This is a genomic window from Streptomyces sp. NPDC049813 (assembly GCF_044465085.1).
Taxonomy (GTDB): Bacteria; Actinomycetota; Actinomycetes; order Streptomycetales; family Streptomycetaceae; genus Streptomyces.
The window spans coordinates 1-57671 of record NZ_JBITLI010000019.1; the positions used below are offsets into that span (position 1 = coordinate 1).

The following is a 57671-nucleotide window of genomic DNA, read 5'->3' on the forward strand; positions in this document are numbered from 1 at the left end:
CGCGCGGTCTGCTCCGCAGACACGACGCGCCGCCGCTACGCGGCGGGTACCGATGCTTCGCATCGGTACGATTCCCCGACTTCGTCGTGGAATCGGGCGTCACTCCGTGACGCCTGCCGGATCCGCTCCGCGGCCCGGCGGCTCGGCTCGCTCCGCGATCCGGCCTGACAGGTCCACGCTCCGCGCGGCCCTGAAAGACGGCTGGCTACACCAGGGGGTGGTCCTGGGATCCGGGCTGCCGTTGTCGATGCCTCCGGTTCGAGATCAGGATGTAGACGAACGCTGCTGGCACGAAGGCGAAGACGATGATCTGGTCTGCCTTCTGGCCGTCCACGATCCGATATACGAGGACAGCGATGCTCAGGCAGAGCATCGGCCAGTAGAACCACGGCACCCAACGCGCGCCTGGCCTGGCCCACGCCGGCACTTTCCGCCTCTTCATTCTCTTCATCAACGATCCGCCTCCCCCGGCTCGTGTGCCCGCGACGGCTGTCGGCAAGCGGACCCCGGAACCCGCCAGGATTGCTCCCTGCTACAGGAGTTCCACACGGGGTCGCCCTGCAACGTGCCCCTCGGTCATGGATCCCGGCCGGTGAAACGGTCAACTCCCGTCTTCGAAGATACCGATCCCGTACGGTTGCGGGACAACCTCTCCCAACCCACTGTGTCAAGGCGATGGCCCAGCTAGGCTCTGCACTCAAGATGCCTGCCCGATCGAGGTACACGCCCCTTGCCTGACACATGAGTGAGGGATGACGGATGGTGTGTAATTTTCGTCCCCCGCTGAATCCTGAACTCAGTGTCTAACCCCAGGAGGAAAGAATGCGTAACTCTGCTGAGGAAGTCAGTTCCGAAGATCACGGTGCGGTGATTTCCGTCGCGGAGGTTGACGCTCTGGCGGCTGCCGCGCATGCGGGCCAGGTCGACAAAATCGGTGTCCCCTATATCGAGCATGTGCGGGCGGTCGCGGCCGGCCTCGTCCCGTTCGGCGACGAGCTGGTGATGGCGGGGCTGCTGCACGACGTCCTCGAGGACACCGACATGAGCGCTGACGATCTGCTTCAGCGCGGGGTGCCTGCGCGGGTGGTGGAGATCGTGGAGGCGGTGACGAACCAGGCGGACATGGCCTACGAGGAGAAGATCCGCCGGATCACCGCCGATCCCCAGGCCACGCTGCTGAAGATCGCCGACAACGCGCACAACAGCCACCCCGACCGCGCCGCCCAACTACCAGCGGACAAGCGGGAACGGCTGGCGGCGAAGTACCGGGCCGCGCGGGCTGAGCTGTGGCCGGCGGCCGGTCAGGCGGACATCGAGGCGGTCGTGTCCCTCGTCAACCCCTCCCTGCTCTCCGAGCTCGACGGGCTGGGCCCGCGGTGACCGGGCGGGCCCCTGTACGGGCGCATGGGCAGGTTCTGCGGCCCCACCAGGTCGAGGCGGTCGACGCCGTCACGCGGGCGCTTCAGGGGCCCGCAGACGGCCGTCTGCCCGCCGAGAGGTTGCGGTGTCAGTGCATTGCCGCGACCGGCTCCGGCAAGACCCTCATCGCCGCCGCCACCGCCCAGCGCCTGGGGGCGCGGCGGGTGTTGGTGCTGGTGCCGACGCTGGATCTGCTGGTGCAGATGGCCACTGCCTGGCGGCGGGACGGTGGTCGGGGCGGGGCGATGGTCGGGGTGTGCTCCCTGCCCGCGAAGGACTCCGGTGGCCTGCCCTGCACGACCGACGAGGCGGAACTCGCCGACTGGGTGCGGGACCTGGACACCGCGACCCTGTTCGGCACGTACGCGTCCGTCGACGTAGTGCGCAAGGCACACGCGCTCGGCCTAGCCGAGTTCGACCTGGTGGTGGTCGACGAGGCGCACCGCACCAGCGGGGACGGCCTGAAGCCGTGGGCCGCCGTCCACGACCAGGACAAGCTGCATGCGGCCCGGCGGCTGTACATGACGGCCACGCCCCGCGTGTGGGCCCCTCCTGGTGGCGGTGACGGTGGCCAGGGTGGGGAGGCGCGGTTGGTAGCGAGCATGAGTGAGGACTCGCCCGTCTTCGGCCCCGTCGCCTACAAGCTCACGCTGTCGGAGGCGATCGAGCACGGACTGATCGCCCCTTATCAAGTCGTGTGCGTCGACATCCGCGACCCCGAATACGGGCACCGCGCGCAGTTGGGGTCGGGGACGCAGCGGGTGCGCGGGGCGCGGTTGGCGGCGTTGCAGGCCGGAGTGCTGACCGCGGCCGCGCGGGAGAACCTGCGCAAGCTGCTCACCTTCCACTCCCGCGTCGCGAAAGCCGAAGCCATGGCCGCCGGGATCGGCGACGCCGCGGCGCGGCTGTGGGAGGAGGATCCGCAGACGTATCCGGATCCGAAGCGGGTGTGGGCGTCCTGGCTGCACGGCGAGCATCCGCCGGCGCACCGGCGGGCCGTGCTCAAGGAGTTCGCCTCCGACGTCATCGAGCGCCAGGAGCCCGAAGCAGGCGCAGTGCCTCGCCAGGGTGGGCCAGGCGTGCGGGGTGGCGGCAGGGCGGAGATGCTGCCTGCTGCCTTGCGGGTCCTTTCCTCCGTGAAAGTGCTAGGTGAAGGCGTCGATACCGCGAATTGTGATTCCGTCGCCTTTTGCGATGTACGCGGCTCCATGGTGGACATCGTGCAAATGGTCGGACGGGCCCTGCGCATGCAGCCAGGACAGGGAAAAATCGCATCCTTGGTGGTGCCGGTATTTCTCGGACCGGATGAAGATGCGGACAATCTGCTTACCTCTCCGGCCTATGGAGCCCTCGCGAAGGTCCTCGAGGCGCTCCGGGCGCACGACACTGAGACCATCGAGGCACTTGCTGACTCTCGTGCGCGCAGCGGGAGTTGGGAGGAGGAAGGGGCTGAAGGGGCTGGGGATGAGAGTTCCCTGGATGACGTCGATGCTCTGGAGGGGGTCGAGGCAGCCGAGGCGGTGAGTCCCCGGGCACAGGAGCTGCTGAGGTTCTCCACTCCTCGAGACCCGGCGGAGCTCGCGCGGTTCTTGCGGCTGCGGGTCCTGGAGCCGGAGGGCGCGTACTGGCTGCGCGGGATCGAGGCCGCGGCCCGCTACGTGAAGGAGTCCGAGGGCGGGCCGTTGAACGTGCCGTACGCCTTCGTCACGCCCGAGGACTGGGCGCCCGCGGGTTTCCCGCTCGGGGTGTGGCTGACCCACCAGCGGCGCTCCTACAAGGCCGGACGACTCGATGCTGAACGGGTCGCGGAGCTGGAAGAGTTGGGGATGGTGTGGGCGCCGCGCGAGGACGCATTCGCCGACGGCCTGGCCGCCGCGAAGGCCTGGGCGCAGGCACACGGACACTTCCTGCCGCCCGCCACGGCCGTGTGGAACGACTATCCCGTCGGGAAGTGGGCCAAGAACATGCGCGACGCGGCCAAGCTCGCCGACCAGATCTCCGAGCGCCGCGAGGCCGGCGAACCGGTGGGGTCGGTGGCCGGGGCGCTCATCGAGGAGCGGCGCCGGCTTCTCGATGACATCGACCCCGGCTGGTGCCCGGCCTGGGACGCGGGCTGGCAACGCTGCCTCCGCCTCGTACAATCCCACCTGGCCGACGGCGGAAGCCTGCCCACGAAGACGGGGGAGGTCGTGGTCCAGGGCGAGGACCTCGGACGGTGGGTCACCGCCCAGCGCTACGCCTTCGACCAGCTGACGGCCGCGCAGCAGTGGCTACTGGGAGTCCTTGGCATCGAGGCCGCCAAGGAGGAGGAGCGGCCGGTGAAACGGACCCAGGAAGACAAGTGGCGCCTGAACCTCGCCGCCGCCCGCCAGTTCCACGCCCGCGAAGGCCACCTCCACGTCCCCCGCAAACATGTCGAGGAGCTGCCCCTGGAACTGGCCGGGCCCGCCGCCACCGGACGCGAGACCACACCGGAGGAGACGATCCGGATCGATCTGGGGATGTGGGCCGCGAACGTACGGCGCAGGGCCGACAATCTCAGCGAGGAGCGGCGGTCAGCGCTGGACCAACTCGACATGCGCTGGTGAAGCGTCACATATGTCGTGAGCAAGCCGCACTTCGAGAGTGGTGCGCCCGCGGTGGCTGCGTCCGTTTAGGAAGGGTGTGGGTAGACAGAGACATCATGCCCGTCTGAAGGGCACCTGAGTGGACACGTACATGGGAGCACGGGGCCGTATTCACGACTTCGCTACGGGAGATCATCATCGCGCAGCGCGTCGAGCTGTGCCGCTGACGCCGGGGTCGGGTGGGCACGAAGCGGTTGCCGGTCGTCGAGGTCATGGTCCCAAGCGCGACGGGGTTGCACGTATAAGGGCTCTGGCCGCTCACCCTGCTGGTGCGGTCGTTCGGGTAGGGGTTGGCGTGTAGGAGAGGCAGGCCGTGCCCCGATAGAAGGCGAACGCGGAGGCGGCCATCTTGCGGAACTTCCCCCGGAACGCGGCGGGGTCCGCTGCAAGGAGCTCGCCGAACGCGGTGTCGAAGACGGCAAAGAATCCTCGCGGTGCCGTTCAGCAGTGGGCTGCGGAGATCACCACGCATCACGTCGGGTGGTCGACGGGGCAGCTCCGACGGCGCTGATTCGTGCGCAGCGTGCCCGCCGCGTGACGCGTGGACTGTCAGCAGCACCCCGCACAATGTTCCCGACGGCCTGACGGGCTCGCCGGTCGTTACGGCGGCGGCCCCCTGATCTCACCCAGGAGGCCGCCACATGTCGCAAGGACTGGCGCACCACCGATGGATGGAGGCCGAGATCCCTACCACTCCTGAGCCTACGGGCTCCCAAGGACAACAGCAGGCTGACGAGCCCGAACTGGGCCGCACCCCCAAGGCCGAACGCCCCACCGCAGCACGCCGTCACGCCCGACGGCTGCTGCACACCGCGACGGATGAACTGACCCGCATCACGGTCAAGGCAGGCCTGGGCGGCGTCGCGGTCGGTATCGCCTACGTGATTCACCACTGGCGCTGACCCCGTAGCTGGTGGGGTGCCCTGACTACAAGAAGTCTGGGATGCACCCCGCCAGCTCCATGGCGGCCAGATCAAGAACAAGGACACGCAGCACGGGTTCGCCACCATCTCCAGGATGCCCTGGGCTGTCCTTATCGCTGAGGGAGAGTGAGGTCGTCGTGCAGGCACGGGCGTGCAGGCGGCCTTCGAGTACCAGGACATCTTCGGCAATGACCGGTACTTCCTGGAGTTGATGGACCACGGCATCGAGATCGAGCGGCGGGTCCGCGACGGTCTCCTGGAGATCGGCAAGAAGCTCGGCATCCCGCCCCTGGTGACCAACGACTCGCACTACACGTACGCGCACGAGGCGACCGCGCACGACGCCCTGCTCTGCATCCAGACCGGCAAGAACCTCTCCGACCCGGACCGCTTCCGCTTCGACGGCACCGGCTACTACCTGAAGTCGACCGACGAGATGTACGCCGTCGACTCCTCGGACGCCTGGCAGGAGGGGTGCCGCAACACGCTCCTGGTCGCCGAGCAGATCGACACCACCGGCATGTTCGAGAAGCGCGACCTCATGCCGAAGTTCGACATCCCCGACGGCTTCACCGAGGTCACCTGGTTCCAGGAGGAGGTCCGCCGCGGCATGGAGCGCCGCTACCCGGGCGGCGTCCCCGAGGACCGGCAGAAGCAGGCCGAGTACGAGATGGACATCATCATCCAGATGGGGTTCCCGGGGTACTTCCTGGTCGTCGCCGACTTCATCATGTGGGCCAAGAACAACGGCATCGCGGTGGGCCCCGGCCGTGGCTCCGCGGCCGGTTCGATCGTCGCGTACGCCATGGGCATCACCGACCTCGACCCGATCACGCACGGACTGATCTTCGAGCGGTTCCTCAACCCCGAGCGCGTCTCCATGCCCGATGTCGACATCGACTTCGACGAGCGCAGGGCGCATCCACACCACCCCCGGCGTGCACCCGTACGACGAGGTGGAATGGGCGAGCCGAGACGTCGTCATGACCAATTGGCGCGACGGCTCGGTCAACTTCGAGCAGCGTGGCGTCGAGTTCCCCGAGTTCTGGTCGGTGAACGCGGTCAACATCGTCACCAGCACGTACTTCCGCAGTGCCGTCGGCACCCCGCAGCGCGAGGTGAGCCTCAAGCAGCTCATCGACCGCATCGTGAAGACGTATCGGAAGGCCGGCGAGGACTACAAGTACTTCTCTTCCCCCGCCGACGCCGAGATCTTCGAGCACGAGCTGGCCTACGCCCTCCTGCACCAGATCTTCAGCTTCAACTCGCCGGCGTGGTCCGACGTGGGCACGCCGCAGCCCCAGCAGGTCTCCGCCTGCTTCATCCTGTTCGTCGACGACTCCATGGAGTCGATCCTCGAAAATCGTCGAGCTGGTCATCACCGCGATGGACATCTCGATCTGCTTCGCGGACTTCCCAACGGAGAAGATCGGCGAGAAAACCCGCGCCTTCCGCCAGCTCGGCATCGGCTACGCGAACCTGGGCGCCCTGCTCATGGCGACCGGCCACGCCTACGACTCGGACGGCGGCCGCGCCCTCGCCGACGCGATCACCTCGCTGATGACGGGTACGTCGTACAAGCGCCCGGAGACGGCGACGGTCGAGGACGTCGAGGAGATGATGTCGGTGAGGTCTTCCCGAAGATGTCCAAGCAAGGCCCCACCCTCGCGGTCATGATGGACGCCTTCTCCATGGGTCTGCAGCACGACGTGCCGCTGGGGACGCACGTCTCGAAGTTCACCAACATGCCCGACAGAAGTACCCGCCGAGATGCCACGGCAGCGAGCCTACATGCCGGACTTCTGGTACACGACGGACCGGAACCAGGCGCGGCGCTCGCTCGCGGCGATCGACGCGGCGGCGAGGTTGCGCACCGAGCCAGGTCTGCGACCCGGACAGCTCTGGGCCCCGGAACCGGCGCAGTTCGTTCCGGGGCCCAGTCAGGGAGAGTCAGACGCGGCGGGAGGCCGCCACCACCTTGCCGAGGATCGTCGCCTCGTCGCCGGGTACGCCGCATTGTGCGGGAGGAGCCACACATGGTCGTCCTCGCGCTTGAAGCGCTTGACGATGGATGCGCCGTCGAGCATGGCCGCCACGATGTCACCGTTCTCCGCGACGGGCTGGCGGCGGACCGTGACCCAGTCGCCGTCGCAGATCACAGCCTCGCTCATCGAGTCACCGACGACCTTGAGGGCGAATAGCCAAGGGCTGCGTGCTGGGCAGGTCCGAGCCGCGCACCTCGTAGGCACGCGGGCGGTGCGGGTCGCGGCGCAGGAAGCCCTTGCGTTCGAGAGCCATCAGCTGGTGAGCCACCGACGACGTGCTGGACAGGCCGACGGCCTGGCCGATCTCCCGCATCGACGGCGGGTACCCGCGACGCTGCACCGAGTCCCGGATGACCTCGATCACACGACGCTGGCGGTCGGTGAGCCCCGAGCTGTCGGCGCGGATGCCTGGAGGTCGGCCGGGCAAGGAGCGGCCGGGCTTGGGCCCCTCCTGGGTCATGGCTGCGTCATTCACGGCATGCACCGGCTCGAGTCGTCCCTGGGCGCGGCCCTGGGCAGTGATCGTGGCACTGCCTGCGGTGTGGCCACGCCGGTCGGCACCACTCGAGAATGCCTCCCTAGCTAGCCAACGGTAGTTCCTTTCGAAAGGTTGCGCCAAACACACGTTCGAATGAAAAACCGTAGCCTACTCGTCGTGATCATGCGTCTGGAGTGTACGGCCAGCGGCCGGCAAGAGCGGCAATTCGGTGCAATCCGGTACGCTCCAGCGCCGAGGCTGACCCGCTCTTGGCCGCCCCCTTCTCGAGTGCGTCGCGCCGGTCCGAGTCATATCGGAACGGGCCGGACTCCGATCAAGGTCTTTGGCCTGTGGTGTTTCCGGGGAGTGTGCGTGCGACTCCGCTTTTGGCGACACGCTCTGGTGCCCCAAAGGCAGCCGAACCCCACATCTAGTGGTTGGATTGTCTTACCGGCCCAGGGGGTGTGGTCGCGGCGGTTTCGCGGCTGAGGACACGGCCTATGCTGGGACCGCTCCAACGGAACCTCACCGAGTTACCTCTCACCTTGAGAGGCAACCCCCGTTGTTATAGGGGTTCTTGGAACCGTTGGAGGTGCAATATGACGATGCCTGATGACCGGCAGTCGGTGAAGCGGCGCCAGAAGTGGATCAAGCCCCCGGGCAAGGTCCTGACGGCGTGGCTCACCGCTCTCGGAGCGGCAGGAACCGTCATCAAGATCGTGGTCGAGCTCGCATCCTTCTGGATGTGAACCGTGGCCCCGACCGCAGTGGCTGTGCTCATAACTGAGCCCGGCCGAGTACTAGGCGGCCGGGCTCATAGTTGAACCACGCGCGAGGGGTCGGACCGTTGGAGCGGTCCGGCCCTTCGTGGTTACAGGCCCTTACGGGCCGACGGGCCGTACGGACTGCGTACGACTCCACTACCGACCATAGCTCAGCATGCACGTCGTGCCAGCCAGCAGGGCCGGACAGATAAAGCCCGACTGCCTGGCACGGCCGAGGCACCGCCAGGCGCGGAGGATCTCGCGCGCGTCATGAGGCAACCTGGAAGGGGGCGCGCACCGATGAACAGCCCGGCCGCTCTGGCCGCAGGGGCAATCCTGATCTGGCTCGCCGACATCTCGCCTCGACTGTCCTACCGCCCCGAGCCCCGTACGCGCAGCTGGCCTGGGCAGCACCGCGCCAGCTGGTTGCCGTCAGCACCGTGGGACGCGGGGTGGCGTGGAACTGCAACTCGTCAGAGTGAGCACGGCCAGGGCAGAGGAAGCAGCAACGATCCGTCTCAGCGCTCGTGCCCGCGCGGTGCCCGGCGACGCAGGAAGCGGCGCACGCCCCGGCGGAAGGACATGAGTTCCGACAGATCCTCCTTCGGGCTCCAGTCCACTGCGTTGGCCACTTTGGCGTGCACAATCCGCTCGTAGGCGTCCCGGAAGGCCACAGCCTCATCGTTCGTAACCCCCATGACCTTGATCAGGGCCTCGAGATGTGGCCAGGCGTCGGGCAGCGTGTCGCCGTCGACCCATCGACCGACCGTGGCCCGCAGGACGTCGTCCCGCACTTCAGCAGGAAGCTCGTTGGCCAGCTGCCGCATCGTGTGCGGTCCCGGCGGGTCGTCGAGCTCGGCTGCAAGTTCGTCGGCCGAGGGCTGTGCCGCGTGCGCTGCACTGCGGCGCAGCAGCTGTCCCAGCGCCTTGGCCAGTGCTTCCGGGGTGTCGGCCGTGTGCAGGCCGGCGAGCAGAGCTGTGGAGGGGGCGTGACGGGCGGTGGGAGCGAGGGGCGCGGCCGGTGCGCTCGGGGAGCCGTCCGGTTGTGGCGCTGGGGCGGCGAGGGGGCTGGTGCGGGGTTTTCGCGGTTTGTCCAACGCCTGGTCGTGGACAACGTCTGCCGGGTCTCCGGCGTTCAGGACGGCTCCCTGCACGATGCGGGGCGCGGGGGCCTGGTCGTGGGGGCGGGTGTCTGGTTCGCCGAGTTCTTCGCCCAGTTCGTCCAGTTCGTCGTGGAGCGAGTCCATCTGCTCGCGGTTCGCGTCGAGGAATTCCTGGATGCGGTGCAGCGGGGGCAGCTGTAACTCGTCGGCGACGGTTTCCCCTGGCACGGAGGAAGGGGTCGGGCCTTCGAGCTGCGGGGAGGCGACGTGCCGCAGTTCGTTGCGCTGCTGGGCGACTTGCTTCTCCGCCGCCAGCCGCAGCCAGCGAGCCCGCTCGACGGCCTGCTGCGCCTGGCTGAGACTCTCGCCGGCCTGGCGCCGGTACTCGCGCGACATCTGCAGCTCGCGTTGCAGCTCGGCACGCACGTCCTCGCGTGCGCGTTCGCGCTCTCCTTCCAGCACGGTGATGCGCTGTTCCAGGACCGAGATCATGGCTTCCAGCTCCTCCCGCCGCCGCTCGGACGCCGACAGTGCCTGCATCGCTTCGATCTGGCGCAGGCGGGCATCGTCCAGGCGAAGCAGTGCAGCGGTAACAGGGTCGAGCTTGCGCTGGGCCGACAGCAGTCCGGAGAGGTCACCGCGGAGCGACGGGTTCTCCTCCTGATCCTGCAGCGCCTTCGCCGCCTGTTCGGCGGCCCGGAGCAGGGCCAGCCCGCGCTCCGCCTGGCGTTGCCGCATGACGGGCTCGTGCAGGTAGCGGTCCGTAACCCGCTTCACCAGGCTGGCTTCGGGCAGGCGGCTGCCGTCGCGGAACCCGCTCCAGGACGACCTGCCATAGGGAAGATCGCTCTCCAGCCGGCGCACCGTCACGCCCCGGGTGATCATCCGCAGCCAGCGGGCGAACTCGTTGGCCTGCTCCGTCCGCCCTCTCAGCTCCCCCAGTGGACGTCCCATCCACTCCCCCGTGTCCTGATGTCCAGGGACAAACCCGCGTTGTCCCTGGGCTAGCCGTCTCCACCTGCGGCAACGCATTCAGCCGTGATGGACAACGAAACCATGCCCCACGGTGAGTCTCCAGCACACCCATCCGACCCATGGAGACAGCCCATGCCCGCACCCAATTCCCCCCAGTCCCACGGCCGTTCCTGGCCGTACGTGGTCACTGCCGCCCTCGCTCTGGCCCTGCAGCAGGGATGGGAACCCGGCCAGGTCATCGCACTCACCGTCTGCCTGCTCACGCTCATCGCCCTCATCGCCTCCACCGGCGACCGCGAATAGCCCGCGGCCCCAAGGCAGGCACCCGCCCCCGCTGACGGCTGGTCCAAGCCCACCTGGCCGACCGCGGGAGCCTGCTTACGAAGGCGGGGAAGGTCATGGCCCAGGACGAGGACCTCGGACGCTGGGTCACCGCGCAGCGCTACGGCTTCGACCAGCTGGTACCGGCGCAGCAGTGGCTGCTGGGTGTCCTCGGTATCGAGGCGGCCGAAGCCGAGGAGCGGCCGGTGAAGCGAGCAACGGCGGTCGGCACTCGATGCACTCGGCATGCGCTGGTGAGGCTGGCAGTGAAACATCTGCGCGGGATTACGACATAACCCATGCGTCAGGCAGTCGACTCAGTAGAAGTAGCAAGGGTCCGGGCCGGACGACCTGGGCCCTTGCCGTGCCTTCTACAGGCACAGCGTCACATCTTCCTCTGATTACGACATCACTTGTGGGAGGTCACCGGCTCCCTTCGAAGGAAAGAGAAGGGGGTTGGCCCCTGGCATTCGGCCCCCCTGAACATCGGGTGAAGGCCCGGGCCTGTGCCCGGGCCTTCACCGTGCGCGCGTATCTCGTGCCCGGCCCTTGCTGTCCGGCTCCCCTCTTTGAGCCCTACGGGATGAACAAGCCGTCACCGGCAGGAGGAGACGCAAGCGCCCGGGTCCGTGCACGGTCTGTCCGCTGTCTTGCTGTGCCGCTGATTCCAAGCCGTCCACCTGCTGCCTCGAGGAGTCTCGATGACGACCGCCCCACACCTGAACCCTGTCGTTGCAACGTCCGCGTCGGATCCCGCTACTGTGGTGGCAGCCCCGGATGCCGCAGGCGCGGTACCGAGGGGGCGCCGACCGCGAGGCGTGTCACCCCACGCGGACGCCACCAGGCAGGTGGCCGTCACCCGCGCCCCTCGTCGTCCCCGGAGTACCCGTATGAGCCCCGCACGGCATTCTTCCGTCTCCCGGTCCGCACCCTCCATACCGATCACGCCGGAGCCCGGACCTGCGGCCGGGACCGGCGCGCAGCAGGCGGCCGGTCCGGCTGTCCCGCGCTGGCGCGGAGCGCTGTCCCTTGGCGCCGGTGCCCCCGTCCTGGCCCTGGCGGGGGCGGGGGCCCCGTGGTGGGTCGTCGCTGTCGTGGTCGGTCTGGCGGTCGTGGTGACGGGCGTGATCTGGCTGGCTCCCGTCCTCTTCCCGTCGGATTCCGAGCACAAGCGGGATCTGTGGCTGGAGTACCTGCACTACCGGGAGCGGCGTGCGCGACGCCGGGAGAGGGCAAGCAGGACCAGATCGCGTGCTGACCGCCGAAGCAGACGGCCCTCGTGACCAGCCCTGGAACTCGCGCCAGTGCGCCAGGCGGGGCGCACTATTACGACGGTACGTATGGACACCTCCCACGGACTCATACAGAGGTTGTCGGCCACATTTCTACGCATTCGGCAGTAGCTCTCGCACTGAACCACACGAGAAGGAGCACAAATATGCGACATTTATGTTAGATAACGCCCGTCGCGTAGAGGATGCCCGCCACGGCCAGGGCCGATCCGACGAGAATATACATCACCATGCCATATGCCTTCGCGACAGAGCCGCTCCGTTGACCGAATACCACTCTCGACTTCTCTTGATCTCCACGGGCAGAACGATCGGAAAGGGCAACGCAACCGACCCCGACCAAAATCATAAGCAGCCCAAAAGCTATGCGCATCAGTTCTTCGCTCTCTCACCCGGTAAGCGGAGGGGCCGTTCTCGGCCCCTCCGCAAGCTCAACTCAAGAAGTCGGTCATCGCTTCTTGCGCCACATGGACACGAAACCGAAGATGAAGATCGCAGCTACCACGATGACGAAGACCCAAGGCAGCCAGTTAGGACCATCTGGGCGCTTGTCCTGAGTCACGAGAACGGCGAGTGTCACCTGATGCCTCCGCGGGTTAGTACGTGTATTTCGCCATGGCTGAGCACTCCGGATCTGCGGAGCCACTGCCGAGCGAGTTCGAACCGTCAGTACCCCTTGCGTATGAGACACCGCCGGCCGAGCACTTTGCCTCGCCGGTGACACCTCGTTCAGCGTCTCCGTCGCTGATTTGGGCTCCCACGTCAATGCCCTTACCGGTCCCCAGGCCCGCAGCTGCTGAGGGGTGCCAACTGCCGTCCTGATTTTGGGTGATGCCGACCTCGCCGCACACAATTTTGCAGAACGAGACGGAGAAGCCCCAGGATGCGAGACCAGCCGGGTCGATGCGGTTGACGGGGTCGCCCTCGGCGTACAGGTAGGGGTTCTGTTCCTGGCCAGAGGGGTCGGGCTGGGTGAAGCGGCCGATGTTGGGGTCGTAGTAGCGGGCCGCGTAGTGGTAGAGACCGGTGGGGTCGTGGTAGCCGCCCGCGAACTGGTAGGGCTGCTCCACTGTTTCGCTGGTGTAGTCGGTGCGGGTGACGCCGCGGGGGCTGTAGGAGTACGTGTTGACCTTCGCGCCAGAGTCGTCGGCCACGCCGATGACGGAGCCGATGGCGTCGGTGAGGTAGTAGTACGCCTTGCCGCTGCGGGTCATGGAGTTCAGCGTGCCCCCGGGCTCGCGGACAAATCCCGTGTCCACGCCAGCCGTTGAGGCGCCGGCCAGGCCGATAGGACCGTTGTGGAAGTAGGTGCCGGCCAGCTGGATGCGTTCGCTCTGGTCGGTGGAGGCGTACTGGCCCCGGAAGTTGCGCCAGGAAAGCGTGACGGAGGTCATCTGGCTGTGGTCCGACCAGCTCGCGCCCAGGCGGGCATAGGTCTGGGTGGAGGCGCCGGTGGTTTCGTTGCCCGCCTTGTCGTAGGACCAGTCGCCGGCGCTCGAGCCGTTCTTGGCGGTGATCTGCTGGGCGTCGTTGACGGTGTAGGTGGTGCCGCGCGGGCAGCCGGGCGTGACGCCCTGGCTGGTGAGGTTGCCGGCGAGGTCGTAGCAGTACTGCCAGGCCTCGTTCAGCGTGGAGCCCTTGTTCTCCGCCGCGTAGGAGAAGCGGCCTGCCCCGTCGTAGGTGTAGGTCGTCTTGGTGCCCGCGGCGTTGTCGGTCCTGGTGCGGATCTTGTCGCCGTCAGTGCCTGCGTTGGTGCCGTAGCCGTAGGTGTAGGTGAGGTCGACCAGGGTGCCCTTGGCGCTGGTGGTTTTGATCGCCTTGGGGCGCATCGAATTGTCCAGCGTGTACGTCTGGGTGGTGCCGCCCGGGTACTTGGTGACCGTCCGCTTGTCGTTGCGGTTGTACTCGAACTTGGTCTCCCGCCCCTGCGGGTCCTTGAGGGAGGAAAGAGTGTTCACCTCGTTCCAGGCGTAGTCGGTCTTGCCGGCTGGGTCCTGGTAGAAGTCCACATTTCCGGCGGGCGTGTAGGCGAGCAGGGTCTGGGAGCCGTCCTGGAGCGTGCGGACCGTCTCGCGTTGCAGCGGGTCGAACTCGTACTTCACGGTGCCGGTGGAGTCGTCGCGCTGGCGCGGGTTGCCGTCGCCGTCGTACCAGTAGCGGACCGTGTCGTGGGTGGTGGAGACGGTCTTGATGCGGTCGAGGTTGTCGTAGGCGAACACCTTCTTGATGCCGCGGCCGTCAGTGATCGTCTCGGTGCGGCCCAGGCTGTCGTAGGTGTACGTCGTGGCTCCCAGCGGGGACGGCGGGGCCGCCTTGGTGAGGTTGCCCTGGTCGTCGTAGGTGAAGGACGTCTTCACCGTCTTCGACGACGACATCTTCGTCTCCTGCGCGCACCGCTGGCCCTCGAAGCCACCGCACGTGGGGCTGGCGGGGTTGTAGGTGTAGGAGACGTTGCCGCCGCCGGTGCCAGTCTGCGCGACCGACTTGGTGTTCCCGGCCGTGTCGTAGGTGAACTGGGTCTTCTCGCCGTCGGCGTTGGTGGAGTCCTTGGGTACGTCGCCGCCGGCGATGGTCTGCCAGCTGTTGCGGGTGATTCCGCCGGTGGGCTTGGTCGCGGTCTCCGGGTTGTTGCGGGTGTTGAAGTGGTACGCGGTGACGTTCCCGGCGGTGGAGCCGCTGCCCATGGCGTCGGTGGCGGTCTCGATGTTGCGGTTCGCGTCGTACTTCGTCGACCGCTTGCGGCCGAGCGCGTCGGTGACCTCGGTGACCTGCCCGTCCCCATCGTGCTTGTACGACGTCGCATGCTGCTCGGGGTCGGTGGCCTTCGTCGTCCCGGCCGCCGTCGGGCTCGAGGCGGTGTAGCTGTAGGTCCAGGTCGGGCCGGTGTGGCCGTCGCTGTTGAAGCCGGTCCCGCGCAGCATGGAGGTGACGCGGTTGGCGTCGTCGTAGGTGAAGACGGTGACGCGGCCCTCGGCTGTGGTGATCTTGGTGATGCGGCTGGAGGAGTCGTAGCCGAAGGTGGTCGTTTTGCCCTCGGCGTCGGTGGTGCGGGCCAGGTTGCCGTCCGGGTCGAGGTCAAAGACGGCGGTGCGGCCGGAGTTGTCCTTGGCCTGCCACTGCGAGGCGTTCGTCTTGACCAGGTCGATCCACCGCCCCGAACGGGTCTCGGTGAGCTTGAAGCCCAGATCGCCCTTGCCCTTGCCGTGCGGAGTGATGGTGATGGTGCCCTTGTTGCGGTCGGTGACCTTCGTAAAGGTGCCGTTCGCGTTGTACGTGTCCTTGGAGCCGGACTTCCAGTTGGTGACGGTGTAGGTGCCGTCGGCGTTCTTCTTGAGATCCTTGGAGTAGCCGGCCGGGGTCTTGAAGGTGCCGTCGCTGTTCTTGGTGAAGCGCACCGTGTCGCCCGAGGCGTCATACAGGATGGTCTCGTTGTCGAAGGTCTCCAGGTAGCGCTCGTACTGCTGCCACCAACGCTGGGAGACCGTGCCCCACGGGGCGTCCAGGCTGTTGTAGGTGCGGGCCAGCGTCAGGTCCTGCCCCACGCCCGCGATGGAGAAGTCGGTAGCCGCCAGCATCAGGTTGCCGGTCGAGAAGTCGATCCGGGCGGTGAGTGCGTCCGTGATCGCGAAATCGCTGATCCGGTGCCAGGGCACCGCGCCCTGTCCCTCGGGCACGTACGTCAGCAACGACGGTGCGGTGGTGCTGCGGGCGGCGGTGTCACTGCCGCCTCTTGCCCGCTCTTTCTGCGCCGCGCGCCAGGCCGCGACATCCTTCGACGGGGTGCGCTCGGCCTCGGACGTCACCGGCCTGTTCGGGCCGACCTGCACCTTGGGCATCGAGAACGACGGGGCGTCCTTGCCCCACGCCGAGGACGGGTCGTCCGCGGCGGCGGCGCCGGCCGCTGCGGGCAGCAGCGACACGGTCAGCGCGCCGGAGGCGAGCACCGCCAGCGCAGCCGTGCGGGATCTGTTCCGGGCACGCGAGAACCGCGCACCTAGGGTGCGTTGCATCAAGGCTTCCCCCCACAGGAAGACTTCGCGACCCCAGCGGCCACGAAGGGCACACACGTTCACATAGAAACCTCACAGAACGGCGCGTTGTTCCCCCAAAGTCACCCTTCATGCGGGCAGGAACGAGCCCCTCCCCTACCGGGAGCCAAAGCGACGCAAGAAAGACATATGCGGTCAGGTCTCGTACGCGAAGTACGCCCTCCACGCATGCAAATGACTGAAGGGTGACGGGAAACCCACGGCCACATCTCCTCACCATGTCCGGGACGCTCCCCATCGCGGCGGATTCGCCAGATGCGGGCGTGGTCAACCTGTCAGTGCCAGCACGGTTGCCACGGGCTGCGGGCCCGAAGGCGGCCCAGTGCCTCACCTTCGCTTAGCCACGCGGCGGCCACCGAGGGCCAGCCGGGAACGAGGGCGTAGAGCTCGGGGTGGGCGGCGGTGAAAGCGGCAGTGCAGGAGGGGGGTGCAGGAGGGGCAGGTGCGCGCCGAGCACATCGACGACCGCCTGGTCGTCTCCGCGGGCAGTCAGAACGGCGGCGGCCAGGTCCAGGACGTCGCCGGGCATCCAGCCGTCCTGGGAGGCGTGGGCGGCGGCGTAGTCCAGGAGCCAGTCCAGCGCGCGCACCGCCGGGCGGGACTCCAGCAGGCCCGCAGGCAGCTCCTGTTCCTCCCCGGCCGCCGGGCGGGTGAGGGGTTCGGCGAGGGTGTGCAGCCGGTCCAGGACCGTCGGGAGGTGACGCCGAGGTCGCCGCCGGTGCGCCACACGAAGGTCAGCGGGCCGGACCACGCCCGGCCGGCGTACTCGCCCGCGGCCGGTCGGCCGGCGGCAGGCCGGCCGCGGCGTCTGCCGCAGCGCGGTCGAGGACCGCGCGGGCCGGCAGCGGGCCCATATCCAGCACCGGGCCCAGGAAGAGCGTGGCGTGAAGGACGCAGACCTCGTCCAGGTCGACGAAGTCCGGCCAGGGGAGCCGGCCCGGCGTCTCGATGTCGCGGTTCACCCTCAGCGGTGCGCGGACTCGGCCGGCCGCCCAGCGCGCACCGCTGCATCTGAGCCGGGTTCAGCGCGTGCAGGCACCGTAGATTTCGACCCCGAACCTCAAGGGCTTGTTTCGCTCGTCAGTGAAGAGGCGGATTCTCACGCTGGTGTTGCCGATACCGCCGTCGACCACCTGTGCATAGCCCCCTTTGCCGTATCCCTGCCGGTCGTAGCCATGGATCGCGGTGATGGTGCAGCTCTTGCCGGGGGATGCGGAGGACTGTGGGCCCGGGTAGTCGATGAACTTCTCACGAACGGTCAAGAGGCGTCTCGGCTTGAAGACCCTCTCGTTGTGCAGCAGGACGTCCGAAGTGGTGCGGCAGCCCAGGAACTGGCTGTGCGCGCCGGGGAGGTCGTAGCTGGTGGGGAGGCAGTGGGGCGTGTCCGCTGTTGCGACGGGGCCGCCCGCCGCGGTGCTGAGCAGGGCACAGGCTGCCGCTGCTGCAGCCCGGGCGGCCCACCGGCCTCTTGCAGGCGGCCCCGGGCGGCGGGCCGCACTGGCGGGGGCAGGCGAGGTCACGCACAGCGGGGTGCTGCGGAACATGGTTCTCCTGGCGTCGACGGGTTGATGATCAGTGCATCCGACCGCACGGCCCGGGCGCCTGATCGCTCACCCGGGCAGGGGCGTGTGCCCCTCGGAATCAGTGCCCGGCGGCGCCGGCGTTCTGGCCGGCCCGTACGTACTCGACGTCCTGGTGCCCGCACTCCTGCGCCAGGCTCTTCAGCGCCGCTTTCTCCGCCCGGTCGGCGCTCAGCTGCCAGCGCAGCTTGGTGGCGGTCCAGTCCGCGGCGTAGGTGCAGCGGGCATCAGCGAGCGGGGGCAGCCACTGAGCCGGATCCTGGTCAGCCTTGGACCGGTTGGTTTTCGCGGTGACCGCGACTAGGGACCGCTCGGCGTCGAGGTCGTTGGCGTAGGCCTCACGCCGCTTGGGCGTCCACTTGGAGGCGCCGGAGTCCCAGGCCTCGGCGAGCGGCACCATGTCCAGGACGCGGGGATCGGTGACGGTCTTCCCGTCGTAGTACGAGAACCACGTGCCTGCTGTGACCCTGCAGGTGGGTTCAATGACCGGCTGGGTGCGGGACTCGCCGATGAGGACCTCCGCTCGGGTGTTGCACCGGTCCCGGTCGGCATCGACCCAGTGCCTGAACGCGGTCCGCACATACCCCTCACGGGACTCGGCAGCCCCCGGCAGCTGCGCGACGGCGTCAGTAAGCGGCAGGTGCCGCGGTGCAGGCCCTGCGGGCCCCGTTACAGCGTGGGCCGGTGCGGCAGAGACGGGCCCGGGCGTCGGCGCGGGCGAGGCGGAGGCGGGCGCGGTCGCGGCGGTAAGGGCGGGCAGGGCCAGCAGAGCGACGGCCAGGCCGCGCAGCACAGACATGGTCATGCCCCGGTGATAGCCGGACCGCGGCCGGGCCGGGGCACGGATGCGCCGGGGCCACCCGTGTGGGGGGATCAGTCATACCGAGGAAACGTCTTGCCTGACCTCCCCCGCGACCGCCCGCGGCCGAAACGTCCGGCTGTGCCCGGGTCATGAGGTCGGCGCGGGGCCGGCCGACAGTCGCGCGCACCGTGGCGGCGGGTACCGATCGCGCCCGGCCAGAGCCGGCATGGGCATCGGGCTACAGGCCGTCGCGCAGCCGCGGGTACAAGGAGCCGGGCACTTCCGGCTCAACGACGCGGGGCGGCACGACTCACAGATACGCGGGTTTGCTCGACCACGAACTCAGAATCCGCTTGACCGTCAGGCGACTCGGCGTCCCATCTTTGCCGACTTCCGGTTGTATCCCTTCGTGTCCCACCACTCCTCGAGGTGGGCATGGACGAGGTGCACGAGCTGGTGCAGCCGGTCGGCAGGGGGCGCGGGCGAGGTAAACACATCAGCCCAGGACTTGTCGTCCCAGGGCAGGGTGACCACCCAGTGTTCATCTGGATGGCTGGGGCGTCTCACGTACAGCTCGTACGTCAATGTCGCCCGGCGGTCCGCATGCTGCTCGACCGACAGTTGTGCGACATCGAACTGCACACCGTCAGCAGCCACGTAGGAGCTGCTCAGTGCCTGCTTGGCTGGTGTCTCTGCTGCCATGGCCGACACACCCTTCCTGTCTCGTCCCGCGTCCCCTGACCTGATTTCTAGCAGCGCGGGGTGCTGGCGACAGCCGGCTGGTTGACCTTGTAGGCGGTCAGCAGGTCGTTGGTTCCGGCCGGGGTGCCGATGATGGTGCGGAACTTCTCCACGCGCGGGCACTGGTTGAGGTACGTGGAGTAGCCGCCGCGGCCATTGGCGTCGCCGGACCAGATGGCCGCGTTGATCTTCCGGTCCATCGTGCTGTTCCAGCCGTGCCCCGCCTTGATGTGTTTCCAGCCCCACGTGCTCGTGCCGCAGCGGAGCGTGAAGGCCTTCGGGCCCCGGTAGTACTTCTTCAGGACGTAGGTACGGCTGTGACTCCTGCATTTGGCGTCGAAGCTGCTGGTTGCCGCCGCCAGGGCCCCTTCACTGGACCCCTGAGACGCGGCGGACGCCGAGCCGACTGCCGGAACGAGCAGAGCTGATATGGCCGCAGTGGCAGCCACCGCCGCCTTGAGCCCGACGGAAAAGGGCATGCGTTTCCCCCCTGTATTCCCCGTGGTCAGCGGAGAGTTGTTGAATAGGACGTCACCCTTATGGGGGACGCGAGGGCACCGTTTCATCACTGTCTGAACCCCGTCAAACACATATTGTGTCGGGCCGCCCCAGACACGGCTGCCGCATCTACCGCATCTTGCTTCGCTCACCTTCGACCACGCAGTAACAACATGGCTGCTCGGCCCAGCGCGGCCCTCCTGAGGCAGAGATGCACTCCGACCCTGGAAGGCAGGCTCAAAAAGCCACGCCGAACGCGGGGTAACGCCCTTACTGCGAGGAGCACACACTGCCCGAGAGCGAGAACACCACTACGAAATCTCACCCGCCCAGGGACGATCGAGAAGCCCGGGGCGGTTGCCCACACCAACTAGGAGAAGCACGCAGCAACATGACGAGCACGTGCCGCGTTGACCAGCGCGAGGCAGCCCAGCGAGAAGCCACGCGGTCGTGCGCGCCCTCGAATTGCCTGCAAGATCACTTGCGCCCGAGCGAGGGCTCCGGACGCAGGTGATCATGGCGACCGGGACCGGGAAGACCCGGGTGGCGGTCCGCAGCGCGGGGGAGCTCCACGCGGGCCGTGTGCTGGTGCTCGTGCCCTCTCTGGACCTGCTGGCGCAGACCGAGGCCGCGTGGCGCGAGGGGGCCGCCGGGGGCCGATGATCGGGGTGTCCTCGCTGCGGGGTGAGGAGGTGTCCTTCCCCAACACCACGGACGTGGACGAGCTGGTGGAGTGGACACGGGGCCTGGAGAAGGTGACCGTGTACGCCACGTACGCCAGCCTCGGTCTGGGCACGCTGGAGCGGGCGCACGCAGGGGGCCTCGCGGCCTGGGACTTGATCGTCGTGGACGAAGCCCACAGGGTTTCGGGCCGGATCGGGAAGCCATGGGCGGTCGTCCACGACAACCAGAAGATCCCGTCCCTGCGCCGCCTCTACATGACGGCCACGCCCCGGCTGTGGCAGCTCGGGGACGAGGACGAGGCCGGCGCCCCCGGCGAGCTGGTCGCGAGCATGGAAGACGACCCCGAGGGCCCCTTCGGCAGCCGCTGCTTCACCCTCACCCTCTCGGAGGCCATCGACCGGGGAATCTGTGCTCCCTACCAGGTCGTATGCGTGGATGTCACCGACACCGCGCCCCAGGCCGCGCAGCTCCTTGGCGCCGAAAGCCGCTCGGCAGAGGTCCGCGGGGCCCGGCTCACCGCTCTGCAGACCGCCCTGGTGAAGGCGTCGGCGGAGGAGAACTTCCGGCGCACGCTGGTCTTCCACCACGTGGTGAAGGAGGCCGAAGCGTTCGCGGCCGGCCTTCCCGACGTCGGCACGCAGCTGCACGCCAGCGACCCCGAGCTGTACCCCAAGACGATCTGGGCGGACTGGCTGTGCGGCGACCACAAGCCGCTCCACCGTCGCCGACTGCTCGGGGAGTTCGCGGCCGGGATCGCCACGAACGGCACCGTCGTGGAGAAGTGCTTCCTGTGCTCGGTGAAGGTCCTGGGCGAGGGCGTCGACACCAAGAACTGCGACTCCGTGTACTGGGCCGACGTACACGGCTCCATGCCCGACCTGGTCCAGGCCGTGGGGCGCGCCCTGCGGATGCAGCCGGGCGAGGGCAAGGTGGCCTCGCTCGTGGTGCCGGTACTGCTCGGGCCGGGCGAGACGGCGGACAACATGCTCACTTCTCGTGCCTTCGGCGGGCTGGCCAAGCTCTTGGAGGCGCTGCGGGCGCACGACGCGCGGATCGTGGAGAGCCTCGCGGAGCAGCAGGCCCCGAGCCGCTACAAGCCCGTCAGCAAGGACGACAGCGGGAAGAGCGCGGGGCGGGCGGGAGCGGCGAGGGCTCCGGGGGCGTCGCGCCCCCGCCAAGGCCCTGCTGAAGTTCAGTACGCCCCGCGACCCGGCCACCCTCGCCGCGTTCATCAACCTGCGGGTCCTCAACCCGGCGCACGAACACTGGCGGCGCGGCGTGGAGGCCGCCGTCATCTACGCCCGCGAGCACGGCGACCTCCGGGTGCCGTTCACGTTCCGCGTGCCCGCCGTCGACGACCAGGAGGCGGAAGGCGAAGGGTGGCCGGCCTCACTCGCCGGGGTCCCGCTCGGGCAGTGGACCGCCGACTGCCGCCGGTTCTACGCCCGCGGCGACATGGACGAGGACCGCGTCACACATTCGGAGAAGCTCGGCATGATCTGGTCGCACTACGACGTCGCGTGGGAGGAAGGTCTGTCCGCTACGCGCGGGCGGGCGGCCGAACACGGGCACCTCCGGGCCCCGCCGGACGCCACCTTCCAGGGCGCGAAGGTGGGCATCTTCCTGAAGAACGCGCGGGCCGCCGCCCGGAAGGCTGCCGAGATCGATCAGCGACGTGCCGAGGGGCTGCCGGTGGAGTCGTCGGCCGGGGCGCTGTCGGACGAGCCGCGTGAGCAACTGGAGGAGATCGACGCGTCCTGGTGCCCGAGCTGGCCGGTGACGTGGCAGCGGTGTTTTCACCTGGTCCGGGTGCACGTGAACACGGGCGAGGCGCTGCCCACCGAGGTGGGCGACGTCGTGCGCCAGGGCGAGGACCTCGGGCGGTGGGTGCAGTCCGTGCGGCTCGGCTGGGATCAGCTCACGACCGTGCAGCAGTGGATGTGCGAACAGGTCCTCGGGATCGAGCCCGCCAGCGAGGACGAGAAGCCCAAGCGCCGTACGCAGGCCGACAAGTGGGCGCTGAACTACGAGGCTGCCAAGCAGTTCTACGAGCGTGAGGGGCACCTCCAGGTCCCGAGGAAGCACATCGAGCGAATCGTCGGCGGAGGACCAGGAGGAGCGGGAACACAAGCTGGGTGCCTGGATCGGAAATCAGCGCAGCCGGGCGGCGACGCTGACACCGGAGCGGATGGACATGCTGTCCGCGATCGGTATGCGGTGGGCGTGAAATATTTCTAGTCATACGGGTCTGCTGCAAGGATGGGTGACAGGTTCGGTCACGCGGCCAGGGTGCGGTTGGCCGTGGTGGTGCGCCGCAGGGCGGATCAGATGCCCTCGACCGGGTTGAGGTCGGGTGTGCAGGGCGGTAGTTGATAGACGGTGAGCCAGTCGCGGTCGGCGATGTAGCGGCGCATGCCGGCGGTGAGGTGGGCGTTGAGGTTGTCCCAGACCAGCACGATCGGGCCGCCGAGCCGCTGGTGGGCGGCCTGTATCAGGTCGCGGTAGTCCTTCCAGGAGAAGCTTTGTGCCCGTCGGGCCGGGCGTCGGGGCAGGGCCGGTAGATCAGTTGTGAGGGTTCGCCGGCCTCGTAGCAGGACAGGGCGGCGACCGATAAGCGGCGGCGGGAGCGGCCCCGGACACGGATCACGGGGGGGGTGCCCGCGGCGGGACCAGGTGCGGGTGGTCGGCGGCGTCATCGAGAAGCCGGCCTCGTCCTCGAAGCCGAGCCAGGCGTGGAGCGCCGCCACGGTTCTTCCACGCTCGGCCAGGTCTCCTTCCCCCAGCCGGCCACCGCCGCCTCGTCCCGCTCGATCGCGCGGCGGGCGGGACCTGGCAGCTCCAGCCATGCCGCTGAGCAGGGCGGCCACCCCTTGCACGGTGTAGCTCTTATGGAAGCGGCGCCCAATCAGCGTCTTGATCCGCAACAGGGTCCAGGTCTGGTCCGGCCAGCCGTGCGCGACCGGCCCCTTGGCCAGCTCCCGCTCAAGTACGGCGAACAGCTCGTCGCTCAGCAGCGGCAGTGATGCCGGGCCCGTGGAGGCCAGGGCCCGGGGCCCGTTCTGCGACCAGGCTCTGCGTCAGTGCTGAACCGATCGGACGCTGACCCGCAGGTCGTGTGCGATGACCGAGTTCTCGTCGCCCTGGGCGAACCGCTCGGGCGACTCCATCCTCAACTTCTCGCGGACGACCCGCCGTTCCTCGGTCAGTCCACCCCCTTGCGCATACCTCATGCCGTCTGCATATCGCAGGGATCATGAGGCGCCAGCCTCTACGACACCACGCTTTGAAGGTCAGTAGGAGCCTTGCGGGTCCCGCCCGCATCATCAGAACGGTCGGAACTCCTTGAAGTCCGGCGTCGGGCGCGGGTCGGGCAGCCGGTAGGCGCCGGTCCGCGGCCGACCGCCGGCCGGGTCGGTGGTTCCGTCGACCAGAGCGCCCGGCATCGGATGCCACCCCAGGTTGGTCTCGAAGTACGCCACGGCAGCGCCGACCGAAGGCCACCAGACATCGTCGAGCAGCACGACGCCGCCAGGTCGGACGATCTCGCTCAGGAAGTGGAGGTCGACGAAGACGTTGTGGAAGTGGTGGCTGCCGTCGACGAACGCTGCGTCCGCGGTGAAGCCCGCGTCGGCCAGCCGGGCGAGGAACCGCTGCGATGGTTCGGTCGCCAGCTCGGCGATGCCGTCCAGGCCGACGCTGCACAGCAGCTCCCACCCGACGCCGTCGTACGCCGTGAACTGGAACGGGTCGATCACCACGTGCTGCGGATTCCGTGAATCGGTGCGCAGCAGTGCCTCGCCGATCGCCAGCGCCGAACTGGCGTAGGCAAGTCCGATCTCGACGACCTTGCCGACCCTCTCGTCCATCAGGAGGTCACGTACCTGATCACAGTCGTGCTCCGGCAGCGTGACGGTGGCGAAGTCCGGACCCCCCTCGGGCCGCCGCGGCGGCCCGTGCTCGGCGAGCTCGCGGCGAACGGCGGCCACTCGATCCGGCCACTCGCCTGCGACGCCATCCGGTTGCACGATTGAGTTCATCAGGACACCCCTTCTGGCTGAGGGCATGAGGCCTGGCTCGCTGTGACACTCAAAGCGGCAACTGAGGGTGTGTCCAGTAGGCGGCTGATCCAGTCTTTTTTTGTGCGGGTCAGGCGGCCGGATACGGGCGTTGACGGACTCGATGGCGTTCGTCGAGCAGATGACCTTGCGGATCTCGAGGTCGAAGGAGCGAAAGGGCACGAACTCGGCCCAGGCGTTCTCCCAGAGCCGGACGACCGCCGGGTACTTCGTGCCCCAGGCGTTCTTGAACTCGCTGCACCGCTCCGTCGCGGCGGCCTCGTTCGGGGCCGTGCAGACGGGCTTGAGCGCTTTGGCGATCTTGTCCCAGTCCTGGCGGGCCGCGTGCCGGAAGCTGTTCCTCAGCAGGTGAACGACACTGGTTTGGACAATCGTTCGAGGCCAGACGCTCTCCACCGCTTCCGGCAGGCCCTTCAGTCCGTCGCAGACCAGCATCAGGACATCGTCGAGCCCCTGTTCTTCGGGCCGGTGAACACGCTCAGCCAGTACTTCGCGCCCTCGCCTCCGTCACCGGCCCAGATCCCGAGGACGTCGTGGTGGCCCTCGGCGGTCACGGCCATCACGATGTAGATCGGGCGATTCGCCACGTTCCCGTCGCGGATCTTGATGGCATCGACGAACAGGACCGGGTGAACGCGGTCCAGCGGCCGGTTGGACCACTCGGCCATGCCGGCCGTCACCTTGTCGGTGATCGTGGAGATCGTCGCCGATCGGGGATACTCACGGACGGACGGCCTGACCGGTCAGCCCGCCACCGTCAGGCGTGAGCGAGGCCCACCTCGCCCCGCTTCGACCAGAGTCCGGCGTGGTTGCGCGGTCCCTGCCGGACGCACGTGCGCGGGCAGCGTTTCGGCGGCCTGCAGCGGGACGCCCAGCCGTAACGCCCACCGGGGCCCAGCCGGTTCGCCGTGATCAGCGGGATGCTCGGCACCTCCATGGAGACCGGCACCCGCCTGCGTGGTGCGCTGCCTCCCGCCCGCACAACCTCTGCGGCCAGGACGCCGTCACCGCGGCCACCGGCTCCCTGCCCGCGGCGACGACGCCGGCCGATGAGGTGCTCGCCGCGCTGGCCTATCTGGTGCAGGCCCGGCCGACGTCCGACCGGTCAGGCTGGAGAGCGCATAGCCCAGCGAATGGCACGGGTCATCCCGTGGCCGCCCAGCCTCACTGCGGTCTCCTCCACCACCGGGATGTAGGGCAGCAGCAGCGCGCGCCGTGCCCAGCCGGGCAGCAGCCCGGCGGCGTTGGCGGCGAGCACCCCGTAGGCCGGGCGTGCCACCCAGGGCAGCGGCGGTGTGAGCAGGAGGAACCGTGCGGCCTCGCGGGCGGCCGGGGTCGCGCGCAGTTCGGTGCGGTAGTCGTTCAGCCGGCGCACGAGTGCGGTCCGGTCGGCGGGCGGGTCGTCGGCGCCCAGGGCGCGGGCGACGCGGGCCGACTCGGCGACGTACCGCGTGCAGCTCTCCTTCTCCAGCGGGTGGGCGCCGAAACGCTGGTGGGCGGCGAGGAAGCAGTACGCCTCGGCCGTGTGCACCCAGGTGAGCAGGTGCGGGTCGTCGGCGCGGTACGGCCGTCCGTCGGGGGCGGTGCCGCGGATCCGGCCGTGCACGGCGCGCACCTGGTCCACCGCGTGCTGGGCGTGCTCCTCGGTGCCGAAGGTGGTGACGGCGAGGAAGGTGCTGGTGCGCTGGAGGCGTCCCCAGGGATCGCCCTTGTACCCGGAGTGTGCGTCGACAGCGGCCATGGCCAGCGGGTGCAGGGACTGCAGGAGCAGGGCGGCGATGCCGCCGATGAACATGGCGGCATCGCCGTGCACCGTGCGCACCGGTGAGTCGGGGGCGAACCAGCGCGGGCCGGGTGTGTCGTGGATGCGGGCGCGGTTTGCGGGACCGTCCGGGCCCGCCACGCGGGAGAAGAGGGCGGAGCCGAGTCTGGTGCGCACCGTGTCCACGAGCATGGGTCCAGTATCGCGCGGCGGACGTGGGGCGTGCCGGGCGCGTGGTGGGCGGGTTCGGGGGCCTGTGGGAACCGTCGCGCACCCCGCCGTCGCACGCCGGCCCGTCCGAGGCAGGGGTCATGGTGACCTCCTGGCGTTCGAAGCGTCACACCGTGGGAGGGGTTCTGCTGTTCCTGCTGGTGTGAGCGGTGCTGGGCACCGCACTCGGGCGCGTGCGGGCGGTGGATGGCCGTGGGCCGTGCCGGTCTCGTTCGTGCTGGCTCTCTTCGGGTTCTCGTCGAACCTGCGGGCGCTGCGGGAGGAGCGGGCGCGCCGGGCGTCCCTGGAAACTGGCGAGTACCAGCTGAGCCGGTACACCGTGCACCGCGCGGACCGGGGGCGCTCGCGCTGGTCCCGCTCGGGCCAGGTGCTGCAGACGACAGATCGGGCGGTAGAGATGTGGGACCGGGGCGATCGCCGCTGGCGCCACCCGTGGCAGCGCCTCACCTTCGCGGGCGGGCGGGACGGCCGCGGCGGGAGCGTGACCGTCACGCCGGCCGACGGTTCACCGCAGGCCCTGCGGCGGACGGCCGGGGCGACCGTGTACGAGGTACTCGCCGCCACCCGCCTGAAAGGGGCGTACGTGACGCAGTGACCGCTGCCGGCCCGGGTCCGCGAAGTCCCGGCGGCGGCCCGAAACACGGCATGTCACGGCGGCCGGTCAGGCGGCGACCGGTACCCAGCTGCCGTGGGCTCTGATGCGGCCACGGGGAACAGCCACGGCGGGCCGCCCACCGCCACGGCGACACTTCCAGCGCCCACCGCTGACCGTACGCTCAGCCACGGCCGGGCCGGGCGTGTCAGGTGGTGCGGCGCAGGACCGCAGCGAGGACGTTGCGCAGATCGCTCTGCGCGCCCGTAGTGCGCCGGCAGTGACGCCGTCGGCGAGCCCGGTGTCGCTGAGGATCTGAACGGCGTCAGGGGGCGCGGACGTGGCCTGCGCAGAACCCGTCCGACGTCTTTCGTCGGGCAGCAGCACCACTACTGCCGGAGAGCCATGTGCGGCGCGGTGGTGCCGGCTGCCTCATGCGCGTGACCTGCGGCTGGTAGCCCCGTGCTGCTGCACGTAGGCGCGAGTGTGCCCCCTGTTCAGCTCGTTCGGCGCGACCGCCTGCTCTTCGCGCGGAGCGGTACGTTCGACCGGTGAGCCCGTTCGTCTCGGATGCGCCGGACGAGGTCTCGGCCGGCTTCGGGCCACTGCGGGTGGTCGAAGGTGAAGCCCGAGTCGAGCAGCCGGCCGGGGATGACGCGGCGGCTCTTGAGGAGCAGTTCGGTGTCCGAGCGCAGTATGAAGGCGCCGAGTTCTGCCATCGTTTTCGTTGCGGGCAGGCCTATGGGGGTGCCCCAGGCGGTCCGCAGTTCCCGCATGAGAGCGCGTTGGGGTAGGGGGGCGGGGGCTGCCAGGTTGACCGGCCCTTCGATGTCGTTGCGGTCGATGAGGTGTTCGACGGCGCGGACGAAGTCCTGCTCGTGGATCCAGGACACGTACTGGGCGCCTCCCGCGACCGGGCCGCCGAGGCCGCATCGGGCCAGCCATGAGAGCACGTCGAAGACGCCGCCGCGATCTGGGCTCATCACCATGGCGGAGCGCAGGGCGATCTTTCGGGTATGGGGCGTGTGGGCTTCCCGCTGCGCGCGTTCCCAGGCCTTGGCGATCTCGACGCTGTAGGCCCAGTACCCCGGTACGCCGTGTTCGTTGCCGCCGATCACGCCGGTCGCCTCGTCGTTGGGCGCGTCGTGTCGGTGGGCGTAGACGGTGGCGGTGCTCATCTGCAGCCAGAGGCGGGGAGGCCGCGGGGCGGCCCGGATCGCCTCGCCCACGACCCGGGCCGAGCGCACGCGGGAGTCCATCATGTCCTGCAGATTGTCCGGTGTGTAGCGGCAACTGACGCTGCGTCCGGCCAGATTGATGACGACATCACAACCGTCCAGGGTCCCGGCCCAGGGGCCGAGCGTCTCGCCGTCCCAGCGGATCTCACGTGCGTGCGTGGGCCGCCTGGTCAGGATCCGGACGTCATGACCGGCCGCGGTCAACGCACGGTCCAGAATCGTCCCCACCTGCCCGGTTCCCCCAGGTATCACGATCTTCATCGCTCATCCCCTCCTGGGATCCACTCTAGTACAGAAAGTTGAACACGTTCAAAATATGAGCGCGGTCTGGACGACCGGTGGGGCCTCTCGAAGGCGCCCGACGCCCTGCGCGCGCATGACGCAGAGATTGGCGAGGCTTTCGCCGACTCCCGTGCATGGAGAGGCAGTTGAGACGGCGACGGCTCTGAGAGTGCTGACGGGGGCGAGTTCCCGGAGGACGGCGACGGCCTGGAGGACGGCGAGCCGGCCGAGCCGGTGAGCGCCCGGGCGCGGGAGCTGCTGAAGTTCTCCAGCCCGCGGGATCCGGCGGAGCTCGCGTGGTCCGTGCGCCTGCGGATCCTGGAATCGGAAGGCGCCCGCTGGCGGCGCGGCATCGAGGCCGCGGCCCGCTACGTGAAAGAGCGCGCGGGCGGGCCGTTGAACGTGCCGTACGGCTTCGTGACACCCGAAGACTGGTCCCCGGCCGGGTTCCCGCTCGGGGTGCGGCTCACCCACCAGCGGCGGTCCTACAAGGCCGGCCGGCTCGTTCCGGAGCGGGTCGGGGAGCTGGACGGGCTGGGCTTGGTGTGGGCGCCGCGCGAGGACGCCTTCACCGACGGGCTCACCGCCGCCCGGGCGTGGGCGGCGGCCCACGGGCACTTCCTGCCCCCGCGGCCGCGGTGTGGGCGGAGTACCCGGTCGGGAAGTGGGCCAAGAACATGCGCGACGCCGCCCGCCTCGCCGACCGGATCAGCGCGCGGCGGGAAGCCGGGGAACCTGCCGGGCCGGAGGCCGGGCCGGTGACGGAGGAGCGGCGCCGCCAGCTCGACGACGTCGACCCCGGATGGTGCCCGACCCGGGACCCGGATGGCAACGATGCCTGCGGCTCGTGCAGGCTCACGTGGCCGGCGGGGGGAGCCTGCCGACCGCGGCCGGCCACGTCATCGTCCAGGCCGAAGACCTCGGACGCTGGGTCACCGCGCGGACGTCGTCATCTGTGTAGTACGGCAGCCAAAAGACGCCGGAGCCGCTGATGCTCGCCCGCTCCAGCCGGGCGTCGGACTCATCGAACGCTGCTGTGGCTGCGCTCACCACGGTGGTGGACGCGGACAGCGCGACCACGCGGCGGCCAGCGCAGCCGTCCTACCGGAACGGAGAAGGGAACGGGCCCTGCGCACGGGAGCCGCCGAAGCCTGATGTGGTCGAGCGTTCGGTCAGGGGCTGATTGCCTCAACTGCCGTCATTCTTCAGCGCTATACGCCGGCCCGCGTCAGCCTGGAGCCGCGACGACTGTGCGGCCGTGGTCGTACGCTCCCCCAGATAGGTACGCCCGAAGGATGACCCGGAATCCTGGTGCGCGTCCTCGCTGTCCCTCCGCCGCCGCGCCCCCTGCGGGTTCCTTCCCCGGAATCGGTTCCAGCCTGGGGTCAGGCTCTGCGGCGTCGGTAGTACGCATACGTGAGGGCCAGGAGCAGGGGACCCCACAGGTTCATCAGTCCGCTCACCGTCATCGCCAGGACGTCCCAGCCCAGGTCATAGGGCCAGGCTCCCCTTCCTTTGGTCAGGGCCTGATGCAGCCAGTGGAGGCCGAGCGCGGTGAAGAAGCAGCCGCCCAGGGTGGCGGGGACGAGTACCGCGGCCGGGGGAATGCGGCGGCCGCCGAGCTTCGGCACCCACCTTGGGACGGTCTCGCCCCAGGGACGGACCAGCGCGAAGCTGAGCAGCGCGAGGATCTCGGTGAGGACCGTCAGGGCGATGACGTAAGGGGCGTTGTACCAGGCGGCGGGCATGGGCTCGCCGCCCATGGCGTAGCCGAAGCCGATCGGTAACCGCCAGAGGCCGACGGGTAGGACGACCAGGGGGATGGTGTGCGCGACGCGCTCCGCCCAGGCGGGCGCCAGGTGTTGGGTGAGCTCGGTCGTATCGGAGGCTTGGTTGGGGTGTGTTGTCTTCGCCATGGACGCAGCCTGCCGGGGCGGATGACGCAGTGGATCGGCCCTGAGGCTGACCTCGCGTACGCCCAGCGGTGGACCGTGGGCCGGTGTCGAGAGACGGCATGACATGCCGTTGAGAGCCGGTTCGCAGTCGGTCAGGGGCTGGTGCCCTTGACGAGTGTCAGGGTCACGGGTCTGTCCGGGTCCGGTTGCAGGAACACCTTGGTCGTGCTCGCCGTGTACAGCTGGATGTCGCCTCTGTCCTGGCCGCCGCTGGTGTCCTCGGAGTTCAGGTACACAAAGTTCGCCTCCGGGCCAGCAGCGGTCCAAGCACCGCCGAACGCAAAAACCTCGGCGCCCCCGTGCCACCAAAGGTCGCGCCCCTCGATGCCCGTGACAGAGAACCGGCCGTTGTCGTGCAAGTGAATCTTCCCGCCCGTCTCGCCGTTGCGGTAGACCCCGGGCAGAGCCTGCGGATCGACCTCGATAGCGCCCACCCCTGCACTTCCCGAAGCGAACACCGCCACGGCGGCGGCCAGCACGGCGAGCCGGCCCTTGACCACACCCCGCGTCTCCACGGTCCTTTCGGGCCTGCGTTGCCGGTGCACTTGTCGCCGTCCTTGCAGACGGCGTCGAAGGGGATGTCGGGCCAGTTGTCGCGGGTGTCGTCGGTCAGTGCGTCCCAGCCGGCGCCGGTGGTGTCGTCGCCGGACTGGTCGGAGTTGTTGTGTTCGGCTTCGTACCAGTAGGTGGCGGCGTTGTCGTGGGTGTCCTTGACGAGGTCGAGGTTTTAGCGCCAGGCCTGCTTCTTGTCGCGTCCGGCGAAGCTGGTGCCATGTCTGTAGCCGGGCTCGCCGTCGTCGTCGCCGAAGACCGGAACGGGGGTGCGGCTGATGCCGGTCCGTAGCGTTGTCAGTACCGCGTCCCGCCCCGGCTGATGCGGTGTAACGGCCACGCCCACGATGGCTTTCGTGGCGACATCGATGAACCACGTCACCCACGCACACAGTCTGCCCCTCGATGCGGACCTGGACCGGGATCCGCTAGTGGCCCCCTCCCAACACGCGTTCCGCGGCGTCGGTGGACGCTAGCCATAGACGTCGGACCCACGCAGCGCGGCCTCACCCGACCGCAACCTCGCCCGCTCCCCCGCCGACACGTCCCGTGCCACGGCTCGATGGAAAGACGGGGGCGGGCCATGTTCGGGATCCCTGCTGGCGTCGGCGACCAGCTCGTGATGGACCGCTGAGATCCTCCCGCCCCACACCACGAGGAGTTCACGGACCTGCGGCGTCACAACGAAACGCGAGCGAGCCTTACGACCGGTGCAGTTCTCCCGACGGGCTGCCTTCAGCCAGTTCCACACCGTCCGCTCCGAGGCACCCCCAGCCGAGGCCACCAACCGGACATGCTGTGAAGCGAGTTCGCCCTGTGCGTCCAGTGCCAGCAGACGGCTGACCGCACCTCACGGGACAGCGGGGTGGGCATCGCCTGGTCGAGTTCCTCCCCCACCAACCCACACCGACACGCCGCACGGCTTCACCCGAAAGACGACAGCGCGGCCCCGCCACCAACCCCATCGACACACCCCTCGCCGCCTACAAGGCCAGCGCTTCACTTACCTGCCAATCCAGCGCGCCTCTTCAGCGGGACCCCGGCAGGAGACCTTCAGCACACCCTCACAGACGCACCACCCCCCATCTCAGCGCCCCCACGCCCCACTGAAATCCTCACACCGAAAACCACTGAAAGAAAACCGCCGAGTATCATGGCGTCGTACAGGTAGTTGGTGGCGTTTTGGTGGTGTGGGTACCTGCGAGTTTGCCTTCGCTGTTTGCGATCCAGCGGCTCGACACGCTCCCGACCCCTGAATGACCAGCAGCAACGGCCCCTCCCGACGGACTCGAACCGCCAGCCGGAGCCGTGCAACCCGGCGCACACCCGATGCGGCAGCCGGGTCATCGTCCTACCCGTCACCGACCCGACAGGCCGAAACGGGCCGCCGGAGAATCCGACGGCCCGCCACGAGAAATATAGGTCAGGCTCCACTCCCCTGATATGGAGCCAATAGGATGGCCAGATACCCAAGGGCTCTGGCAACGGTCGTCACGTACGGCACGTGTGGGCCTACGTTGTGGCCGGGGGAATCTGTACCGGTGTACGCGTACTCGGAAAGGGATCCCCAGTCGGTTTCGAGTTCTTGCTGCAGCGCGGGCATGGTGAACGTGTATCCGTGGTTGGCCATCATCTGGATGATGATGCCCTGCACATCGCGCAGACGGGCTGCTTCGGAAGTCGCCTGGATCATGCGCATCAGCGAAGCAGCAGTCGTCCGGAAATTGGTGCCATTGTTCTGCGTCGTGCCCGCGGGAACGTAGGCCAAGTGAAAGACCGAGTTGTAGAACTGGGTGTAACTCATCTCAGTGTTGTCTCGCGACACACCGGGTCCACCCGAGCTGACGGGGCGCTCCAGAGCGGGGTAACTGCCGCCGTATGGAAGCCTGACATAGTTCGCCGGCGGCAGCAGCCCTCTGTCCGGGCTGTAGGCCCTCAGACCGTTCATACGGTCGGGGAGATCGTAGTCGTTGAAGTAGTACGTCACATCTCCATTGGAAGAACTGCTCGCATCGACGCTCGTGGTCGTGAAGCCGCGCAGATAGAGGTTGTTCGGTGTGAACCACAGGCGCAGCGACGCTTGATGCCCTTCAGCGTTCTGCACGTTGACGTCCGCCCGCACCAGCGAGTGAGGGTAGGTCTGGATGTTCTGAGTGATGCTCGATTCACCGCTGTAATAGTGCCCTACAGCGTTTCGGAGGCTCTGCAGAAATCTCCCCCAGTCGCCTGACACTCGTCCTGGATTCGCCCAAGGTTCACTCAAGTTCGCATAGACGTGCGAAATTCGATACTCGGGAGTGTCCGCGTGCGCCGCACCCGCATTGAAGGTGAGTACCGAAATACCTGCAATGAACGCCACAAGAAGGGAGAGGAGCTTTCTCGGCAAAGCGGGGATACCTTGCGATATTCGATAGTTCAAGGTGACCATTTCCTGTTGTTGATGTCTTCGGTCGGGACGCCGGGGTCGGTCTGCAGCCGACGGGGCAATGATGCTGGCGAGCCGCCGTCAGGACCTACGTCATCTGACTGTCCCCTTCAGGAAACTGGCCTTGTCCCGAGCGGTGATCTTCCATGTTCAGCGCGTAACTGGACTGCGTTCGCTCAGTTCGCACAGTGAACTGGACGACTGAGTACGGGATTTGGAGGCGCTCACGCTGTTCGGGACGTACGGGTCCGTGGACGTGCTGCGCCGGGCCCGCACGCGGCGCCTGGGCGCGGTCGACCTGGTGGTCTTAGATAAAGCGCACCGCACGAGCGGTGACGGGCTGAAGCCGTGGGTGGCCGTCCACGACCAGGATCAGGTTCCCGCGGCGGGCGGGCTGTACATGAAGGCGATGCCGCGGGTGTGGCAGGCCGCCGGGCACGGAGGTGTCACTGCGGGCGCGGGCGCGGGCGCCAGGGCTGAGGTGCGGCTGGTGGCGAGGATGAGCGAGGACTCCCCCGTCGTCGGGCTCCGTCGCCTGAATGCTCCGCCTCGACATCGGCGACGTCCTGGCGCTGCCCGCCACCAGCAGCCACGGCCACGACGTCCGCCGTTGACCCGCACGCCCGGCTGCCCAGGCCGCGCCGAAGGGTGGCTGCACCGCGTGCACTTCGAACCCGCGCAAGGCGGTACTCAGGCGGAGAACGGTGGGCGGAGGTCCGGACCGCCGACCACCGCTGCGCGCCGGATTCACCTGACAACGTCGGCGCCCGGCCGCTGTCCTCCAGCACGATCCGCACCCTCCGGGGCAGGCCCGGCAGTGCGGGCGATGCGCCGTAAGGGCCCCCGGCGCGGTGGGATGCCGGGCTTGCGGTCCGCTTTCGCGGGTGCGGGCGGGGCGGGCGCCGCACGATCACCCTGGCGAGCGATAGATGCGACTCAGGCACGCTCTGTCGGGTCGCTCGGTTCAGTGGGAGTGCCCCGCTTCGCCGCCGGTGCCGGCCCGACTCCGTTGCCTGCAGCCGTGCACGGGAGCAGCGAGCTACGGCTGGTGGCTGACGATCTTGCAGTCGCCGCCGTTCCAGAAGTCTTCCTGTTCCACTTCATGTCAGCCCAGCCGCATTTGACGGTGGCGTTCGGGTGGTGGTCCCCGTCAGCGTCAGAAACGTACTGAATCTTGCAGATGCTCGGAACTCTTGAGAGCGGGTCATCCACCGGGTTGCAGGGCCCAGCCTCCGCGTGGTCCCTTGTCAGGCCGCCACTGGCACACTTCAAGGTGCGTTCGGCGGCTGTGGCGGGGGTGGTGGTGAGGGCGGTGCCGCTGACGCGAGAGCGAGGGCGGCTGTGACGGTACCCACACGCTTGATCTGCACGGGAATCCCTTTCGCGATGGCTGGTCGCAGGGCAGCGAGTCCAGCACGTGGTGGGCCGATGGCCTGTGGGAGAGATCCATCCGCGCCACGGCTCGGCCAGCCCCGCACAGGGCCGCGACGTTCCGCTGGTTCGGCAGCGGCCGCGACGTCGTCGACACCACCGGTCAGGCACAGCTCATCGGCCCCGTGCCGGCCGCCGAGGACGCCATCGCCCGCCTCACCGGACTCGGCGCCCCGGCACACCCGTGACCGGCACCACGCCCCCACCGGGCTGCCCCACGCAGAACGGCGGGTGATCTGCTGCCCTGGGGCGGCAGATCACCCGCCGTCCGGGCGAGAGACCGTGTCAACGGCCATGGGCGCGGGCCGTAACCGCTGTGCCAGGCCAGCGTTGACGGGACGGGCGGATGGGCGCACCGTCGGGCTCCGGCCGGCCCCGGTCATCGAACCCCGGAGCCTGACGGGCCCCCAACCACCGCACCCCGAACCGTGTCCGTGCCCGCGCCCGGCCCACGACAGCCGTCACCGAAGGTCCTGCGGCCGGACCAGGTCGAAACGGTCGACGCCCCGTCGGCCGCGCGCTCCAGGTGCCCGCGGCCGGGCCCGTGCCGGAGGACGGTCTGCGGGGCCAGTGCATCGCTGCGAGCGGCTCGGGCAAGACGCTCGTCGCCGCGGCGGCCGCGCGGCGGCTTCGGGCCCGGCGGGTGGTCGTGCCGGCGCCGACGCTGGACCTGTCGGTGCAGACGGCGGCCGCGTGGCCGCGCGATGGCGGGCGGGGGGCGATGGTCGGGGTGTGCTCCCTGCCGGCCAAGGACTCCGGGGGCCAGCCGTGCACGACGGACGAAGGTGAGCTGGCCGACTGGGAGGAAATGTCTGTGCGCCTGTGTCTAGCTACGGGCAAGGGAAAGGCCCTCGTCGAAGGCTGCGGCGCGGTGGTTCCGCTGTTGGAGAGTTCGGCGTCTGTTCTGGTGGAGGGGCCTGGTCCCGGCTCCCCCTCCCCGTCTACGTGGAGAGAGGGAGTGTGCATTTCCGGTGCCGGGCTGCGGCGTACTGAGCTAGCCGCCGCAGCCGGCGAGGGTGGGCTTCATCGGCTGCCACGTCCTGTAGTCCGTGCAGTCGGTCACGGGGACGATCCTGACATCGAGGGTCCGTGAGTTGTCGGTTTCGAGCCTGCGATGCAGGTACTTGAAGTACAGGCGCTTGTCCTGGCCGTCGGCCGGCATGGACCGTACTTCGAGCAGGGCTGTCGCGTTGGTCAGGTCCTGCTCCGTCTCCCCGGGTTCGGTGAAGGTTCCTACGCCCCACCTGGAGTTCTCCCAGGTCAGGTACTGGACCTTGTGCTCGTACTCGACGCGGTAGCCGGTGAACGTGTGGCCTCGCTGGTCCTCCGGTTTGGCGCAGCGGACTGTCACCGTGCCACCTCGTGACAAACCGCCGTCGCTCTTGGTCGATGCGGAGCAGTCGTTGGGGTGCCAGATGCGGATCGGGACCGTGTTGTAGGGCCATTTGTTCACATCGTCCCTGGTGAACGAGGGGCGGTCCGGGGCGCCGGTGGGAGGCACCTCCTCCAGCGCCCGGCGCTGTGCGTTCGTGAGATCGGCCTTGGACTCGTAGTCCTTGCCTGGGCTGCAGACCTTCCTTCCGCACATGAGGAGCCAGCCCATGCCGATGACGGCATCGTCGACCTGCCCGCGTTCCACCACGGTGTAGAGGCTGTCGCCTGGATTCTTCTTCCAGATGTCGGAGACCGTCTTGAGTTTGTAGTAGACGGGGCGGGCCTGGATCTGCGATTTGGGGGTCACGGTGAAGCTGTCGCTGACGTCGAACCTGACGGTCTTCTGCGGTCTGACAGTGGGCTTGCCCGGGATGATCGCGTCGAAGATGTCTCCCCCGCCGAACTTGTCCGCCAGGGACTTGCCCAGCATTCTCATGCCCCCCTGTACTCGCTCGTTGAAGTTGAGGTCTCCGCCGTCGTCGACACCGGTCTGCGTGGCCGGATCCACGTCTCCCTCGCGCAGCTTGAGCGTGTGTGGGAGGCCGTCACCCTTGAGGGTGCGGGCGGGCGCGACATCCTGCACGTACAGCCCGTTCTTCTGGTAGAAGGGCAGGACGTACTGGTACTCCAGCCCGTTGGTCTTCGTGTCCCAGGGATAGTCGACGGTCCTGCTGGCCCCCTCTCCGGGGCCTGTGGTGTCCGCGAAGGCGACCGGCGCCAGCGCGGCCATCAGACCGGCCACGGCCACAGCCGCCGCCGTTCGCACTGCTGTTGTCTTCACAGGTTTCACTCTTCCTCTTGGCAGGGGTGGCAGGGCTGTCGTCATTTCCAGCCCGGTCCCGCCCGGGGGAGGGCCTAAAGAATGCGGCGGCCGGGATGCTGCTAGTCGGCGGGTGCGTACTCGACGTCCCGCTGTCCGCAGCCCTGGGCGAGCTCGTCCAGTACCGTCTTCTCGGCCCGGTCCGCGGTCAGGTGCCAGCGCAGTCTCGTCGCCGTCCAGTCCGCCGCGTAGGTGCAGCGGGCATCGGCGAGCGGGGCAGCCACCGGGCCGGGTCTTGGTCGGCCTTGGACCGGTTGCTCTTCGCGGTGACCGCGAACAGGGAGCGCTCCGCGGTGAGGTCGTCGGCGTAGGCCGCACGCCACGCGGAGGCGCCGGAGTCCCAGGCCTCGGCGAGCGGGACCATGTGGTTGATGTCCGGGACCTAAGGGGTCGGTGACGGTCATCCCGTCGTAGTAGGAGAACCACGTACCTTCTGTCACCCTGCAGTTGGGTTCGAAGACCGGCTCGGTGCGGGACTCATCGATGAGGACCTCCGTCCGAGTGGAGCACCGGTCGTGGTCGGCGTCGACCCAGTGCTCGAACGCGGTCCGCACATAGCCCTCGCGGGACTCGGCGGCGCCGGGCAGCTGCTCGACGGCCTCGGCGAGGGGCAGGTGCCGCGGGCCCGGCTACGGCGTGGGTCAGCGGGGGCGCGAGGGGAGGCTGGTGCGGCCCCGGCGGTGAGGGCGGGCAGGGCCAGAAGCGCGACGGGCAGGCCGCGCAGCACAGAGGTGGTCATGCCCTCTGTGATAGCGGCGCCCGGGGCCGTCGGGTGCCGGATGCCCCGCAGACCCACCCGTGTGGGTGGATCAGTCATACCGAGGAAACGTCTCACCTGCCCGTTCCCGGTGACGGGCCGCTGCCCGCAGGGATCGCGGCGGGTTCTTGCTTCCGGTCTCGTCTCCGGGAGCGGCGCACCTACGCTCACTTTTTGTCAGCGTTTCGCTGACTGATCGCCTGCGACAGTGGGGTGCTGACGGAATGGTGATGGGTGCTCAGGAGTGGTCGCGGATACAGCGCCAGGCGCTGGTCCTGCTGCGGGGCCGGTACGGCAAGCGGCGCCGCCCGCTGTCCGGCCAGGACGCCGTTGCCGCGGTCGTCGGCTCCCTGCCCGCGGGGAGGACGCCGGACGAGCCGCCCCCACCCGGAACGAGGCGGGGACAGGCGTTGTGGCCGCGGCGCGGCGGGAGAAAGAGCGTGAGCGGCCGGTGAGACCTGGTGCGTGCGGAACGCGGTGCGGGTGTGGGAGGTGTGCGGACAGCTGGTGGACTCCAGCGGCGCCTGGGACCCCGGACCGTCCGGTGGCCTGGTGCAGGTGCGGGGGCGTGTGCACGAGCTGGCGGCGCTGCTCGCCGCGGACGCTGAGCCTGCCGACCTGACCCGGGTCCTGTTCAGTGTGCTGCTCTACCTGGCGCCCGCCGACGGCCCGCAGCCCCGGCCCCGCGGCGAACTCGCCGGGACGGCCGAACAGGCCCGCGCGGATGCCGTCGCACTGCGTGCCGCACACGCCCGGGCGGCGGGGCCCGCAAGCCGGTCCGCCGCCCGCAGCCGGAGCCCACACCGGCGCCCGCACCCACACCCTCGTCCAGCAGCCGCACGATGCAGGAGGCCCCCGTGACTGACGTGGCCGCTACCGCTGCACTCCCGACCGTGCCCGTGCCCGCACGATCGTCGTCGCAGGCTCTGCGGCCGCGTCAGGTCGAGGCGGTCGACGCCGTCGTGCGGGCGCTCCAAACGCCCGCGGGCGGGCCCGTGCCGGAGGCCGGCTGCGGTGCCAGTGCATCGATCGCCGCCACGGGTACCGGCAAGACGCTCATCGCCGCGGCGGCTCGGGGCGCGGCGGTTGGTTGTGCTGGTGCCGACGCCCGACCTGCTCGTGCAGACAGCGACCGCGTGGCGGCGCGATGGCGGGCGGACGGGGGCGATGGTCGGGGCATGCTCCCAGCCGGGCGAGGACTCGGGGGGCCTGCCGGGACGACGACGGATGGATGTGCACTGGCCGACCAGGTAAGCGACTTGCACATGGTCACGTTGTTCGGAACGTATGCGTTGGTGAGCGTGCTGCGCCGGGCGTGCGCGCGGGCTGCGCAAACGCGCTGCTCAGGCGCCGCCGAAAGCTCTCGGCCGGAGGGCCGGTGCACGGGGGATTCCGTCAGTCGGCGAAATTTTAGTCGCGCAACGCCTTCTCGATGCGGGCGCGGTAGTCCGCCTCCCAGGCGTCGAGGGACAGCTCGGCCTCCTTGGCGAGCTTCGCCCGAGCGGCCGCGAGGATCTCCTCCTGGCGGCCGGCGGGAGTGACGACGATGCCCTCCTCGTCGGCTACCACGATGTCTCCAGGGTGCACCAGCACACCGCCCGCACGAGCCGGCGCACCGCGCGCGCCCAGCTTCTTCTTGGTGCCCGGGATCGGGATGACACCGCGGGAGAAGACCGGGAAGCCCGCTTCGTGCATCTCGCCGAGGTCGCGTATGACACCGTCGACAACGAATGTCGCGACGCTGCGCGACCGCGCACACGTAGCCGCCCGCCAGCGCGTAATCGATGTCGCCCGATTCCACGACCATGACCGAGCCTGGCTCCGCCCGGTAGATGGCGGCGTGCAGCATAGGGTTGTCGCCGGGTTCGCATAGCACCGAACAGATCCTGCACCGCCGTACTCGTGCCTCAGAGCGCCCGCGGGGTGAAGGGGCCGACGGTGAAGCTGTTCCCGCACACTTCGAGCTCGTCGGGGGCGGCGGCGGTCAGTGACGCGGTGTTGTCCGGCGGATAGACCTTGATGTGCGCGGGTTCGGCCCAGCATTTTCCGTCCGTCACCCCGCGGTCGGGGGTCTGCACCACGGCATGGGCCGCGTGCCCCGGGGTGAGCCTGACGTCCTGCACGCTGCCGTTCTGGGACCGTGTGGCGGGCTTCCCGATGCGCGCCCCCGCGCTGTCGGTGAGCGACAGGCCGGGGTAGCCCTTCAGTGCGCAGGTCCGGTCCGTGGTGTTGGTCAGGGTCAGGTCGAAGTACTTGCTGTTCATCTCCTGACCCGTCGCTTTCAGTCCGACCTTCAGGTCGTCCGTGGTGCAGTCGCTGCGCGTTCCGGCCTGCGCGCTGGTGGTGTCACGCGTGTCCGTGGCGCTCGGTGCGGGGGTGCCGGCACGGGTCGTGGCGGCGGTGGCGCTGCCGCTCGCTGTGGGCGGCTCGGTGTGCTCCGTCGCCGTGGTGGCCCCGGCCGGCGTGGTCGGGGTCGACGCCCGTGCCTGGCCGTCGCCGCTCTCTGCCCCGCAGGCGGTCGCCGCGACCACTCCGAGGCTCACCAGTGCCGCCGCGCACAGACGCCTCCTGTTCCGTCGTGCCGACGCTTGCGTCGTCGCTATGTACGTCATATACGTCCTCGCTGTGTCCGTCGCGGCTGTGTCCGTCGCGGCTGTGTCCGTCGTGGCTGTGTCCGTCGTGGCTGTGTCCGTCTCTGTCGCGTCCATGAACGTCGTCTGTCCGTGTCCGCCGGAGATATCCGTGCGTCGTGCGCTTCGGTGCGTATTTCCTACGCCTTGCCCGCCGTCCTCCCACGGTTCTCCCACCTTGGTCGGCCAGGGTCGAAGGCTGGGAAGTCGTTCTCTCACGCCGTTCAGGAGGCACCATTGCGCAGGGCAACAGGCGTACCAGGAAAGGCTCCGCTGTGGCTCGCCGTCGCCGCGCTCGCGGCCGGCGCGGTCGCGTGTGACAGCGCGAGCGGCGCGGCGGACCGGGCCACCGCGAGCACGGGCAGCCCGAGCGGCTCCACATCGTCCGCCCGTCCCAACATCGTGTGGGTTCTGACGGACGACCTGTCGTCGGACCTGGTGGACTACATGCCGCACGTGAAGGCCATGCAGAAGGACGGCATGTCCTTCTCCAACTACACGGTGACGGACTCGCTGTGCTGTCCGTCCCGCTCGTCCATCTTCACGGGCAAGTTCCCGCACAACACCGGCGTCTACACCAACACGCCGCCTGACGGCGGTTTCCAGACCTTCCACAAGAAGGGCAATGAAGGCAAGACGTTCGCCACGGCTCTGCAGAAGCAGGGCTACCGCACGGCCATGATGGGCAAGTACCTGAACGGCTACGAGCCGGACATGACCGTGGACGGCGAGAAGAACTACGTGCCGCCGGGCTGGGACGAGTGGGACGTGGCCGGCAACGGCTACAAGGAGTACGACTACACCCTCAACCAGAACGGCAAGACCGTCGACCACGCGCACGCCGCCAAGGACTACCTGACCGATGTGGTGAGCGGAAAGGGCCAGGACTTCATCGAGAAGTCCGTGCAGGACAAGAAGCCTTTCGTCCTCGACATCTCCACGTTCGCGCCGCACGGCCCGGCCACCCCGGCCCCGCAGGACGAGGGCACCTTCCAGGACCTGAAGCTGCCGCGGCCGCCCGCCTTCGGCAAGACGCCGACGGACGCGCCGCAGTGGCTGCGCGACGAGAAGAACTTCACTCCCCGGCAGGTCAAGAAGATCACACAGACGTACCGCAAGCGCGTACGCGCCGTGCAGGCCGTCGACCGCATGATCGGTGATCTCCAGGACAAGCTGGAGAAGGAAGGCGTGGCCGACGACACGGTCTTCGCCTTCGCTTCCGACAACGGCTTCCACCTGGGCCAGTACGGTCTGATGCCGGGCAAGCAGACCGCCTTCGACACGGACGTGAACGTCCCGCTCGTCGTCACCGGGCCAGGAGTACGGCGCGGCGCGACCAACGACGCCGTCGCGTCGAACATCGACATCTGTCCCACGCTGACGGACCTGGGCGGCGGTGAGCCCGATCCGCAGGCCGACGGGCGCAGTCTCGTACCGCTCCTCAAGGGTGAGACGCCCGACGACTGGCCGCGGACCGCGCTGGTGGAACACCACGGTCCCGACACTTCGCGCAAGGACCCCGACAAGCCCCGTAAGGGCAGCGGCAATCCGCCGTCGTACGAGGCGCTGCGCACCGACCGGTACACCTACGTCGCGTACCGGAACGGGTCGCACGAGTACTACGACCGCGACAAGGACCCGGACATGCTGCACAACGTCTTCGCGCAGTTGTCCGCGGCCACGAAGTCCCGGCTGGACTCGACGCTCAAGAAGATGCGCGGTTGCCAGGGGGCTGCGGAGTGCGGTGCCGCCGCGGGCGCGGGCTGATCCGGAGCCGGGTCAGGGCCCCGCGGGGAGCCGCACGGTGATCGTGGCTCCCTCCCCCGGCGCTCCGGCGACGTCCACCGCGCCGCCGTGCGCCCGGGCCACCGCCGCGACGATCGCCAGGCCCAGGCCGCTGCCGTCACCGCTGTGGGCCGGGTCGCCGCGGTAGAAGCGGTCGAAGACGCGCGGCAGCGCCGCTTCGGGGATGCCGGGCCCGTCGTCGGCCACGGTGAGTGTCACGTGGGAGGCGGGGCCGGCGTCCACGGTGACCCGCGCCGCGGTGCCGGGCGGCGTGTGGCTGCGTACGTTGGCGAGCAGGTTGTCCACGACGCGGCGCAGCTGCTCGGCATCGCCCAGCACCGTGGTCCCGTCCTCGGCGTGTACGGACACGGGCCGGTGCGGGTCGACCGCGCGGGCGGCCGACACGGCGTCGCGCACCAGGGCGGGCAGATCCACGGTGGACCGTGCGTGGTCCGGCGCGCTGTCGATCCGGGCGAGCAGCAGCAGGTCGTTCACGAGGCGCCGCATGCGCAGGGCCTCGGTGGTGATGCCGTGCATCACGCGCTCCCGCCTGGCGGCGGTGTCGGCCGCGCCCTGCTGGTACAGGTCGGCGTAGCCGAGGACCGCGGTGACCGGGGTGCGCAGTTCGTGCGAGGCGTCGGCGACGAAGCGGCGCAGCCGGTCCTGCGTGGCCCGTTCGCCGGCCAGCATCGTGTTCAGGGCCAGGCCGAGCCGCCCCACCTCGGTGGCGTCGTCGGCCGGGGCGACCTGGCCGGCCCGGTCGCCGGCGGCGATGGCGTCCGCCTCGCGCGCCATCGTCTCCAAGGGCCGCAGGCCGCGGCGCAGCACCCACAGTCCTGCCGCCGTGAGCAGCACGAGCACCCCGCAGGTCGCCGCCGCCTCGACGACGAGCAACTGCCGCAGGGTGCCCTGGACCTGGTCCAGCGGGGTGGCCGCGATCAGGGTGCCGTGTCCCGGTACGCGCTGGACCAGGAGCCGGTAGTCGGGGCCGCCGGAGGCCGCTGGTCCTACCGTGCGGACGCCGTCGCCGCGGACCTGCGACAGCGGCTCAGGGATGCGTGGTGCGGCGTTGCCGGGATCCCGCAACTGGGGCACGAGGTCCCGCACGGTGCCGTCGGGCCGGCGCAGCTGGAGGTAGAACTCCGAGGCGCCGAGCAGCCGGACGTCGTTGCCGAGCTGTCCGTCGGGCGCGGCCTGCCGGACCTGCTGGGCCACTCTCTGGCGTACCGCGCGCAGGGTGACGTCGGTACGGTGCATGAGGTCCCTGCTCAGGGCCGCGTAGACGACGGTGTCCAGCACGAGCAGGGCCACGGCGACCAGGCTGAGCAGCGCGAACAGGAGGCGGCCGCGCAGGGAGCGGGGCCGCAGCGGGCGGCGTCGGGGCAGCGCGGGGCTCACACGGTTCCCCGGTCGCGCAGGATGTAGCCGACTCCGCGTCGCGTCTCGATCAGTCCGGGACCGAGCGCGTCGAGCTTGCGGCGGAGGTAGGAGATGTAGGTCTTCAGCACGCCGTGGTCGGCGCCGCCGAAGTCCCAGATGTGTTCGAGCAGTTGCTCGTGGGTCAGGACCCGGTTGCGGTTCAGCAGCAGGTGCCGCAGGAGTTTGTACTCGGTGGGCGAGAGGTCCACCGGGACCCCGGCCCTGCGGACCTCGTAGGTCTGCGTGTTCATCTCCACGTCCGCGCAGACCAGCAGCCCCTGTTCCGGCTGCCTCTCGCCGCGGCGCAGGACGGCGCGGACCCGGGCGGCGACCTCGGCGAGCCGGAAGGGTTTCGTGATGTAGTCGTCGGCCCCCAGATCGAGGCCGCCCACGATGTCCCGGCCGCTCTCCCGTGCGGTCAGGAAGATCACCGGCATGGTCGCGCCGGCCTGCCGCAGCCGCCGCACGACCTCGAATCCGTCGATGTCGGGCAGCATGACGTCGAGGAGTACGAGGTGGGGGGCGTGTTCCCGGACCGCCGTGAGCGCGGCCAGACCGGTCGCCGCCTGGCCCACTTCGTACCCGAGGAACTCCAGCGAGGTGACCAGGACGTCGAGGATGGCGGGCTCGTCGTCGACGACCAGGAGCCGGGTACCGGGCGGGACCTCTGATGTGCTCATGACGGCACCCTGGCACAGGCGCCTGAGAATGCGATGAAACGTGTTGCGCGGCATCCCACCGATCCGGTCCCGCTACGGGCCCAGGTGACGCCGACCGGCCAAGCTCCACGCGGACGAGGGCGACGACTTCGATCATCTGCGTACCTGGTTGCGGCGCAGGCAGATCGTTCTGCGCGCATCCGCTCGCCGCGGCAAGGAGAGCTCCAGTCGCCTGGGCACCGCAGAGCAGTGCAGGCCCGCCGCGGGAGTACAGGTCAAGGGGTCGTGTCGGTGCCGACGGTGATCACGATTTTGCCGACCTGGCCGCCGGCCTCCAGGTAGCGGTGCGCCTCGGCGATGTCGTCGAGCGGGAAGGCCTTGTCGACCGTAGGGACCAGTTCCCCCTTGACCAGGCCCTCGGTGACGAACGCGACCGCTTCGGCGCGGCGCTGGGCGTCGGTGGTGATCTCATGGAGGGTGAAGCCGCGGAGGGTGAGGCGCTTGAAGAGGACCTGCCCGATGTCGAGCGGGGTGGGAGTACGGTCCAGGACGCCGTACAGCACGAGGACACCTCCGGGCGCGGCGGCGGCGACCAGGTCGGCCAGGGCGTTTCCGCCGACGGGGTCGAAGACGATGCGGGCGCCCTGACCGTTGGTCAGTTCGCGTACGCGGGAGGGGACGTCCTCCTCGGCGGTGGCGATGACGTCATCGGCGCCGGCATCCAGAAGTTGCCGGCGTTTGGCGCCGGTGCGGGTCAGTGCGATGGCGCGGGCGCCGGCCTGGTGAGCGATCTGGATGGCCGCGAGGCCGACGCTGCTGGAGGCCGCGGAGATCAGTACGGTGTCACCGGCGCGTATGCCCGCGACGTCGACCAGTCCGCCGTAGGCGGTGATGAACTGCATCCACACCGAGGCCGCTTCTTCGAAGGAGAGCTGCCCGGGATGCGCGACGACCGCGTGGGCCGGGGCGAGGACCGCCTCCCCGTGCACGGGGTAGTCGTTCATGGTGAACGACGGCACGACACTGACCGCCTCCCCCACGGTCAGTCCGTGTACGCCTTCGCCGAGTGCCTCGATCACACCTGCGGCTTCGTAGCCGATGCTGGCGGGGAGTACGGGCGCGGTCCCGTACTGGCCCAGGCGGAACATCGACTCCGCCCGGTTCAGGCCGAGTGCCCGGGTGCGGATCAGGACCTCTCCCGGGCCCGGCTGGGGAACAGGGACCTCGTCCAGGCGCAGGACGTCCGGACCACCGATCTCATGAAAACGGACGACGCGGTTCATACGTGTCTCCTTCAGGCGCATAAACAAGCGGGCGACCCCGGTACCGGACCGGCTGTGCCACCCACCCTGCCCCAAAGTTCGATGACCGTCAAATTTCGATCCGCATCGAAGTATGTACCGGCCGCGTTTCGCTGCTTCAGGCCTGGCCCTCCACCTCGACGGTGGCGGCCGCCACGACCGCCGGCAGCAGACCGGGGAACCGCCCCTCCAACTCCTCAGTACGCAGCGCGTTCAACTTCGTCGTCCCCACGTAGTACTGACGGATCACCCCCGCCTCACGCAGCACGTTGAAGTGGTGGGTGAGCGTCGACAGCGAAACCGGCGTGTCGAAGGTGCCGCAGCTCATGTCCTCCCCGGCCCCGGCCAGCTGCGACACCACCGACCGGCGCACCGGATCCACCAGCGCCTCCAGCACCTGCTGCAAAGAAACCTCGGCCACATCGGGGTGGACCACCGACCGGGCGGCGGTACGAGGTCGGGCCACAGTCACTCCTCGAGATGATCACAATGAACTCCCCCCATAGTACGACCGTCATCGAAACAACACCCTGGTCACGGTGGTCGGCGGGCAGGTCGCGCCAGGCCGAACCCGGTGACTGGGTCCCGGAGATCCCGGCCGGCGATAGGGAACCCCGGCGGGAGGCGGGGAGCCCTTCGCCGGGGTCGCCGGGGTCGCGGGTCAGGCCCGGCATCCGGTGGTGAAGCCGCGCTCGGCCAGGCCGCGGCAGAACGTCGTGCGGGCGTCGGTGTAGCGGGAGAGGCGTCCGTCGGCGAACCAGGTCGAGTCGGGCGGGAAGTCGAAGCTCCCGTCGTCGATCCCGTCCCAGCCGTAGCGGAAGTCGAGGTCGATGTAGGTGACGGTGGTGATGACGTCGGACAGGTCATAGGTGCCCGGCAGGTTGGGGATCGGGCCCCGGTAGTCGAGCAGGCCGAACAGGCGCCGCGTCCACTCGGCCCCGCGCACCGGTTCCAGACCGCCGGTGTCGGCGCCGTCCGCGGTGAGGTTCATCAGTCCGCTCTCGGAGACGACCATCTTCTTGCCGTGGTCCTGGGCGAACTTCATCATCTTCAGGACGTTGCCGTCGTAGTCCCAGTTCTTCCAGACGGCGGCCGGATTGCCGTGGGTGTCGGTGCCGATGTAGGCGTTGCGGCATTGGAGGGCGCCGATGTCGTAGTTGTCGGGCGGGGTGCCGTTGTAGAGGTAGCCGCCGGTGTCGCGGATCGGCATGCACAGTTCGTGGGCGAAGACGGAGACGCCGATCTCGTCGGTGACCGCGTCGCCCGGGTAGAGCGCCTCGTACTCGCCGCGCACCGGGTGGAAGACGAAGCGGACGTTGTCCTGGTGGATGCGGTCCTCGATGAGCGAGCGGATGCGGGCGAAAGCACCCTTGTACGAGGAGCAGGTGGCGTCGGTGCAGTGGTAGTGGCTGCTGACCTCGTAGTCGAGGCGGAGCAGGAACGTGGCCCTCGGGTGAGCGTCGATGAAGTCGGTCAGCCGGGTGAAGCGGTCGGCCCACTTGCCGTCGGCGAGTTCCTGGGTGACCTGCCGGGAGCGGGCGGCCTTGGCGCTGTCGTCGCCGCCGGGGAAACCGGGCGGGTTGTCCTTCCAGCTGATGCCGATCTGGACGGTGTCGCCGCGGTCGGCGAGGAAGCCGGCGTAGGCGGCGTGCCCGGGGCCGACCCAGTCGCCGGAGGCGACCTCGTAGTACACGGAGCCGCCGGCGGGGGCGTCGGCGAAGGACGTGTAGTCGTCCCAGGCGGTCCTGGTGGACTGGCCGATGAGCAGGGTGCGCGGGGCTGCCGCCCGTACCCGTACGGGGCCGGGACCGGAGGATGCGGCGTGGGCGGCGCCGCCGAGGGGGAGGACGGCGGCCAGCAGGGCGAGGACGAGCAGGACCAGGCCGCGGTCTCTGCTCGCGTGCGGGAACGTGTGGGGGTGCATGGGTGCTCCTGACTACGGGGCCCGCGTGTGTCGCGGGCCCCGGTGGGGTGGGGGAGGTCAGGGGGTCCGGTAGGTGAAGCTGCCGGTGGTGATCTGCGCGGTCTGGCCGGCCGGCTGGTAGTCGAAGGTGTACGTCACCGTGTCACCGGGACGCAGGCCGACGGGCTTCTCCCAGCGGCTCTCGGCGGCGTTCCAGGTGAGGAAGTAGTTCTGCTCGGCGCCGCCGTTGACGCGGTAGTGGACGGTGACGAAGGTGGCGGTCCCGGCCGGCTTGAACCAGATGGCGGGCTGGGAGGCGGAGGTGACGCCCTGGGTGTAGTCGCCCGTCCGGGGCGGCTCGGTGGGCGTGCCGGGGTCCGGGTCGGGGTTCTGTCCGGAGCCGGTGCCGTGCACCCACTGGGCGCCGCGCAGTTCGGCCAGGAAGCGGTCGCGGACGGTGGGGTCGGCCTGGACGCGGGCGTCGCCCCAGTAGCCGTTGGCGCAGCCGGGTCCGCCGGCCGCGGCGCCGTCGGCGCACTGCCACTGGGTCTGGCCGTCCCAGTCGGTGTTGATGTAGGCGGCGGCGCGGATGACGTCCCGGTTGGCGGTGACGAAGGCGAAGTACGGTTTGTACCACTCGTTCCAGATGGTGTCCGCGCTGGTGGCCGTCGGGTTCTTGCGCATGATGCAGCTCTTGGTGTGCGCCCCGTTGTCGTAGCCCTGCGGGGACGCCTCGGCGATCATCGCCGGCTTGCCGTGGGCGCGGGCGAAGTCGAGGACGCGGTTCTGCAGTCCGGTCGGTGAGGTGTCGTAGGTGCTGCATCCCCATTGGGTGCCGACCGAGCCGGTGCCGTAGAAGGCGGACAGGCCGACCCAGTCGACGTACTGGTCACCGGGGTACCAGATGTCGTAATGCCTCGGGTCCGTGACGACGTAGTTCCACTCGGGGTGGTCGGGGTTGGTGTTGAGCGGCCAGGCGGCTGTCTGCCAGACGGTGGCGACCTTGGTGGCGCCGAGGGCGTCGATGCGGCCCTTGATGTAGGCGAAGGTCTTCTTGTAGTAGTCGGCGTTGTAGCAGTTCCAGGGGCCGTCGAACTCGTAGCCGATGCGCAGGAAGACCTGGCGGTCGTAGCTCTTGAGCTTGGTGACCATCTGGTCGACCTTGGCCCGGTACTGGCTGATGAGGCTGGGGTTGCCGGCGGTGACGTCGCTGTCGTTCGTCCCGATGATGGCGCGCAGTGGCTGGTTGTTGCAGCCGCTGGTGGCGTCGGAGAGGTAGAGGCCGACGGCGAGGGCGGAGTCGGGGTACTGGGCGAGGGTGCCTGCGAAGTCCACGGTGCCGGAACCCCAGTTGGCGGGGGTGTTCATGCCGGCGAGGGGTTCGGGGCTGCCGCCGAGGACGAGGTTGGTGTAGAGGGTGACGCCGCCGGGCGCGGGGGCGTCGAGGCCCGCGTTGTCCAGGACGTCACGCTTGTAGGAGGCGAGGGTGTCGCTGTCCTGCCCCATGATCGCCATCACCTTGCCGTCGGCCGGCAGGTTGCGGGCCGTGACGGCGGCCTGGGCGGTTGCCGGGGTGGGGCCGACCGAGCCCAGGGCGGCCACCGCGGCGAGGCCGGCGAGCGCGGTGACGGCTCGTCTTCGCAGGGAGCGCATGCGGAATCTCCTTGTGCCATGCGGATGTGTTGCCCGGCATCGTGGAGACGTTCGCTTGTTACGTCAATGAGTCGCGTAAGTTTCGGTCGACTGAGCAGGTGGCAGCCACTCTGCCGTAACCTTCCGACCTGCTCTCAAGCCCCCTCGACGACTACCGGTCCTTCGGAGACGTAGATCAGCTGCGCTGACCGGCGCCGCACCGTCAACGAAACTTCCACGTAACCATTGACAGCAAGTTTCGCTCACCGGCAAGTTGTCTCATCGAAGCGCCGGACACGACCCGGCGCGTGGCCTCCGCGCGGCCCTGTGGCCCTCCCCCGCCGCGGCAGGCGTCCTTCCGTCGTTCCGTCACCCTCTCCCCTGGAGGTCCCGCATGGGCTCCTCGCGCCTGCGCCGCACGCTCGCCGCCGCGGCCGGTCTCGCCACCCTGGTCTCGCTGGCCGCCTGCTCGTCCGGCTCGGACTCCGCCGGCGGCAAGACCACGCTCACCGTCGCCACCTTCAGCGACTTCGGCTACAAGCCGCTGTTCGCGGAGTACCAGAAGACGCACCCCGACGTGGTGATCAAGGAGCGGGTCTCCCAGCTCGACCAGCACCACAACAGCCTTTCGACACAGCTGTCCTCGGGCAGCGGCGCAGCCGACGTGATGGCGATCGAGGAGGGCTACCTGCCCAAGTTCCGCGAGGTGAAGGACAAGTTCGTCAACCTCGCCGACTACGGAGGCGCCCGGCGCAAGACCGAGTACCTGCCGTACAAGTGGGCCCAGGGCACCTCCGCCGACGGCTCGTTCGTCATGGGGTACGGCACCGACGTCGGCGGACTCGCGATCTGCTACCGCAAGGACCTGTTCGCCCGGGCCGGCCTGCCGACCGACCGCGAGGCTGTGGCCAAGCTCTGGCCGACCTGGGAGGCCTACTTCAAGACCGGTGAGGCCTTCCGCGGCAAGGTGAAGGACCACGCCTGGTTCGACGCCGCGGGCAACGTGTTCAGCGCGATGATGAACCAGACCGAGTACGGCTTCTTCGACCGGAGCGACTCCTACATCGCCGACAGCAACCCGGCGGTGAAGAAGGCCTTCTCCACCACCGCGAAGGCGGCGGCCGACGGCCAGTCGGCGAACCTCGTGCCCTTCAGCCAGCAGTGGAACGCCGGCATCAAGCAGGGGCGGATGGCCACCATCACCTGCCCCGCCTGGCTGACCGGGCTGATCCAGACCGCGGCCGGTGAGGACGGCGCGGGCAAGTGGGACATCGCCGCGGTGCCCGGGGGCGGCGGCAACTGGGGCGGCTCGTTCCTGACCGTGCCCAAGCAGCGCAAGCACGCCAAGGAGGCCGCCGAGCTCGCCGCGTTCCTCACCTCCGCCGACGCGGAGAAGAAGATCTTCACCGGCCCGACCGGTTCACTGCCGTCGATCACCTCGGCACTGTCCGATCCGGCCGTGCAGGGCACCCGCAAGGAGTACTTCAACGACGCCCCGACCGGGCAGATCTTCGCCGCCTCCGCCAAGGACCTCAAGCCCAGCTTCCGCGGCACCGACGACCAGCAGGTGCGGCTGCCCTTCGGCAACGCCCTCCAGCTCGTGGAGCAGGACAAGGCCTCGCCCGAGGAGGCCTGGGACAAGGCACTGTCCGAGGCCGAGAAGAACCTGAAGCACTGACCGGCGACCCGCGCGCAACCCCACGCACCCGGGGTGCCGTCCGTCCCGCGGGCGGCACCCGCTCCACCCCCGACCTTCCTGCCAGGAGGACGCCATGGCGGTCGACACCACCGGTGCCGGGCACGCCCTCACCACCCCGCCGGAGCCGAAGCGCCGCCGGGCTCTGTTCGCCCCCTACAGCTTCGTCGCGCCGTTCTTCGTCGTCTTCGGCGTCTTCGGCCTGTACCCCTTGATCTACACGTTCTGGGTCTCCCTGCACGACTGGGACCGGCTCGCCGGCAACGGCGGGTTCGCCGGATTCGACAACTTCCGGGACCTGTTCGCCGACTCGGACTTCTACACCGCCACCTTCAACACCTTCAGCATCTTCCTGCTGTCCACGGTGCCGCAGCTCCTCCTCGCCCTGGGCGTGGCCTGGCTGCTGGACCGCCGGCTGCGGGCCCGCACCACGTGGCGGGCGCTGGTCCTGGTGCCGCAGTACGTTTCCGTGGTCGCCGTGGCGCTGGTCTTCTCCCAGTTGTTCGGCCGTGACTTCGGCGTCGTCAACTGGGTCCTGGAGCACCTCGGTCTGATCAGCGACCCGGTCGACTGGAGCGCCGACACCTGGAGTTCCCACCTCGCGATCAGCTTCATGGTGATGTGGCGGTGGACCGGCTACAACGCGCTGATCTACCTCGCGGCCATGCAGGCGGTGCCGCGCGAGCTGTACGAGTCGGCGATGGTCGACGGTGCGGGCCGCTTGCTGACCTTCCGGCGCATCACGCTGCCGTCGATCCGGCCCACGCTGCTGTTCACCGTCGTCATCTCCACCATCGGCGGGCTCCAGCTCTTCGCCGAGCCCTTCCTCTTCGACTCCCAGGCCAACGCCGAGGGCGGCACCGAGCATCAGTTCCAGACGCTGACGCTGATGCTCTACAAGTACGGCTTCATCAACAACGACGCCGGCTACGCCTCGGCCATCTCCTGGGTGCTCTTCCTCGTCATCGCCCTGGTCGCCGCCCTCAATGTCTTCCTCACCAGGCGCCTGAGCGGCTCCGACCGCTGACCGGCCGCCGACCGACCGGTCCGTCCACCGAAAGGAGCCCGCTCGTGGCACCGCACGTGACCGCACCCCCTCCCCCGGCCGAGGCCGAGCACCGCGAGGCGTCCGCCCAGCCGCCGGACACCGCCGCGGCCCGGCCGCGCGGGCCCCGCCACCACGACAGCGCGGGCCCGCTGGCGTACGCGCTGCTGGCGGCGGTCGTCCTCGCCTCGGTCTTCCCCCTGTACTGGACGGTCGTCGTCGCCTCCCACAGCGACAACTCCGTGCTCGGCGGCTCGACCCCGTCGCTGGTGCCGGGCGGCCACCTGATCGAGAACATCCAGCGGGTCTTCGACACCGTGGACTTCTGGCAGGCGCTCGGCAACTCCTTCACCGTCGCCGGCGCCACGGCCGTCAGCAACGTGCTGTTGTCCTCCCTGGCCGGCTACGCCTTCGCCAAGCTCCGCTTCCCCGGCCGCGACGCGCTCCTCGTGGTCGTCGTCGCGACCGTGATGGTGCCGACCCAGCTCGGCATCATCCCGCTCTACCTGCTGGTCACCGACATGGGGCTGTACGGGAAGCTCAGTTCGCTGATCGTGCCCGCGCTGGTCTCCGCCGTCGGCGTGTTCTGGATGCGGCAGGCCATGGAGGAGAACGTCCCCGACGAGCTCATCGAGGCCGCTCGCATGGACGGCGCGGGGCAGTTGCGCACTTTCTGGTACGTGGCCTGGCCCGCGGTGCGCTCCACCGCCGCCGTGCTCGGCATGTTCACCTTCATGTTCGCCTGGAACGACTACTTCTGGCCGCTGATCGCCCTGCCCCCGGAGAACGGCACCGTGCAGATCGCCCTCAACCAGCTCGCCGCCGGCTATTACACCGACTACACCCTGATGCTCGCCGGCGTCGTGGTCTCCGTCCTGCCCGTCCTGGCGCTGTTCGCCGTGCTGGCCCGGCGCATCGTCTCCGGCGTCATGGCCGGCGCCGTCAAGGGCTGACACCGCGCCCCGCCCCGCACACCCACCTGCTTCGAGACACGAGGTCCCGATGACCGCCGCCGTCCCCACGACCGGCAACGACACCCCGCTCCGCGGCGGGCGTCCCCCGCGGACGATCCACAACCCCGTCCTGACCGGCTTCCACCCCGACCCGTCCCTGCTGCGGGTCGGACCCGACTACTACCTCGCCACCTCGACCTTCGAGTGGCTGCCCGGCGTGACGCTGCACCACTCCCGGGACCTGGTGAACTGGTCCCCGCTGGGCGGCGCGCTCACCGAGGAACGGCTGCTGGACCTCACCGGCGTACCCGACTCCGGAGGCGTGTGGGCCCCGTGCCTGTCGTGGGCGGACGGCCTGTTCCACCTCGTCTACTCCAACGTGACCAGCCTGGCGGGGGCGTTCAAGGACGTACGCAACCATGTCGTCACCGCACCGGAGATCACCGGGCCCTGGTCCGATCCGGTCTCCCTGCCCGGCCACGGCTTCGACCCGTCGCTCTTCCACGACACCGGCCCCGGCGGCAGCGGACGCAGCTGGTACCTGTGGCTGGACTGGGACCACCGGCCCGGCCGCGACCCCTTCGCGGGCATCCTGCTCCAGGAGTGGGACCGCACGGCCCGCGCCCCGCGCGGACCCGTCCACCGCATCTTCACCGGCACCGCTCTCGGCCGCACCGAAGGCCCGCACCTCTACCGGCGCGGCGGCTGGTACTACCTGGTCACCGCGGAGGGCGGGACCTCCTGGGAGCACGCCGCCACCGTCGCCCGCTCCCGCGAGGTGACCGGCCCCTACGTCCCCGACCCCGCCGGCCCGCTGCTCACCTCCTACGGCGACGACCGCCTGGAACTGCAGAAGGCGGGCCACGCCAGCCTGGCCGACACCCCGGACGGCGAGTGGTACCTCGCCCACCTCGCCGCCCGCCCCCTCACTGCGCGGGGTGCCTGCGTGCTCGGCCGGGAGACCGCCCTGCAGCGCGTCCACTGGACCACGGACGGCTGGCCCCGGGTCTCCGGCGACAGCGGGGAGGGCCGCCCCTCCCTGCGCGTCCCCGCGCCCCGCAGCCGCGCCGCAGCCGCGCGGGAGCCCGTGGACCGCGGCGGGGTGCTGCCTCCGGAGTGGATGACCCTGCGCCGCCACCCCGATCCGTCCTGGCTCTCCGCCCTCCCCGGTGGCGGGGTCCGTCTGCGGGGCGCCGAGTCGCTCACCTCCCGGCACCGGCAGAGCCTCGTGGCCCGCCGCCAGCAGCACACCGGCTTCTCCTTCGAGGCCGCGGTGTCCTTCGAGCCGTACTCGCCGCGGCAGATGGCGGGCGTGGTCCACCTGTACAACACCCAGCTGTGGCACTACGCGCACCTCACCCACGACGAGGAGCACGGCCGGGTCCTGCGCCTGGCCACCTGCGACCGGGGCCGCTACGCCGAGCCGGCCGCCGCCGTGCTCGTGCCCGGTGCGGGCCCCGTGCGGCTCCGTCTCACCTGCGCGGGCGCCACGGCCGCCTTCACCTGGTGGGACGCCACCGCCCGGCAGTGGCACCGGCTCGGCCCCCGCCTGGACGTGACACGGCTGTCGGACGACTACGCGACCGTGGGCGACGCCGAGGGGCACTACGACAGCTGGGGTTTCACCGGCGCCTTCGTCGGGGTCTGCGCCCAGGACCTCACCGGCGGCGGGCATCCCGCCGCGTTCGCGGAGCTCAAGTACCGGGCGGACGAGGGTGACGCGGCATGAGCACGGCTGTGCGGGGCGCCCGCCGGTGGACCGCGCCCTCGGCTCCGCGGCCGCGGCGTCGTACTCTTCGTCTCCGGGTGAGGGCTCAGGCGCGCCCGGGCACCACGACACGCGCTGCCGACGGGACCGGCGGACGGGAAACGGACGGCACATGACCTCACGACCTGCTGCGAAGGTGACCATCAGCACCATCGCCGCCGAAGCCGGCGTCTCCACCGCCACGGTCTCCAAGGTCCTCAACGGTCGCGCCGACGTCTCGACCGCGACCCGTGACCGCGTCCGGCAGATCATGGCCCGCCACCACTACCAGCCGCGCCGGGCCCGACGCAGGGGCGGAGTCGTCGACCTCGTGCTCAACGAACTCGACAGCCTCTGGTCCATCGAGATCATCCGCGGTGCCGAGGAGGCGCTGCGCGACGAGGGCGTCAGCATGATGCTCTCCGCCGTGCACGGCAGCAGTTCCGGCACCAACGCCTGGCTCGACCAGCTCGCCGCCCGCCGCTCGGACGGGGCCATCCTCGTCGTCTCGGACCTCACACCACGTCAGCGCACCAGGCTGGCGGCTCTCAACATTCCCTTCGTCCTGGTCGACCCCGTCGGCAACGTGGATCCGACCGTACCGACGATCGGGGCCACGAACTGGGCCGGCGCCATCGCCGCGACCGAGCATCTGATCGGGCTCGGGCACCGCCGGATCGCCCATCTGGGCGGACCGCGCCAGTTGTTGTGCAGCCGCGCCCGTGCCGACGGCTTTCGTGCCGCCATGGAGGCCGCCGGACTGCCGGTGCACGACGGTGCGGTGCGGTACGGCGAGTTCAACGACCTCTCCGGACACACCGAGATGGCCGCTCTGCTCGACGCGGAGAACACCGTCGGTCCCTCGCCCACCGCCGTCTTCGCCGCCAGTGATCTCCAGGCCTTCGGTGCCTACACGGCGCTGCGTGAACGCGGGCTGCGGGTGCCGGACGACGTCAGCGTGGTCGGCTTCGACGACGTCCCCGTGACCCGCTGGAGCGACCCGGCGCTGACGACGGTCCGGCAGCCGCTGCAGGACATGGCCGGCATGGCCGCGACCACCCTGTTGCGGCTCATCGACGGCGAGGACGTGAACCTGCCCCGCGTCGAATTCGCCACGCGCCTGGTCGTCCGCAGCAGCACGGCGGCGCCCGCGGGCGCCGAGTGAACGGCCGGGGGGGGGGGGGGGGGGGGGGGGGCGGCGGGCCCCGCGCCCCCCCCCGGGGGGGGGGGGGGGGGGGGCCCCCCCCCCCCCCCCCCGGCCCCCGCCGCCGGGGGGCCCCGGGGGGGGCGGGGGGCCGGGGGGGGGGGGGGGGGGCGGGGGGGGGCGGGGCGCCCCGCCCCCCGCCAGGGTGTCGGAGGGGCTTCGGCGCCCACGACCCGGACGCCGTCCGCGCCGGCGCGGTACGCCGTCGTCGACGGGCTCGCCGTGGGCCGGGTCGCCTATCCGCGTGGTGCCGTCGGTGCCGCCAGACCGTCGCTGAGCAGGCGGCGGTCGATCTCGTCCAGGGCCAGGCGCAGCGCGCCGAGGGCCACGCTCTCGTCGCCCAGGGTCGAGACGCGCAGCTCCGGCAGGCGCAGGCAGTGCTTGGTGAGTTCGCGGCGCAGGGGTTCGAGGACCACGTCGGCGGAGCGGGAGAACCCGCCGCCGTAGACGACGACCTGCGGGTCGAGGGCGAGGACGAGGGCGGCGACGCCCACGGCCAGATCGCGGGTGTAGCGACGGACGGCGGTCCTGGCGTCCTTGTCGCCGTCGCGGGCCGCCTGGAACACCCATGCCGCGGCCTCGCCCGCCGTCGCCGGTACGCCGGGGCAGGACTCCAGGTGGTCGGGGGCGGTCAGCCAGCGGACCGCCTTGAGGGCGCCGATCTCGCCTGCCGCGCCGCCGTGGCCGCGGCGCAGGGTGCCGTCGAGGATGAGCCCGGCTCCTGTGCGCAGTCCGGCGAGGAGGAACACGATGTCGTCGGCGTCCTGGGCGACGCCCTTCCACCGCTCGGCGACGGCGGCGAGCTTGCAGTCGTTCTCGACCTGGATCGGGCAGGTGAAGCGGGCCGCCAGGTGGGCAGCTGGGTCGGTGGTGTGCCAGCCGGGCAGCGGTGTGAACAGTGTGGTGCGGCCCGAGGCGTCGACCGGTCCCGTCACCCCGACCGTGACGGCCCAGATGTCGGACGCGGTCATACCGGCGGCGCGCAGCACGTCGTCGATGACGGCGTCGACCGCCGCGAGCCGCGCCTCGGGCGCCGCCTCCGGGTCGACGGGGCGGCGCTCGGCCCGGACGATCTCGCCCTCCAGGTCGCTGACCATGACGAGGATCTTGTGGACGCCGATGTCGATGCCGAGCGCGTGGCCCGCGCTCGCCCGGAACCGGAAGCGGCGTGCGGGCCGCCCGACCACGCTGCTCGCCCCCGGTTCCTCGACCTCAGCCCAGCCGTCGGTGACGAGGCCCTGCACCAGCACGTCCACGGCGGGCCGGGACAGGCCGGCGCGACCGGCCAGCTCGGTGACGGTGGACGGCGGGTTGCCGCGCAGCGCCCACACGATCGACAGCTGGTTCATCTCGCGCATCCGGGACATGTCTGTTCCGGTCGTCGCCATGCTGGTGCTCCCTGGAGGGGTTGCGGGCCCGCTACTGAATATTGCTGAAGAGTTTACTAATGCGGCGGGTCGCATTCAGGCGATCGGGTAGCGCTGCTCCGTCTCCGGGGTGACCGCCGGGGTGAAGTCGACCTCCCTTCCGTCGAGCGCGAACCGGTAGCGGCCGAGCCTGCGGATCTCGGGTCGCCGCTGCAAGTAGGCGGTCATGGAGTCGAGTTCGTCGGGGTGCAGCCACCCTGGCGGGTCGGACACCGCACGGAATCCGCAGATGTCGGCGAGGTCGCGCAGCCAGCTCTGCTGCTGCTCGGTGAGCAGGTTGAGCCGGCTGCGGAAGTAGACGACGTCGGGGTCGACCTCGAGCAGCGGGGACTGCCAGAGCCGGTGGACCGTGTTGACGACGGCGTTGCGGGCCAGGGCGTCCGAGGGGTCCTGGGTCGCGTAGTGCTCCCACAG

At 69.6% G+C, this 57671-nt stretch carries 41 protein-coding genes and 12 pseudogenes (1 of these 53 running past the window's edge); 21 read left to right on the top strand and 32 right to left on the bottom strand.

Annotated elements, in window-relative coordinates; translation table 11 throughout:
* The first annotated feature begins 822 nt into the window (after positions 1-822).
* On the top strand, positions 823-1380 hold the full coding sequence (locus ACIBW6_RS30310; protein ID WP_399065195.1) for an HD domain-containing protein: 558 nt from the start codon (positions 823-825) through the stop codon (positions 1378-1380).
* The gene (locus tag ACIBW6_RS30315) at positions 1377-4007 is read left to right on the top strand and encodes a Helicase associated domain protein (protein ID WP_399065197.1); all 2631 of its coding nucleotides are present in this window, start codon (positions 1377-1379) and stop codon (positions 4005-4007) included. The genes ACIBW6_RS30310 and ACIBW6_RS30315 overlap by 4 nt, the downstream gene beginning before the upstream one ends.
* A gap of 336 nt (positions 4008-4343) precedes the next feature.
* Here ACIBW6_RS30315 and ACIBW6_RS30320 read toward each other — a convergent pair.
* Positions 4344-4466, bottom strand: a pseudogene (locus tag ACIBW6_RS30320) (DUF2252 family protein); the annotation flags it as partial.
* Between the two features lie 221 nt (positions 4467-4687).
* On the opposite strand from ACIBW6_RS30320, the gene ACIBW6_RS30325 reads away from it, so the two are divergent.
* From ACIBW6_RS30325 to ACIBW6_RS30335, 3 genes and pseudogenes are all read left to right on the top strand, one after another.
* Positions 4688-4948, top strand: coding sequence for a hypothetical protein (locus ACIBW6_RS30325; protein WP_399065200.1), 261 nt, complete (start codon positions 4688-4690; stop codon positions 4946-4948).
* A gap of 172 nt (positions 4949-5120) precedes the next feature.
* Positions 5121-5885: pseudogene (locus tag ACIBW6_RS30330) on the top strand (DNA polymerase III subunit alpha); the annotation flags it as partial.
* Positions 5857-6553 (top strand): annotated as a pseudogene (locus tag ACIBW6_RS30335) (hypothetical protein); the annotation flags it as partial. The pseudogenes ACIBW6_RS30330 and ACIBW6_RS30335, both read left to right, overlap by 29 nt.
* Positions 6554-6919: 366 nt before the next feature.
* Here the strand turns inward: ACIBW6_RS30335 and ACIBW6_RS30340 are convergent.
* A pseudogene (locus ACIBW6_RS30340) lies at positions 6920-7489 on the bottom strand (LexA family protein).
* A gap of 602 nt (positions 7490-8091) precedes the next feature.
* Between ACIBW6_RS30340 and ACIBW6_RS30345 the strand changes: the two are divergent.
* On the top strand, positions 8092-8241 hold the full coding sequence (locus ACIBW6_RS30345; RefSeq protein WP_399065202.1) for a hypothetical protein: 150 nt from the start codon (positions 8092-8094) through the stop codon (positions 8239-8241).
* Between the two features lie 533 nt (positions 8242-8774).
* Here the strand turns inward: ACIBW6_RS30345 and ACIBW6_RS30350 are convergent.
* Positions 8775-10313, bottom strand: coding sequence for a hypothetical protein (locus ACIBW6_RS30350; RefSeq protein WP_399065204.1), 1539 nt, complete (start codon positions 10311-10313; stop codon positions 8775-8777).
* A 153-nt stretch (positions 10314-10466) separates the two neighbouring features.
* Here ACIBW6_RS30350 and ACIBW6_RS30355 point away from each other — a divergent pair, with 153 nt between their 5' ends.
* Complete coding sequence (locus ACIBW6_RS30355) at positions 10467-10637, top strand: hypothetical protein (RefSeq protein WP_399065206.1); 171 nt, start codon at positions 10467-10469, stop codon at positions 10635-10637.
* A gap of 95 nt (positions 10638-10732) precedes the next feature.
* Positions 10733-10951: a hypothetical protein gene (locus ACIBW6_RS30360; RefSeq protein ID WP_399065208.1), complete on the top strand. Its 219-nt coding sequence runs from the start codon at positions 10733-10735 to the stop codon at positions 10949-10951.
* A gap of 1592 nt (positions 10952-12543) precedes the next feature.
* Here ACIBW6_RS30360 and ACIBW6_RS30365 read toward each other — a convergent pair.
* The 7 genes from ACIBW6_RS30365 to ACIBW6_RS30395 form a co-directional block, all read right to left on the bottom strand.
* Complete coding sequence (locus ACIBW6_RS30365; protein WP_399065210.1) at positions 12544-15957, bottom strand: RHS repeat-associated core domain-containing protein; 3414 nt, start codon at positions 15955-15957, stop codon at positions 12544-12546.
* A gap of 376 nt (positions 15958-16333) precedes the next feature.
* On the bottom strand, positions 16334-16747 hold the full coding sequence (locus tag ACIBW6_RS30370; RefSeq protein ID WP_399065212.1) for a hypothetical protein: 414 nt from the start codon (positions 16745-16747) through the stop codon (positions 16334-16336).
* Positions 16731-16958 carry a hypothetical protein gene (locus tag ACIBW6_RS30375; protein ID WP_399065215.1) on the bottom strand — a complete coding sequence of 76 codons (228 nt, stop codon included), beginning with the start codon at positions 16956-16958 and terminating at the stop codon, positions 16731-16733. The genes ACIBW6_RS30370 and ACIBW6_RS30375 overlap by 17 nt, the downstream gene beginning before the upstream one ends.
* A gap of 60 nt (positions 16959-17018) precedes the next feature.
* The gene (locus ACIBW6_RS30380; protein ID WP_399065218.1) at positions 17019-17540 is read right to left on the bottom strand and encodes an MBF2 family protein; all 522 of its coding nucleotides are present in this window, start codon (positions 17538-17540) and stop codon (positions 17019-17021) included.
* Between the two features lie 97 nt (positions 17541-17637).
* Positions 17638-18381, bottom strand: coding sequence for a DUF1524 domain-containing protein (locus tag ACIBW6_RS30385; RefSeq protein WP_399065219.1), 744 nt, complete (start codon positions 18379-18381; stop codon positions 17638-17640).
* 357 nt (positions 18382-18738) lie between these two features.
* Positions 18739-19080 (bottom strand): hypothetical protein, encoded by a 342-nt coding sequence (locus tag ACIBW6_RS30390; protein WP_399065221.1) that lies wholly within the window; start codon positions 19078-19080, stop codon positions 18739-18741.
* 47 nt (positions 19081-19127) lie between these two features.
* Complete coding sequence (locus ACIBW6_RS30395; protein WP_399065223.1) at positions 19128-19598, bottom strand: hypothetical protein; 471 nt, start codon at positions 19596-19598, stop codon at positions 19128-19130.
* 535 nt (positions 19599-20133) lie between these two features.
* Between ACIBW6_RS30395 and ACIBW6_RS30400 the strand changes: the two genes are divergently transcribed.
* The 4 genes and pseudogenes from ACIBW6_RS30400 (at position 20134) to ACIBW6_RS30415 (ending at position 22528) form a co-directional block, all read left to right on the top strand.
* Positions 20134-20280, top strand: coding sequence for a DEAD/DEAH box helicase family protein (locus ACIBW6_RS30400; RefSeq protein ID WP_399065225.1), 147 nt, complete (start codon positions 20134-20136; stop codon positions 20278-20280).
* Positions 20281-20630: 350 nt separating this feature from the next.
* A pseudogene (locus tag ACIBW6_RS30405) lies at positions 20631-21152 on the top strand (helicase); the annotation flags it as partial.
* Between the two features lie 427 nt (positions 21153-21579).
* Positions 21580-21993, top strand: a pseudogene (locus tag ACIBW6_RS30410) (helicase associated domain-containing protein); the annotation flags it as partial.
* Between the two features lie 361 nt (positions 21994-22354).
* A complete protein-coding gene (locus ACIBW6_RS30415; RefSeq protein ID WP_399065228.1) occupies positions 22355-22528 on the top strand; it encodes a helicase associated domain-containing protein in 174 nt (57 codons plus the stop codon).
* Positions 22529-22628: 100 nt separating this feature from the next.
* Here ACIBW6_RS30415 and ACIBW6_RS30420 read toward each other — a convergent pair.
* The 5 genes and pseudogenes from ACIBW6_RS30420 to ACIBW6_RS30440 all read right to left on the bottom strand — a co-directional run.
* Positions 22629-22997 (bottom strand): annotated as a pseudogene (locus ACIBW6_RS30420) (transposase); the annotation flags it as partial.
* Positions 22994-23531 (bottom strand): annotated as a pseudogene (locus ACIBW6_RS30425) (winged helix-turn-helix domain-containing protein). The pseudogenes ACIBW6_RS30420 and ACIBW6_RS30425, both read right to left, overlap by 4 nt.
* Positions 23532-23624: 93 nt before the next feature.
* Positions 23625-24365, bottom strand: a complete 741-nt coding sequence (locus tag ACIBW6_RS30430; RefSeq protein ID WP_399065456.1) for a class I SAM-dependent methyltransferase — start codon at positions 24363-24365, stop codon at positions 23625-23627.
* A gap of 90 nt (positions 24366-24455) precedes the next feature.
* A pseudogene (locus tag ACIBW6_RS30435) lies at positions 24456-25081 on the bottom strand (IS256 family transposase); the annotation flags it as partial.
* Between the two features lie 401 nt (positions 25082-25482).
* On the bottom strand, positions 25483-26331 hold the full coding sequence (locus tag ACIBW6_RS30440) for an oxygenase MpaB family protein (protein WP_399065231.1): 849 nt from the start codon (positions 26329-26331) through the stop codon (positions 25483-25485).
* Between the two features lie 238 nt (positions 26332-26569).
* Here ACIBW6_RS30440 and ACIBW6_RS30445 point away from each other — a divergent pair, with 238 nt between their 5' ends.
* Positions 26570-26965: a hypothetical protein gene (locus ACIBW6_RS30445; RefSeq protein WP_399065234.1), complete on the top strand. Its 396-nt coding sequence runs from the start codon at positions 26570-26572 to the stop codon at positions 26963-26965.
* 494 nt (positions 26966-27459) lie between these two features.
* Here ACIBW6_RS30445 and ACIBW6_RS30450 read toward each other — a convergent pair whose 3' ends face one another.
* Positions 27460-28461, bottom strand: a complete 1002-nt coding sequence (locus tag ACIBW6_RS30450) for a TIGR01777 family oxidoreductase (protein ID WP_399065237.1) — start codon at positions 28459-28461, stop codon at positions 27460-27462.
* Between the two features lie 255 nt (positions 28462-28716).
* Here ACIBW6_RS30450 and ACIBW6_RS30455 point away from each other — a divergent pair, with 255 nt between their 5' ends.
* A complete protein-coding gene (locus tag ACIBW6_RS30455; RefSeq protein ID WP_399065240.1) occupies positions 28717-29244 on the top strand; it encodes a helicase associated domain-containing protein in 528 nt (175 codons plus the stop codon).
* A 623-nt stretch (positions 29245-29867) separates the two neighbouring features.
* Here the strand turns inward: ACIBW6_RS30455 and ACIBW6_RS30460 are convergent.
* From ACIBW6_RS30460 to ACIBW6_RS30495, 8 genes and pseudogenes are all read right to left on the bottom strand, one after another.
* Positions 29868-30398 carry a hypothetical protein gene (locus ACIBW6_RS30460; protein WP_399065242.1) on the bottom strand — a complete coding sequence of 177 codons (531 nt, stop codon included), beginning with the start codon at positions 30396-30398 and terminating at the stop codon, positions 29868-29870.
* A 131-nt stretch (positions 30399-30529) separates the two neighbouring features.
* Positions 30530-30982, bottom strand: a complete 453-nt coding sequence (locus tag ACIBW6_RS30465) for a hypothetical protein (RefSeq protein WP_399065462.1) — start codon at positions 30980-30982, stop codon at positions 30530-30532.
* Positions 30979-31254 (bottom strand): annotated as a pseudogene (locus tag ACIBW6_RS30470) (hypothetical protein); the annotation flags it as partial. The gene ACIBW6_RS30465 and the pseudogene ACIBW6_RS30470, both read right to left, overlap by 4 nt.
* 1158 nt (positions 31255-32412) lie before the next feature.
* The gene (locus ACIBW6_RS30475; RefSeq protein WP_399065245.1) at positions 32413-33417 is read right to left on the bottom strand and encodes a ribosome-inactivating family protein; all 1005 of its coding nucleotides are present in this window, start codon (positions 33415-33417) and stop codon (positions 32413-32415) included.
* A gap of 2422 nt (positions 33418-35839) precedes the next feature.
* The gene (locus ACIBW6_RS30480; protein WP_399065247.1) at positions 35840-37060 is read right to left on the bottom strand and encodes a hypothetical protein; all 1221 of its coding nucleotides are present in this window, start codon (positions 37058-37060) and stop codon (positions 35840-35842) included.
* Positions 37061-37161: 101 nt separating this feature from the next.
* Complete coding sequence (locus tag ACIBW6_RS30485) at positions 37162-37323, bottom strand: hypothetical protein (protein ID WP_399065249.1); 162 nt, start codon at positions 37321-37323, stop codon at positions 37162-37164.
* 1943 nt (positions 37324-39266) lie between these two features.
* Positions 39267-39735: pseudogene (locus tag ACIBW6_RS30490) on the bottom strand (RraA family protein); the annotation flags it as partial.
* Positions 39736-39763: 28 nt separating this feature from the next.
* The gene (locus ACIBW6_RS30495) at positions 39764-40399 is read right to left on the bottom strand and encodes a DUF4232 domain-containing protein (RefSeq protein ID WP_399065251.1); all 636 of its coding nucleotides are present in this window, start codon (positions 40397-40399) and stop codon (positions 39764-39766) included.
* A 324-nt stretch (positions 40400-40723) separates the two neighbouring features.
* Here ACIBW6_RS30495 and ACIBW6_RS30500 point away from each other — a divergent pair, with 324 nt between their 5' ends.
* Positions 40724-42253 carry a sulfatase gene (locus tag ACIBW6_RS30500; protein ID WP_399065253.1) on the top strand — a complete coding sequence of 510 codons (1530 nt, stop codon included), beginning with the start codon at positions 40724-40726 and terminating at the stop codon, positions 42251-42253.
* A 12-nt stretch (positions 42254-42265) separates the two neighbouring features.
* On the opposite strand, the gene ACIBW6_RS30505 is transcribed toward ACIBW6_RS30500, so the two are convergent.
* Entirely contained in the window at positions 42266-43669 is a 1404-nt protein-coding gene (locus tag ACIBW6_RS30505; protein WP_399065255.1) for an ATP-binding protein, read from the bottom strand.
* On the bottom strand, positions 43666-44370 hold the full coding sequence (locus ACIBW6_RS30510) for a response regulator transcription factor (protein ID WP_399065257.1): 705 nt from the start codon (positions 44368-44370) through the stop codon (positions 43666-43668). The genes ACIBW6_RS30505 and ACIBW6_RS30510 overlap by 4 nt, the downstream gene beginning before the upstream one ends.
* Positions 44371-44458: 88 nt before the next feature.
* On the opposite strand from ACIBW6_RS30510, the pseudogene ACIBW6_RS30515 reads away from it, so the two are divergent.
* Positions 44459-44587, top strand: a pseudogene (locus ACIBW6_RS30515) (IS5/IS1182 family transposase); the annotation flags it as partial.
* Between the two features lie 37 nt (positions 44588-44624).
* Here the strand turns inward: ACIBW6_RS30515 and ACIBW6_RS30520 are convergent.
* From ACIBW6_RS30520 to ACIBW6_RS30535, 4 genes are all read right to left on the bottom strand, one after another.
* Positions 44625-45632 (bottom strand): zinc-dependent alcohol dehydrogenase family protein, encoded by a 1008-nt coding sequence (locus tag ACIBW6_RS30520; protein ID WP_399065259.1) that lies wholly within the window; start codon positions 45630-45632, stop codon positions 44625-44627.
* A gap of 136 nt (positions 45633-45768) precedes the next feature.
* Positions 45769-46116, bottom strand: coding sequence for an ArsR/SmtB family transcription factor (locus tag ACIBW6_RS30525; protein ID WP_399065261.1), 348 nt, complete (start codon positions 46114-46116; stop codon positions 45769-45771).
* 195 nt (positions 46117-46311) lie between these two features.
* Positions 46312-47574: a hypothetical protein gene (locus tag ACIBW6_RS30530; protein ID WP_399065262.1), complete on the bottom strand. Its 1263-nt coding sequence runs from the start codon at positions 47572-47574 to the stop codon at positions 46312-46314.
* A gap of 57 nt (positions 47575-47631) precedes the next feature.
* Entirely contained in the window at positions 47632-49206 is a 1575-nt protein-coding gene (locus ACIBW6_RS30535; protein WP_399065264.1) for an endo-1,3-beta-xylanase, read from the bottom strand.
* Positions 49207-49579: 373 nt separating this feature from the next.
* Between ACIBW6_RS30535 and ACIBW6_RS30540 the strand changes: the two genes are divergently transcribed.
* From ACIBW6_RS30540 to ACIBW6_RS30560, 5 genes are all read left to right on the top strand, one after another.
* Positions 49580-50863: an extracellular solute-binding protein gene (locus ACIBW6_RS30540; protein WP_399065266.1), complete on the top strand. Its 1284-nt coding sequence runs from the start codon at positions 49580-49582 to the stop codon at positions 50861-50863.
* A gap of 94 nt (positions 50864-50957) precedes the next feature.
* A complete protein-coding gene (locus ACIBW6_RS30545; RefSeq protein ID WP_399065268.1) occupies positions 50958-51908 on the top strand; it encodes a carbohydrate ABC transporter permease in 951 nt (316 codons plus the stop codon).
* A 44-nt stretch (positions 51909-51952) separates the two neighbouring features.
* Positions 51953-52879 carry a carbohydrate ABC transporter permease gene (locus ACIBW6_RS30550; protein ID WP_399065270.1) on the top strand — a complete coding sequence of 309 codons (927 nt, stop codon included), beginning with the start codon at positions 51953-51955 and terminating at the stop codon, positions 52877-52879.
* A 49-nt stretch (positions 52880-52928) separates the two neighbouring features.
* A complete protein-coding gene (locus tag ACIBW6_RS30555) occupies positions 52929-54608 on the top strand; it encodes a glycoside hydrolase family 43 protein (RefSeq protein ID WP_399065272.1) in 1680 nt (559 codons plus the stop codon).
* 151 nt (positions 54609-54759) lie between these two features.
* Positions 54760-55791, top strand: coding sequence for a LacI family DNA-binding transcriptional regulator (locus ACIBW6_RS30560; protein WP_399065274.1), 1032 nt, complete (start codon positions 54760-54762; stop codon positions 55789-55791).
* 275 nt (positions 55792-56066) lie between these two features.
* Here ACIBW6_RS30560 and ACIBW6_RS30565 read toward each other — a convergent pair whose 3' ends face one another.
* Together ACIBW6_RS30565 and ACIBW6_RS30570 are read right to left on the bottom strand one after the other, a co-directional pair.
* Entirely contained in the window at positions 56067-57218 is a 1152-nt protein-coding gene (locus tag ACIBW6_RS30565) for an ROK family transcriptional regulator (RefSeq protein WP_399065276.1), read from the bottom strand.
* 75 nt (positions 57219-57293) lie between these two features.
* Positions 57294-57671, bottom strand: partial view of a glycoside hydrolase family 36 protein gene (locus ACIBW6_RS30570; RefSeq protein ID WP_399065279.1) — the end only. 1122 nt of this gene lie beyond the right edge of the window; the window shows 378 of its 1500 coding nt (coding positions 1123-1500); the start codon falls outside the window, past its right edge; it ends in the stop codon at positions 57294-57296.

Bases quoted from the DNA above. Each gene is read 5' to 3' on its own strand.
- ACIBW6_RS30565 (WP_399065276.1), bottom strand. From the start codon at position 57,218: ATGGCGACGACCGGAACAGACATGTCCCGGATGCGCGAGATGAACCAG.
- ACIBW6_RS30360 (WP_399065208.1), top strand. From the start codon at position 10,733: ATGGCCCAGGACGAGGACCTCGGACGCTGGGTCACCGCGCAGCGCTAC.
- ACIBW6_RS30475 (WP_399065245.1), bottom strand. From the start codon at position 33,417: ATGGTCACCTTGAACTATCGAATATCGCAAGGTATCCCCGCTTTGCCG.
- ACIBW6_RS30365 (WP_399065210.1), bottom strand. From the start codon at position 15,957: ATGCAACGCACCCTAGGTGCGCGGTTCTCGCGTGCCCGGAACAGATCC.
- ACIBW6_RS30395 (WP_399065223.1), bottom strand. From the start codon at position 19,598: ATGCCCTTTTCCGTCGGGCTCAAGGCGGCGGTGGCTGCCACTGCGGCC.
- ACIBW6_RS30430 (WP_399065456.1), bottom strand. From the start codon at position 24,365: ATGCCCTCAGCCAGAAGGGGTGTCCTGATGAACTCAATCGTGCAACCG.
- ACIBW6_RS30510 (WP_399065257.1), bottom strand. From the start codon at position 44,370: ATGAGCACATCAGAGGTCCCGCCCGGTACCCGGCTCCTGGTCGTCGAC.
- ACIBW6_RS30440 (WP_399065231.1), bottom strand. From the start codon at position 26,331: ATGCTCGTGGACACGGTGCGCACCAGACTCGGCTCCGCCCTCTTCTCC.
- ACIBW6_RS30560 (WP_399065274.1), top strand. From the start codon at position 54,760: ATGACCTCACGACCTGCTGCGAAGGTGACCATCAGCACCATCGCCGCC.
- ACIBW6_RS30355 (WP_399065206.1), top strand. From the start codon at position 10,467: ATGCCCGCACCCAATTCCCCCCAGTCCCACGGCCGTTCCTGGCCGTAC.
- ACIBW6_RS30540 (WP_399065266.1), top strand. From the start codon at position 49,580: ATGGGCTCCTCGCGCCTGCGCCGCACGCTCGCCGCCGCGGCCGGTCTC.
- ACIBW6_RS30390 (WP_399065221.1), bottom strand. From the start codon at position 19,080: ATGGCAGCAGAGACACCAGCCAAGCAGGCACTGAGCAGCTCCTACGTG.
- ACIBW6_RS30325 (WP_399065200.1), top strand. From the start codon at position 4,688: ATGTCGCAAGGACTGGCGCACCACCGATGGATGGAGGCCGAGATCCCT.
- ACIBW6_RS30345 (WP_399065202.1), top strand. From the start codon at position 8,092: ATGACGATGCCTGATGACCGGCAGTCGGTGAAGCGGCGCCAGAAGTGG.
- ACIBW6_RS30380 (WP_399065218.1), bottom strand. From the start codon at position 17,540: ATGTTCCGCAGCACCCCGCTGTGCGTGACCTCGCCTGCCCCCGCCAGT.
- ACIBW6_RS30350 (WP_399065204.1), bottom strand. From the start codon at position 10,313: ATGGGACGTCCACTGGGGGAGCTGAGAGGGCGGACGGAGCAGGCCAAC.
- ACIBW6_RS30535 (WP_399065264.1), bottom strand. From the start codon at position 49,206: ATGCGCTCCCTGCGAAGACGAGCCGTCACCGCGCTCGCCGGCCTCGCC.
- ACIBW6_RS30385 (WP_399065219.1), bottom strand. From the start codon at position 18,381: ATGACCATGTCTGTGCTGCGCGGCCTGGCCGTCGCTCTGCTGGCCCTG.
- ACIBW6_RS30520 (WP_399065259.1), bottom strand. From the start codon at position 45,632: ATGAACCGCGTCGTCCGTTTTCATGAGATCGGTGGTCCGGACGTCCTG.
- ACIBW6_RS30555 (WP_399065272.1), top strand. From the start codon at position 52,929: ATGACCGCCGCCGTCCCCACGACCGGCAACGACACCCCGCTCCGCGGC.
- ACIBW6_RS30310 (WP_399065195.1), top strand. From the start codon at position 823: ATGCGTAACTCTGCTGAGGAAGTCAGTTCCGAAGATCACGGTGCGGTG.
- ACIBW6_RS30545 (WP_399065268.1), top strand. From the start codon at position 50,958: ATGGCGGTCGACACCACCGGTGCCGGGCACGCCCTCACCACCCCGCCG.
- ACIBW6_RS30400 (WP_399065225.1), top strand. From the start codon at position 20,134: ATGGCGACCGGGACCGGGAAGACCCGGGTGGCGGTCCGCAGCGCGGGG.
- ACIBW6_RS30530 (WP_399065262.1), bottom strand. From the start codon at position 47,574: ATGCACCCCCACACGTTCCCGCACGCGAGCAGAGACCGCGGCCTGGTC.
- ACIBW6_RS30450 (WP_399065237.1), bottom strand. From the start codon at position 28,461: ATGAAGATCGTGATACCTGGGGGAACCGGGCAGGTGGGGACGATTCTG.
- ACIBW6_RS30460 (WP_399065242.1), bottom strand. From the start codon at position 30,398: ATGGCGAAGACAACACACCCCAACCAAGCCTCCGATACGACCGAGCTC.